Below are 57,671 nucleotides of genomic sequence, written 5' to 3'. Positions count from 1 at the left end.
TTCGCCTTTAGCCGACGAGGAACCTGAAGATTTCAGATTTCTTGGTAAAGAAAACACCTTAAATTTGGCTCTCATCAAACGGCACTATGATGCACTTGGCTCGTACCTTCATATGGAAACACTGCTGTCCGTGGAACAAAGCAAGTCGCACAACATGTCCAAGTTGCGAGCAAGGTGTTTGGCTATTGCTAAAGCAATCGAAGACACGCTCGCGTCAACAGTATGGAATGTTGATTTCAGAACAACAGCGAAAATCGACTGTATGGAATGCGGCCATCCAATACGTCGGCGTTTCTTCAAAGGCCAAGAAAATACTATTGTTGAATGCTTCATTGATGATTGCCCAGCTGAATATGAACTGTCTACTACCGCAAACGGAAAGATTCATTGGGAGCCTCGTCAAACAAGCCTCCGCTGTCGAAATGCATCATGCGATGCTTCATTCCCGCTTTGGCTAAAAGAGTTACAAACCGAAGGCACAAACTGGCATTGTAAGAAGTGCAATGCACATCACAGAATTGCTCTTGGCATCTCGCTGACACTTGATAACAGTGAGGAAGGCATCCAACAATGATTGTAAATGTCGACAGCTATCGTTATGAGCCTTACCAACACCCATTAGATACTCATCTCGGCATCCCAAAACCGAAACCAGTCGAGTTTTCCTCCGCATTGGATGCGGCAGAGTATTTGTCTTCAGATTATGACTTTGCTTCCGCTCTACAGAACGTAATTACGACAAAATTCCATAACTGCTCGAACTACGCAAAATTGAAAAAAAACTATTCTCGCCTAAATACAATTCCTTCCTTCCGCTTCTATAGAAAAAAGAACCAAATTTTCAATGACAACGTTCGACGATTCGAGCAAAATCAGCCTGTCCGTACATCTTTTCGAGAACATATTCTTGGCCTTGCAAGTGAAATTCAATCATCTCAAACGACTGTTATGGCAGGCCAGAAACTATTCTATGGTTTAGGTAAAGAGCAATTCGACGAGCTACAACGGCAGGGCTATCTACCATACTTCCTTTCTACGACTTTCAGCCTTGTAGTCGCAGCCGAACACTCGGTACGCAAAACAAGTATGGACGCATCATACAATATGACAAGTGTACCTGTAGTGATCATACTGACCCTTGAGGAAGACTATAAAGCCCTATTTGCGCCCAAGGGGAGCCCGAATGAATATGAATTGTTGTTTAACCGAAATGCTAAGATCAACGTTAATAGTGTGACAAAGCCATCAAACGGCAGGTTTCAAATCGCCATAGCTAACCTTGTTGGGTTTAAATAGAAACATTCAGCTTTACCAGCACAAGCTATATTGCCCGAGAAAATTGAACCGTGGCTTGAGTTCTAACAGTATACAAATGACTATTTTCATGTGCGTTGATATGACGTTTGTCGTGCTTCTGCGCAAAGTATTTTACGTCGATTATCTAACGATGAAATGTTTAATCCGTAGTTGCTGGTTTTAGAAAAACAAATTGTATAAGATCATAAAGCAGTAGCCCATGCTGGTTTATCAAGAAGGTCCCGTTTACAGTTTTATGTCCTATACGATCCCACCGCCTGATGAATGGCAGACATTCGAATCAAATATGAAACAACTATTGATGCTGGTGCTCAAGGCCCGCTCAATCCAAACCTACGGGCGACAAGGGCAAAAACAGTTGGGGGTCGATCTTTATGCGAGCCGCGACGATAATCCTGGCCATTTCGTTGGCATACAGTGCAAACAAAAAACCTGGGACAAACGCATAACCAAAACTATCCTGCGTAATGAAGTCAAAGAAGCTCGCAAATTTACGCCGGCGCTCTCGGAATACATCCTAGTTACCACCGCCAAAGATGATGTCAAAATCCAAGCAGAAGCTGCACAACTGCAGGCAGAGTTGTCGACCACTAACACACCGTTCACCATTAATGTGTGGGGGTGGGGTACTATTTGCCAAGAAATCGAGCGTTTTAAAAGCGAAGGTATGCTTCAACTCTGGTTTCCAGATCTAAAAGCTGTGGTTCAACAAGAAACACAGTCAGGACCGGGGCAAGTACGTGATTTAGATGACGTAGCCAACTCTATACAGAATTTTCTACAGAATGCACAGGACGAGGCCAATCTGGCTGCTGGCGAAAAAATTGATGAAAACCATCACAGGGACATTGACGTCTACAACAAGAAGCTGAGGGCGGGTCAGTATGGACTGGCACTAGAGTTCTTTGAGACCAAGCTCAAATCGATCGATGACACAACAAGTGACCGGGTGCGCTTCCGCCTACTGTCCAACATCGGGGCCTGTTATCATAATTTGGGGCAGCGCGACCAGGCGATCCGCTTTTTTGAAACCGCTTTCTCCTTTGCCCCGGATGGCGACGGGCAAGCCCATGCAAACTATGTATTGGCTGCCTTCTTACGCGGCGACATGGAAGATTGCCAGACACGCGCACTCGAAGCCTGCTCACTTGATAACCCTCGTTTGCTTAGCGCTTTCTATCTGATCTTCTCGAGCCCTGACGCTCCAACTCTAACCAAAAACCTAGCACTCATCCCCGCAGGTCTGGAGGACAAAGGCCAGATCATCGCAGGCGAAACCGATCGCTTGCGAGAACTTGGCGACCCATCCTTTGAAACTAAAGTACAGGGGTTGCGCGCTAGCGAGCACCTTGAAGCACGCCGGGTGTGGGCAGATCACGTCCTTTCACAATATTTCACCGCTAGCAAAACTTCAAAGGCTATATGTCCAGCTATCGATGGCGAAGTTTTGGAAGAAGCGACCGACGTCTACCGAGCTGTCTGGCAGCAAGTCAAAGACGGCCACACCCAAGCTATTCATTTGGGTTTTGCGAACAACCACGCCATGCTGCTGCTGGCGACGCATAAGGTCGAGGAAGCGATCACAGTGCTCAGAGAAGCCCGCGAAGCAAATCCAAACGACTGCGGCCTCGCCTATGCGCTCGCAACAACCCTGGCTCAGGAACAAGGAAAGTTCGACGAAGCGCTGCAATTGATGGAAGGGTTCGACCTTAGCGCAGAACATGCCCTTTTCTGCGCAGACCTTCACGTTGAAACCGATACCGAACAAAGCCTGGCTCTTATCAACGCCTATGACTGGTCAAAAGAAAAACCAACGCTCGCATTGCACGCCCGCTGCATTGAATTTGCCGCCTCATACAGTCCCAATTCTGAAAGCCCTGAAGTGGATCGGTTTCTATCAACCTTTGAGCAAGAGTTCCCTGACAGCGTCATCCCCAATTGCCTCCAGGCCAAAGTAGAAATGTCGCGCTCGGGTGCCATCACAGATGTCACCCATGAAAAAGTCACCGCCAAACTACCATCCGTGACCAAACGTAATGACCTCATTAATGCAGCAGAGGTGCTTTTGCGCGGCAGCCACTTCGAAGAAGCTTTCCAAATCTTAAATCTCGAAACCGACTTCTCGCGGGCTGGGCCAGACCTTCATATGCTGATCGACGCTGCCGCTAGAAGCGGCAACCCGCGTTACTATTTATCGGTCTTCCAACGCCTGCGACCGGATGTTATTGGTGAAGATACTTATTATCGCCGGATGGCCGACGTCGGCATGAAAATCCAGGATCTTCCCCTTGCACTTGAAGGCTTGAAACGAGCCCTTGCCATTAGCTCATTCGAACCTTCGTTGTGCATAAATTACATCGATACCCTGCATCGTACCGGTGATACAAAAAAGGCTTGCACTTTCATGGCGACGCTGCCAATGCCGCTCAACGCGGACATGCCGACGCAGATCGCCGTGCTGCAACGGGCATTTCATTTTGATACGATGGAAAATGCCTTTGAACGACTATATAGGCTCGTACTAAAGCACCCGTCAGACGAAAGTTTGTATGTTTTCGCGCTAATGGCGCTGACTATCAATATGGAACGCGCGCCTTCACCTCCGCTCCCCGAAGTAATCAGCTCGGATTGTTGGGTCAGGGTCAAACCTTCACGTGGAAATGAAACAAACTTTGTAATCGAAAACGATCAAGCCTTGCAGGTCAGCAGCAGTTACCTGCCCAGCAGCCATAATTTCGTTACTATGTTTCTTGGCAAGCAGGTAGGCGATGAAATTCCGGGCCGCGAAGACATCCACTGGCAGATCGTTGAGATCAAACACAAATATTTGCACCTCTTTCACACTTTGCACGAGGAATATGACAAACTCATCGGTACGAACCCGACGATCCAACGTATGCATATTGACAAGGACAATCCTGACTTCGACATTATCTTCGAGCAGGCGCGGCAACAACACGAACATGCAACCGCAATTCTCGATCAGTATGCCAAGAAAAAAATCCCGGCTCGCCTGATCGCCGACTGGCTGAAAGTTACCCCGATGGATTTCTACGACGAGATCCCAGGATTAAGCACAGACCTCGCATCAAATGATGGTAACTATGATAAGATGATGGCTGCTGTGCAGCTGGCAGTTGACGCACAAGACAAGGGCTGTGTTATTGATCTGCTGACGCTCCATATCCTCTATAAGCTCGACCTGTTAGACGAAGTTCGAAGCTATGTCGGTGAAATTAGAGTCCCGCAGTCGCATATTGACGCCCACTTGCAGCGCTGCGATGAAATCCAGATTAATGTTGGCAGGGACGGCGGATCTCTTGCTCCTGTCGGTGACAAATTTACGCTCATTGAAACACCAGCTTCCGTCCGGCAAATGCGCCTTGATGCGGCACATCAGGAACTGGCGGCTCTTCGGCAGACAGTAACAACGTGTCCGGTCATTGCCGCATCACCGGAGACGCTTGACCGCGAAGGCGATCCGCTGTTTCCTGACGATTTCTGGGACGACGTCCTTGTCGCTCAGGATGAAGGCTTACTACTAATCTCCGACGATTATGTCTTCCGGCAACTAGCCAGCCATTCGTTTGACATTAAGCTGACCGGGCTTCAGGCGCTCCTGGCCGCCATGGCCGAAAAGGGTGCACTGAGCTTTGAAGATTACGCTACCGCTGTTGCACAGATGGCAAGAAACAAACACCTGATCCTAACGGTGTCTGCGCCGGTGCTTCACAGTGTCTGGCAAACTGACCCCGACCTTTTTGAAAGCCTATTATCGCAACTCTGCTATCCGAGCGCTGATCCGTACAGCCATCTAGTCGTTGCCACCGGGCTGTTGATCGAGCTATGGGTAGACTTACCTGCTTCACTCTGGACCCAGAAAGCCACCAGTCTAATTATAGAGCGCATTGTCTATAGCGGGCTATATGAGACTGGTTGGTTTCTCTCGTTTATGTTGTCTCGCCAGTACGTGCCATTCGACCTCAAGGCTTATATGAGATGCTGGGCTCAAGGGCATTTCATTTCACTCAAGTAAAAGTATTATTCAAGAATACAAACATCAGTGTCACTGAAAACTGGCTTCTAGGAACAGTCACCGTCACACAGGTAATCGATCATTGCGCCTCTTCATATTTTGAAAAAAGGCGAAGCTAATTTGCGTCACCTCTAAAATATGTTGAATATGCTAATTCAACATAATCAAACCGTTATACGTAAAGTAATTCGCCCGAATGCCGATCAGATTAGTTGCCACATCTTTTAGCCAATGCGGGGCCCAATCCACTACGACTCACCAACTAGCGGTACATAGCTAACATCAAGACGTTGCAAGATTCTCAATCGGTTACACATCTACCTGAAGGATCACACCTAATCTATTACCGCATTGCTGGGGAAAACATCGAGATTGTTGACATTCTCCATCAATCAATGAATCCGTCTATTACCTATAAACGCCGCTTTGTACCAAAAGCGGACATCCTACACTGTGCGATGAGGGCAGAGTCGCAATCAATGATAAGACCTTGGAAGGACGTGGAGAACTGAGGCAGGTTTTGAATTTATATTCCAAGGTTTAGTTGGAGAGTTTCGTCACTCTCGCTATCATCACTGAGATTGGAAATGCCTATACCAATCAAGCGCACAGTTTTAGAAAGTTCAGTCTTATCCAACAAGTGAACACCAAGGCGCAGGATTTCATCAATATCTGCGATGGGGTGGTCAATGGTAATCGAGCGTGTGATAGATTTAAAATCAGAGTATTTGATTTTAAGTGTGATGGTCTTGCCTGATGCTTTGGCTTTTTTAATACGGGCATTAAGTGACTCTGACATATCCTTTAACTCGTCAGCGAGAATGCCTTTATCCCTAGTATCCTGACGGAAGGTGTTTTCAACACTGATGGATTTACGTTCTTGGTTCGGGTTTACAGCTCGGTTATCATTGCCTCTAACAATGTGATAGTAGTGAATTCCAGCTTTGCCAAAACGCTGATGAAGTTCGTGTTCACTAAGTTGTTTTAAATCTGCCCCAGTATAAATTTCTAGCTTGTGCATTTTAGCTGCTGTGGCTTTGCCGATACCGTGAAACTTTTCGATTTTCATTGCCTCAAGAAAAGCGGGTGCATCTTCTGGCAAGATCACTTTCATGCCGTTGGGCTTGTTGATGTCTGAAGCTGTCTTTGCCAGAAACTTATTGAAAGAAACACCTGCGGATGATGTTAAGCTTGTGTCCTCGAAAATGCGCTCCCTGATTTCCTTGGCAACTTGTGTTGCATAGGGAATGCTATGCTTGTTTTCTGTTACATCAAGATAAGCCTCATCCAATGATAGAGGCTCAACAAGGTCTGTATAGTCATAGAAGATAGCGCGTATTTTCTGAGAAGCTTCGCGGTAAGCATCAAAATTAGTTGGGACAAAGGTAAGATCGGGGCATAGCTCTTTGGCTTTGCGTCCGGGCATGGCTGATCGCACGCCATAGGGCCGGGCTTCATAACTGGCGGTCATGACAACGCCTCTTTCACCACCTCCGCCAACGGCAATGGGCTTACCGCGCAAATCAGGATTATCACGCTGTTCAACAGATGCATAAAACGCATCCATATCAATATGTATGATCTTCCTGATACTCATTTGAACTCTGCTTTAGCAACTAACAACTTAAAGCATAAGTTCTTATTTTGTTCCCATCAATAGTATTTGAATTAGCATAATATTATAATGCCGGCAATCAATATTACAGGTGCTTATTAAAAATAAGATGAAGACACCTATATAGGTTACTAAGGATTTGTTTTATATGTATTAAAGGTTAAAGATAGTGACGTTGATTTATTTACATCATGATCAAAACAGCGGAAGTTTTGAGGTATTTTCTGATAGTGTAATTAGTAATGGTAATCAGCGAATTACAGATATTTTTCCAAAGATTAATGTTTTGAATATTCGTTCTCGTAGGCCCGATGATGGAGGCATTATACAGGACACACAATTAGGGTTCGCGTTCTCTGGAAGTACTTTATCAGCACAGGCTGTGTTTACGAGCGCTTCTGCTTTCCTGCAAAACCTAGCGTCTACAAATAACGCACTTCTCTCCATAGATGACGCTTGCAGTCTTATTTCAAAAATCGCAAGACATCAGGTTCAAACTAGAGGAGCAATGGGGCAGAACCCTCAAGATATTTTTGTAAATATGGTGCTAACAGGGTTTTGCCCCGTCCTAAACAGAGTGACAGCTTATAAGATTTCATCTGAAATAATAGACAATCGGTTTGGAATTAGATTGGAAGAAATTCCATTTTATCATGCACAAGGGGTAACTCAGCGAAATGTGTTTGGTAGTGGTTCAACGGAGTTTATTGATTATGCTGCGAACCACCCCGAACTCGGAGCTTTCGAATTGTTTTCTGCCTTTATCAATGAGTGTGATAGAAATGATGTTGGGGGTCATGTTCAATACGGGCTATCCCATGCGCAAGGTTTTGAGATATGCCCCGTAGTGGCTACAGCCCAGAGAGCAGATGGTGGTGATCCTGTATTATATCGACAATTGGCAGGCATTGGATTAGACACGGATAACCTCATTTCTAATCCTAGAAATGAAGAAGATAAGATCATTGTAGGAAGATTGTTCAGAGGAACACTTCACGGCTAGTAATTCACTTTGTTTATTGAATTGTCGAGGAACCCAAACTCCGATTGCTGTTAGAGTTTTAAAAACCGCAGAAAATAGCCATTTTAAAAAAATCTACAGCGATGGAGGCAAGCTCCGTCAACCACAGAACTAACTACTGATTTCAGCTTGGAGTAAAATTCGAAGACGAATACCTTAATCTTGTCTGCTTTGGGTCGAATGCGGAACTTTCACGAATAATTACCTATAACTTCGTGCTCGCCTGATTTGTTGCAACCGCTTTGCGGGGTTTCGCTGACCTTGATTATCTCTGTGTACGAAGTTTGTTTTGGTATGTAGTCGAGGCTTCGAGAGCAGACCAAAACTTAACAACTATGGTGGTGAAGGCCTGAATAATATCATGCGACGGCTAGAATTAATTTACGGTAATGGCAGTGCAATGGTTGTTGGTGGCGGAATCCTTCCTAGCGTCTGCGCATCTATAAAGCTACCAGCCGTTCTCAAAGACAACGGCTAGATAATTGTCATGTCTGGGGTTGGTTTTAGCCCCCGCCAAATAAATTAAACGACGTTCCAACCACGATACCAAACTGAATATCATCTTCCTTTTGGTCATCACCTTCAGTGAATCCAAACCTGACGCCCCCGACAAGCCCGGTCTTTTTGCTGTTAACAAAATAAATGGGAACATCGAGGCCAAATACTTTTCGCTCAAAATCATAGCTTGGCCGGATCTTAAACCCCACACTGACTAGATTTTCTTGTTTGAGGCCAGTTTGAAAGATCTTTCGATACTCCCCGAATGCTAGAAATCTGTCATCGTCGGTGGGTTCACCAAACCTACCAGTGGTACATTCAAGGAAGTTATTTGTCATATCAGCTGGCAAGGGGCACCGGGTGCTTTGATCTACTTGGTCAAAGTCGTTCTGGTACTCACTCCCTACGCGAAATGACTGATATTTATTTTCATCAACAAAGCTAACGGTCGCACCGATGCTCCAGGGCACCTTATCCGTATCGTCAGTTTCCAGACTTACTGAATCGCGAAAATCAAAATTGCGGTAACCCACCTTACCTTTCAATTCTAGAAGCGTTGCTAGGCCAAGGTTTTCTCCTTCGGAGGGCTTGCCTCTCAAGAATAGAGTGTGGGTTAGCTCCAAATGGGTGTCGTCTGCTAGCCCATCAAGCGTTGCTATATTTGATAGTTTTGACGTGCTTCCAATGGGTGTGGAGATGGAGATAGACCATGTATTGTATTCTGGCCGGAAAACATCTCCGCCGCCGGGTCTCCATTGTGTCTTTGACAAGCCCAGTTTGGCGACCGAAGATTCGGACACAGATGTCAGACTAAATGTTGGCTTAAAGATGGCGGATGATGGTTCATCCTCATCTTCTCCAAACACCTCTTCAGCGAGTTGGTCACACATCGTGGCCGTCATTTCAGGTGGACAGTTTTCTTGTTTCCAGCGGACGATCGCCGCCGTCCGGTCTGATAGTTCAGGCGGTTTGGATGGGTCATTCGCACCCCGATCTTGTTCGATTGCCTGTGCCGAATTTCCAGACAGCATAACTATAAGTGTTGCCACTATTGATGTAAATTGCATGAAATTGGTGACCATCTGTAAGTTCTCCCCTCCATTCACCTAGTCTGTCCTTCTAGGTCGTAAATGTGACCGTGTCTTTGCCTGCAGAAAGGCCATTTGGCACCGAAACCTTTTTTTCCATGAGTTTCTTCGGCAACTTGCCGGCCCCGAAAAACTGCCAGACTGTACAGGTCACCGATTTTCCTGATGCGTCATCAGCCAAGGCTTGGATCATGATCTCCGCTTCACAATCAACACCTACCGGGAAGCTCTCTTCATCATCCTTCTTGTCCATCCCTGCGAGGAGGATAATTTCGAGTAAGTGGTCTGGGCCCGTTAGAGTTTTAATATTGACGACTGCATAAGTTTCTTCTCCGCCGTCCTTGTCCAGAATGGCCACCAGCGTAGCATTGTTTGGCATCTTCCCCTCCCGATATGATGTGGCTGAAACAATATCTGAAATTGTCACGAATTTCTAGTTTAAATTGTTTTTGTGCTACCAGTTTATGGTGTGATCGCTTAAGGGCTGCATAGCTATTGGTTCATTCGGATAATATCAGATGAAAGTTCAGATACTCGAGTTGCTTTGCATATATCTTTATGGTGTGGTATCTCTATTCATGATTGTATTTTGTGAAGTTCTGTCGAGAAGCGAAAGAGCATAAAGAAGGTGGAAAGTGGGGCATATGCCAAGAAGTATTTATCCGGCGCGGGCGACCGGAAAGTTTGGGTTTAACTTGTCAGCCAACACCGTTCCGCCTCCAGTTCAACCTTCCGAGCGAGAACGAGAGGCGCAAACTGGAAATATTCTTCCTCCCGGGGACGCTATAGAACAGGTAGGTGGTGCTTCAAGCGACACTGGCACCCATCAAAATTATCTGGATCGCGTTCAGAATTATATCCCAGCAGAGATCATCGCATTCTTTATTTTCGTTAACAGCCTTATTCCAGGTATAGCGGGCTCTGCTGCTGAGGGATGGTCGGTAGATAAAGTGGTTAGCGTTCTTTCAGTCCTAGTGGGTTTGCTGGCCTGCTGGTTTTATGCAAAAGCCATGTCGGAAAGTGACAACAATCCCTCATGGAAACTACAGGCGATTCTTTGGTCAATTGCATTCTTGATTTGGATCTATGCAATAGATGCCAAGGTTCTTGACCTTATTAGTCACGACCCTGTGCCTTCACTCTCGGGATTGATGTTGGCCGGTTTCACAATCTTTTCAGGGCTCGTAATTCCGACACAGGAAGAAGGCTGATTTGTTTAGAATAAGTATAGAATAGGAAATTTGGAGCATAGAAAAAGTTATGTATCACGCTGTAAAGTCAATAGAAATTAAGGAGCTCATAAAAATTGAGGCTCCTTCGCTGTTGGGGGCAACCATCATCGCTAATTCGTTTTACAAGTTCGGTTCATTTTTCTTGGAGTTAGCAGCCTTTTTGCCGACATGGTTCATATTGAGTTTCTTGATTTCTAGCGTGTTTGAAAATTTTAGAACCAAACACCTTGGCTAGAAGAGACGAATGACGGGCAATGATCGACGCAATTACGTTGACCTGAAAATTCAGTCGCCACTTCTTAGTATCAGGAAGGACTAATATGGTTTGGAAGTTACAAGGCCCTCGTCCAGGTACTGGTGGGCAGAGTGCGGGAGTGCGTGACAACGAGATCGTCGGCGCGGTGAATGCTGTTGTGCCGCACCCAATTGACGCTAATATCCTTTATATTGGGTCGGTCAATGGTGGTGTTTGGCGAACCCGCGATGCACTTTCACGGCACCCCAATTGGGAGTGCTTAACTGACGATTTAGAATCTCTGTCAATCGGAGCCCTCTGCCTTGACCATAGCGACCCCCAGTCGAATACACTGATTGCCGGAACCGGTCGCTTCAGCAGTATGCGACGAGTAGGTGGAGCGCTCGTGGGGTTGATGTATTCGGTTGATGCAGGTGCAAATTGGACTGTTATCGACAACGGCGGTGTCTTCAGGCGATTGCATATCAGGGCAATCCACGCGTTTGGAAACACGATCCTTGTTTGCGGCAATTCTGGCAGGCCATCGCGATTTGATGGCCTCTACATGTCAACAGACAAAGGACAATCCTTCGATCATCTTTCCGACACGAAGCTTGGGCGTGGCAGGTCTTTAGCATTAGCCGTCGCGCCCGATGATAGTAACGTTCTATATGTTCACGCTGGCCATTCAATCCATCTCAGTTCTGATGCTGGATCAAGCTGGACACGTGCCAGCGATACCTCAATTAATTCCAGGCTTTCAGACCCGTCTAACGTGAAAATTGCTTCTGGACCCAGAGGTTCGGTATTTGTAGCAATTGCCGAACACGGCCGCTTGTCCGCTCTGTTCCATTCCGGCGACTATGGAACAAATTGGGACGCACTTGATTTGCCTAGCACGCGGGAGGGGCACCGCCAGTTTGGCTTGCATCCTGGTGGCCAGGCGGGGATCCATTTCTCTCTCGCAGCCGACTTCGACGAGCCGAAGATCTGTTACATTGGCGGCGATCGCCAACCCGCATTGAATGAGGGCGGCGGGTCGCAGTCCCGATTCAGACAGTTTCCCAATTCGAGCGGTGCGAACACTTATTCAGGGCGAATATTCCGCGTTGATGCCGAGCAGCCCACGGGAAGTCAGGCAACGCATATCACCCATAACAACACAACGTCGAACAGCGCCCCTCATGCGGATTCAAGGTGTATGGCCGTAGCTCCCAATGGGGATCTGATTGAGGGGGATGATGGTGGTGTATTCTGCCGAGTTGATCCCCGGTCGAACACTGGAAATTGGAAGTCGTTGATTGGCACCTTGGCAACAACCGAGTTCCATTCCGCAGTATGGAATTCAGCAACCCAAACCATTACGGGTGGAGCTCAGGATAATGGGACGCTTGAGCAAGATGCCACGGGAGCAAACCGTTGGCCGACCGTCACAGGAGGAGACGGAGGAGTTGTAGCAGTTGCACCATTCGGCACTTCAGGCGGCACTGTAAGATACTCAAGCTACCAATATCTTGGTGGAGCGCGACGAATGTTCTTTGCGGCAAATGGCGCGCACCTGGGAACCCAGAGGATGTCTTTGCGCAGCGCGCCGGGCACAAGCAGAAAATTGAGCCCACAGTTCTATTCGCCGATCCAAACGAACCGAGGCGACCCCACAAGGCTTCTGATTGGTGGGAGCAATATGGTTTGGGAGTCTTTCGACAGAGGAGACACCGTACACCCGATTAGTCCATCAGGAGTGCAAGTCAACTCTGTTGCCGCTGTTGCCTACGGAGCTGACAGCAGTCCAGACTATTTCTATGTCGGTTCTTCACAAGATGTTTTTGTTAGGACACGTCCTTACCCGGCTTCCATGCGTCGAGCTAGCCGGATCGGAACTGGCGAAAGCATTACAGGATTGGCGCTAGATCCGGCAACCCCCGATATAGCTTTCGCGGTATGTTTTGGTAGTGTTCACCAAACTATCGATGCTGGCCGAATCTGGGTAGACCTGACCGACGACCTGTTTACCGTAGGCGCGAGAGTTATCAGATCGGTAGCATGGTGCGGCAATGTCGGAGGTGGTATGCTGGTCGTTGGTACGAATTCTGGCATTTATGCTCTAGATGCTCCGGGTCTTGCAGGCTGGAGATTGCTAGGTGCAGATTTGCCTTCCGTGCCTGTCATGCAGCTTCAGTATGACGATGCTAGCAGGGTTTTGCTCGCTGCCACGCTCGGTAGAGGAGCATGGACGATGACTTTTTAGCAATCGTCGTAGAGGAAATTGAGCGTTGGCATCATTGCTGATGTAGTGTTGAAACAAGGACGGAATAGGTGATGGCTAGTGGAATAAATCTAAGCCCGGGCGTCGTAATCGACTTTGAGAGCGGGCGCGCGTTCCTTATGGCGCCGGAAGGAGGCGTAACCGCCGTCGCCTTGTCCAGTGGAGGGATGTTGTGGCATTCAGACGAGGCGGAAAAACCCTTGCTGCTCACTGACGGCCTTTTGGTGAGTCAGGCGGACCTTCCTACTTCTGGAAATGAAGTCCTGGTCCGGATGCTGCGCGCGGGCGAGGACGGCGGTGTGGAAAGCGAGGGTCGGCTTCCAGTCTCTCCCTCAATTAATACCGCATTAGACCTAACACCGGAGAGCAGCTTCACGCTTACAGCCTCACCACTGGAGCATGATGCTATTCTGAATTGGGAGTTTCGCGAGCGACACCTTCGTGGGCTCGTATCCGGGCCAGACGAGGTGCTTCCTGGCGAAGACTTGCCCGAGGTAGAGCAGGCCGGCGGACTGGCAATGGAAGAGCCGGCCGTTTCTTTTGACGTCGCTGCCGCAGAACCCCGAGAGCTTCTGGTGCGGGGGCAGGCTCGGTTGTCTCCAAGGTTTGGAAACGTTAGCGAAATGGTTGAACCGAGCTCTGAGTTTACTCTGCCGACCGTGCCACAATTGTCAGCCTCCATGTTTGATGCTGCGCTACCAGCCGATTTTGAAACTCCAGAAAACCCCAACTTTTTTGAATCCGCTGATCGCGCGCACCTCTTATACAGCTCACCGCTCGACGACGAAGGCGATTCTCTTCCCACCTATCGTTGGGAAATCCGTTCAAGGGAAACCTCGGAGCTTGTCGGTGTGTTGCATATGCGTGTTGGATTTGCTCCGTTCGTCGTTCGCAACAACCACCTTTTCGTTGAACTTCAGCCTTTTGTTCAAGTTATGAACGAGCAGATAGACGAACAACCATTGCAACTATGTGCCTACGATATCAACTCAGGCGATCAAGTTTGGTCACAGCCGTTGAGAGATATCTACTTTGTACCTGCACCTCCGCCATAGCCCGAAAGAGCGTTATGTCATCCAATCGGGAGAGGGCTATATGTCCGCTTTGGGTCGAAAGCAGACGGAATACCTCTTCTCATCAAAACTAAACAAGCATTTCATTGATAGAATCTACTCTTAGGAAAGATACGCAATTTCACAGCAACTTGCTCAGCAGAGAAAACTCATTCCTTAGCGCATGGAATAGGCATGATACACTCGGAGCCAACATCCATTTCCTTAGGGCAAACAGCATGTAATGTGTTGATATATAATGAATTAATTTTGAATGCTTTTTGAGAGAAAAGTTCGCAAAAAGTAAGTGGCGGAGAGGATGGGATTCGAACCCACGAACAGGTTGCCCCGTTACTCCCTTAGCAGGGGAGCGCTTTCGACCACTCAGCCACCTCTCCGCCGCCGTGAATAGCGAAGCGGCCCCCTCGAGTCAACGACACATTACATCAACATCAAAAAAAATTGCCTTGCACCCCGCCCAGGACTGTTTCACCTTCATATCAACTCTCATAAATGATGCCGCTTGGTACACAAATATTGGAAGCATAATGGACACAGTTCGCACCCCAGACGACCGTTTTGAAAACCTACCAGACTGGAACTTCGCCTCACAATATATCGACACGCTTCAAGGGTATGAAGGTATGCGTGTCGCTTATGTGGACGAAGGCCCGAAGGATGCTGACCGCGTCTTCCTCTGTTTGCATGGTGAACCAAGCTGGTCTTACCTGTATCGGCATATGATTCCGCATTTCACAGCATCAGGCGCACGCGTCATTGCGCCGGACTTGATCGGATTCGGCCGCTCAGACAAACCAATTGATGACAACGCGTACACATTTCACTTCCACCGCAATTACCTGCTGCGCTTCATTGAGGCATTAGACCTGCAAAACATTACCCTCGTCTGCCAGGACTGGGGCGGCTTACTCGGCCTTACGTTGCCCATGGATATGCAAACCCGCTTCACGCGGCTCATTGTTATGAACACTGGACTTGCCGTTGGCATGGGGTCAAGCGATGGCTTCAAGGCGTGGCGCGACTATGTTGCCAACACACCAAACTTACCAATCGGTGATATTATGCGCCGCGCGACACCGCATCTGTCTGACGCAGAAGTCGCAGCATACGATGCACCTTTCCCTGATGATAAGTACAAGGCAGGCGCGCGCCGCTTCCCGGCACTCGTAATGACAGAACCTGACATGGAAGGTGTCACCACATCCAAACGGGCGGCGGCTTTTTGGTCTACAGAATGGAGCGGCAAAAGCTTTATGGCCATTGGTATGCAAGATCCGGTTCTTGGCCCACCCGCAATGCATATGCTACGTAAACTCATCAAAGGGTGCCCTGAACCATTGGAGCTAGCTGAAGCCGGCCATTTTGTTCAGGAATGGGGTGATGTCATCGCGCCGGCAGCACTCAAACATTTCGGCGACATCTAAAATTGGCTAAGCTAAGATCATATTCACAGTTCTATAGGGGGAATTCATGAAACTATCATCATTAATGGTCGGTGCATTAGCGCTGACCACAACAGCATTAACACCTACGCAAGCAGATCCTCTTTCCGATGCAATTGCGGAAGATTATTCATATCTGGGTGCATTGTTTACTCACTTTCACCAGAACCCGGAACTGTCTTTTGTTGAAACCAAAACAGCAGCCCGCATGGCACAGGAATTGTCTGCGCTTGGTTTCACGGTAACTACTGGTGTTGGTGGCACCGGGCTTGTCGCCATTATGGAAAACGGCGAAGGGCCGCGTGTATTAGTGCGCGCAGACATGGATGGCCTGCCCGTTGAAGAAGACACAGGCCTTGCATACGCATCAACAGTACGGCAAAAAAACCGGGAAGGCATTGAAAGCCCGGTGATGCATGCTTGCGGCCATGATATGCACATGACATCACTTGTCGGCACAGCGCGCCGCCTGGCCGCAACGCGTGATAGCTGGAGCGGTACACTTATGCTCGTTGGTCAACCTGCTGAAGAACGCATCGGCGGTGCCAAAGCGATGATCGCAGACAATCTTTATGAGCGTTTTGGTCGCCCTGATTATGCACTGGCATTGCATGTGGCAGCAGGTGAGCCTGCTGGCAAGCTGATTTACAGCAAAGGCCTTGCCTACTCCAGCTCAGACAGTGTTGACATCCGCGTTTACGGCGTAGGAACGCACGGCGCATCACCGCATCTGGGCAACGACCCTGTTGTGCTTGCTTCACAGATTGTTGGCGCACTCCAAACACTGGTTGCACGCGAAATTTCACCGCTTGATGCTGGTGTTGTAACTGTTGGCTCGTTCCACGCTGGCCGTAAGCACAATATCATTTCCGATCATGCAGACCTGCAATTAACCGTCCGCTCAAACGATGAAGCTGTACGCGAAAAGCTGCTGCAAGGTATTAAGCGCATCGCTGAGAACATGGGCCGTGTTGCCGGTTTGCCTGAGGACAAGCTGCCAAAAGTAGATCTTTCAGTAGAGTCAACGCCTGTTACCATCAACAACACCGAACTGGCTGAGCGTATCGAGGGTGCATTCCAAAAAGGTTTCGCGGCAGATGACCTTATCATCTACCAGCAAAAAGGCATGGGCGCAGAAGATTTCCCGTATTTCACCAATGTTACCCCACCAGTGCCGGGCTTCTATTTCAATGTAGGCGGCACGCCGCAAGCCGATCTGGACGCACAGGAAAGCGGCGGCCCCAAGGTTGCTGGTCACCATTCGCCGTTCTTTAAAATTGACCCGGAAGCATCGATCAAATCCGGTGTGCGAGCCATGACACTGGCCGTTATGGAATTAATGCCCGCAAAATAAGGAAACGGCTATGAGCAAAGCAACAAACATTCCGCCGTTTCACTTGGCTGTGCCGGTTGATGACCTTGCCGCAGCCCGCGCTTTTTACGGCGATCTTCTCGGCTGCCCTGAAGGTCGCTCAAGCGACAAGTGGGTTGATTTCGACCTGTTTGGTCATCAGTTTGTTGTGCATCTTGGCACGCCCGTGGGCAAAGTAGATCACGGCGGTGTAGACGGCGACAGTGTGCCCAGTTTTCATTACGGCTGTGTACTAGACTGGGACAGTTGGCACACGCTTTCAGACAAGCTTGTGGCCGCAAACACTGATTTTGTGATCAAACCGAAAATACGGTTCAAAGGTGACGTCGGAGAACAAGCAACAATGTTCTTCCGCGATCCAGCAGGTAATGCGCTTGAATTCAAAGCATTTAAAGACCCAAGTCAGCTCTTTGCAAAGTAGTCGATGAACGAATGAAGCAGAAATTCCACCGCTTAAGGCTTTAGGCTTTCGGCGGTGTTTTTATCTGGAAGTATATACCTTCCACCAACAAAAAGACCATGATGCCAGACAAGAACAACTGCATTGAGAATACTATTTCTATGGGCACAAACCAGACAAGAGCAAGCCCCACCAACAGCAAAAACCGCTCCCGCTTACGCTTTAATGAACGGCGTTGCCGTTGTTCCAGCACACTGCGTCCCTCGTCTAACGGCGTTTGCCCGCGCACCAGCCCTTCACCTACCTTCGCACGGATATGCCAATATATCAGGCCGCCAAACACCAGAGTGCTGCCATAAATTAACAACCACCAAACCTGCGGATAGTTACTTATAAACGGTGCAATCTTGGCAATAAGCGGCGCAGCAAAGTTGAAGAACACAAAACCGGCACCCAATGCAGTGCCAACACCAACAGCGAGTGCAAGTAACAACAAAACAGCTTTCCAGATGCGGTATTTGGTTTGAATAGAGCGATCCACGCTGTAACCAACGCCGCGCCAGCCAACACGGATCAACTTACCGCCGCCGCGCGTTATGGGTGTCCCCTTCAACTCAGCCATCATTGCCCCCTCAAATGTGTGCGATACTCTATGTAAACTCACCCCTACCCTGCAACCAAAATCTGGCGCGTGGCACTGTGCCACACAAAATCAGCGCCTATGTCCCATTTCAATAGTAGCACAAGCCAAAAACCTGATTTATAAACGCCCTATGGCATATGATTCCCTCAGAGAGTTTATCGAGCGGCTGGAAGCTGAAGGGCGACTGGTGCGCGTAACCGAGCCGGTTTCAACCGAGCTTGAGATGACCGAAATTCAAACACGCGTCATGGCAGAAGGTGGCCCTGCGATTTTGTTTGAAAACGTGATCAAGGAAAACGGCGAAAAATCTGACATGCCGGTGCTGGTCAACTTATTCGGCACCGTAGAACGTGTGGCATGGGGTATGAACCGCGAGCCGCACCAGTTGCGCGAGGTGGGTGAAACATTGGCATTCCTGCGTCAACCGGAGCCACCGCGTGGCATCAAAGACGCCATTGATATGTTGCCGTTGGCCAAACAGGTCATGTCCATGCGCCCCAAGCGCGTGAAGAAAGGTCCAGTTCAGGAAGTTGTTCTGACCGGCGACGATATTGACCTGACCAAGCTGCCTATCCAGACATGCTGGCCGGGCGAGCCTGCCCCGCTGATTACATGGCCGCTCGTGGTCACCAAAGGACCATCTGACAGTGCAGAGGATAATTACAACCTCGGTATCTACCGCATGCAGCGTATATCCAAGAACCAGACATTAATGCGTTGGCTCAAACACCGCGGCGGCGCACAGCAATACGCCCGCTGGAAAGATGAAAAGCCAGAACCATTGCCTGCTGCTGTAGTGATAGGCGCGGACCCGGGCACCATTTTGGCCGCCGTTACGCCGGTGCCTGACACACTGTCCGAATACCAGTTTGCCGGATTGCTGCGCGGCAAGAAGGTGCCACTGGTGGACTGTAAAACCGTGCCGCTGCAAGTGCCCGCCACGGCAGAGATTGTGATCGAAGGGTTCGTCAGTCTTGATGATTACCGCGATGAAGGGCCATACGGCGACCACACGGGATATTATAACAGCGTGGAACAGTTCCCGGTGTTTAACGTCACCGCCATTACCATGCGCAAAGACCCTATTTACCTGAGCACATACACAGGCCGCCCACCGGACGAGCCAAGCGTGCTAGGTGAAGGGCTGAACGAAGTGTTCATTCCGCTGTTGCAGCAACAGTTCCCCGAAGTGGTGGACTTTTGGTTGCCACCAGAAGGGTGCAGTTACCGCATCGCAGTTGTCAGTATCAAAAAAGCATACGCAGGCCACGCCAAACGCATCATGACAGGCGTGTGGTCATACCTGCGCCAGTTTGTCTACACCAAATTCGTGATCGTTGTTGATGACGATATTGACTGCCGAGACTGGAAAGACGTGATGTGGGCAATCAGCACACGTATGGATCCGGTGCGGGACATCGTGACCGTTGAAAACACACCAATTGACTACCTCGATTTCGCCAGCCCCGAAAGCGGCCTTGGCGGCAAACTGGGCTTGGACGCCACCAACAAAGTAGGCAACGAGACCCACCGCGAATGGGGCGAGCAAATCGGTATGGATGATGATGTGGTGAACAAGGTAGACACCATGTGGGAAAGCCTTGGCATTCCCGGCAGCGGCGACAAAATTTGGAAGTGATTAAGGCTAATGCCAGAAGATCATTTCATACCGCAATTTCACCAACGATTAATGATGGAAGATGGCGATAAGTGGCACTTCTACGAGAAAGCACGGCCCCATAAAGGCATTCAATTGCGACGCCCAAAAACCATTTTCAAACAATCTAATTTTTACTCAAAAACTAATGAACAGGGCGAAAATGACCGCAGTGTCGAAAATAAGCTCGGTAAACTAGAGAATCTTGCTGCACCAATTCTAAGGAGTATAATCTCCGAAGCCCATATAGGTAAGATTGCAAACTTAAACCAAGTGGAACATGAAATACTCTCGATATACTTAATTGTTTTGAGAAGAAGAACGGTTGATGCGTGGTCCGAAAACAAAATATTAAGCAATTTTAGAGAATCAATCGAGAAATACCTTCATGAATTTCAAGTAATGCATGGGGAACTAAAACAGGAAGTAAAAGAATATTTCCTATCTTCAGAAAAGCTAACAGAAATGCGTCAAAACATGTGGGCAGATGGAATGCTTTCTGTGCAAGGAGTAACATTAAATACATTTATGAATATGGGAATTGGTATTGCTCTAACGCCAAAAAACAAAAGTTTCATAATTGGGAGTTCTCCGGTAGTTAGATTCGAGAATTATCCTAAACAAAAACTTGGTGAACCCGGAGTTGAACTATGGGTTCCTATAAGCAAGAAGGTAGCAATAATTCCATTGGGGAAATATCCCGCAACTAAATTAATTCACTTGGACACCCATAAAGTTCGCAAACTTAATGAAAGCATCTATAAACAAAGTACCTCTATAGCCAGCTCATCGGCAACTCTTTTAGAGTCTCTGATTAAAAGTAAAACTACTGTAATCATCTAACTGGCAAGCATAACAATCACTCATGAACGAACTTTTATATTAGTTAAAGAATTTCCCTAATAAAGTTTTCCATTTGCAAAAAGTACCAAATCGCTCACACTAATCGTTGATTAATCAAACGGGGGCTTTTGATGACACAACGATTTTCAAATCTATCACGGCGTCAGTTTTTGGGCGGGCTTGCGTCCAGTGCATTGGTGGTTGGTGCGGGCGGTTTGTTCATGCCAGCACTCGGCCAAGACAATCTCCTTGATTTCAGACTTGGGGCTGATCCGCTGCTATTGCATTTCAATGAAAATTCGCTCGGTATGTCACCCATGGCGATCAAGGCTGTGCAGGATGTGGCTGTGAACGCTGCCAACAGATACCCTGACAATTTTGTCGCAGACCTACGTGAAACACTGGGCAAGCGTCACGGTGTGCCAACCGAGCAAGTTATTCTCGGTAACGGCTCCACTGAAGTTATTCAGGCGATTGTCACGGTTGCAGCCCGCATGGGTGCAAAGGTGATTGAACCTGACCCCACGTTCGGCGATGTACGACGCTACGCGAAAGCCGAAGGTATGCAGGTTATCGCTGTGCCTGTTGGTGGTGACTTTGTAACCGACATTGCAGCCCTGCGCGCCGCGGCAGAAGCCACCGGCGGGCCGCTGCTGATCAACATCTGCAACCCCAACAACCCAACGGGCACTATTGTTGACAGTACCGCTTTGTTCAATTGGATCGATGCTGCACCAGATGATCATATCTTCCTGCTGGACGAGGCATACGTTGACTATGCAGAGCAAAACCCCGCGTTTAAAAGCGGGCTCGCACTTGTGCAGGCTGGCCGCGAGAATGTGGTTGTGACGCGCACCTTCTCCAAAGTTTACGGCATGGCTGGCATGCGCATTGGTTACGGCCTTGCAGCGCCCAAAACAGCAAAAAGCGTGCGCCGGTTTTCCGCCAACTTTAACCTGAGTGCTACAGGCAGCGCAGCCGCCCTTGCATCCCTCAAAGACGAAGCCTACCGCGAAGCAAGCGTGGCATCCAATGCACGTGGGCGCGCAACGCTGCTGGAAACGCTTGACGGTCTTGGCCTCATGCATATTGAAAGCAACACCAACTTTGTGCTGCACCGCATCAACAGCGATGTGAAGCCTTATCAGGACCGAATGATGGCAAACGGTGTGCGTGTTGGCCGCCGCATGACAGCGGATGAAGGCTGGAACCGTATATCCATCGGCACACCAGACGAGATGGTTGAATTTACCCGTGTACTAAGGGCATTCCGCGAACGCGGCTGGGTTTAGTTTAAGCTTCGGCTTTCATCAAGTCGACAAAACCGCCAAGCATAGATTGCAGCATGTGCACTTGCTCAGGTTTTGCTGTTTCCTGCGAACCTGAATTATAGGGCGGTTCAGGCGCATATTCGCACAGCAATTGTACGCTTTCGGCGTAGTTCTGGTCGCGGAACTTGCCAACAAGTGACAAGCCAAAGTCAAGCCCTGCACTAACACCTGCACCGGTTATGCGGTTTCGATCAATAACAACACGACCTTCGGTTGGTATGGCACCAAAATTTTCAAGCGCCGGATGCGTTAACCAGTGCGATGTTGCCTTGTAACCTTCAAGAAGGCCCGCCTTGGCAAGCAACATAGAACCCGTGCAAACAGACGTTACGTATTCAGCGCGCGCACCGGCCATTTTCAGAAAAGCAATTGTTTCAGCATCCCGCATGGCATTAAGCGTGCCTGTCGTGCCGCCGGGGGCGAAAATAAGTGTGATTTGCTCGGGCAACTCGTTAAACGTTGCATCAGGCATAATTGTAAGACCAGTGTCGCTAACAATTGGCTTGCTGTCTTTTGCAATCACTTTCACTTCTGCACCCATGAGAGAAGCAAACATGTACTGCGGCCCGACAAGATCGAGCGCTGTCATCCCAGGGTAGGCGAGCATATAAATACGTTCTTTGCCGGTCCATTCCTCCGGTGTATTTGACATATCGTGCGCCGAAGGTTGATCCGATTGATTGGCGTGAACGGCCGCCCTTATTGGCACAATGAGTGCGCTTGCAATCAATGATGAAAACGCACGCCTGTTAATACTAATTGCCATCCATATTCTCCCCTGAATTACCGCAAAGATTACGCGTCAACCAGTGAAAGTCCACCGGTCAAAGTGACACATCCACCACGCAAGGCAGTCAAAACAGTGAAATAACTTTTTGTTGAGTTAACGCGGCGCAGCTTCGACGTTAAGGTACGCTCAATCGGGAACAGGAGCATTTTATGTCATCATCATTTTCACGCAGAAATTTTATTGCAGGCACTGCCGCCATCGCAGGCGTTGCAGCAGCAGGCCGAGCAAACGCACAAGTTGGCCCTGCTCACGGCAAGGTGGTGGACACACAGGTTTTTGCCCGCCTTGAGGAAATTGGTGAAGGCGTTTGGGGCGTGGTGTCCACGCCGTTGAACCCTGATGGCAGCTTCAACCCCGCAGCGGTTGCCACACTATGTAACGGCGGCATTATTGCTGGCGAGGAAAAAGTTGTTGCCATTGACGGGTCATTCCAGCCCGCTGGTGCCGCATGGCTTGCCGAGCAGGCGCTAAAACTAACGGGCAGGCCCGTTACAGATGTGATTGTGACACACTTTCATGCTGATCACTCTGGCGGGTTGGCGGGGTACCAGAACGGCGCAACTGGCCCTGAGATTATTGCAACAGAAACCACTAACAATCTGATTTTCGAGCGATATGCCGGTGCACGCCAAACCCCTGAAGGTGCACAGTTTGCAAGGCCTGTTATTCGCCCCGTTATGCCAACACGGATTATCACGGATGAAACATCCATCCCAACAATGGACCTTGGTGGACGTACAATCCGCCTGCACCCTCTGAAGGGGCACACACCAAGCGACATGGCTATTGTCGTAGATGATGCGAACGTCATCTTTGCCGGTGATTTGGTATGGCAAGGATTGTTTCATAATTATGTGGATGCAATCCCGAGCCACCTGACAACATCGGTTGAGCATTTGCTTGCTGACACGTCACGCACGATTGTGACAGGCCACGGCGCAATCGCGAATGCTGGCGACTTGGGTAATTACCTTGAACTGCTGCGTCTCGTGGAAGAAAAAGCACGTGCATCATTCGAGGCAGGCAAAACACCGGCTGAAGGAGCAAAAGAGTTCACCGTGCCTGCATCGCTTGGAAACTGGTTACTGTTTAATCCGCGTTACTATGAAACGGCTTTTGAAGCATGGCGGCGGGAACTGGCAGGCGAAACGTCCTAAGCCATTGGCTTCAAAGTCGCTAAAGACACCGCCAGCCATACAATTGGATGGTGCGACCATATGACCGTGCCAAAAGAGCTTGATTGGTACTCAGGAAAATATAGGGTCGCCAGTGTAGCGGCAGTGTGGGACTGACCGCGCGAATTTACATACCGCAGTCATCGCATGAAACAATCCTTGCGCATAATTCAGCTCTCGCTTCTGCTGATTGCCTTCTCGGCAAAAGCATTTGTGCCAACCGGCATGATGCTGGATGTGCAATCGTTTGTGCGCGGCGGCGACTTGGTGACCATATGTCCGTCTGTTGGTGAGCTGCCATGGATGACCGCCTATATTGACCATAGCGGCCACGAAATGGCAGGCATTGACGAAAACGCCAATGAGCGCTGTCCATACGCAGCCCTTGATGCACCAGCAAACATCCCCACAATTGATAAGCCACCGGTTTATGCCGCACTGCAATATGCCATCATCCGCGCATACACTGATCAATACAGGAACATCATCCTGCGGCGTACTGCTCGCGCACCGCCACTTGTTTGAAGTGTTCGTAAATCTTTAAACATAAAATAACTTCAGGAAACGATGATGAAACGCTTCGGCTTATCCGTTGCAGCACTTTCATGCTGCACACCTGCATTTGCACATGATGCACACACAGAACCACGCGCCTACGACCATGCACCCATTGGGGTTATGGGAGATCACCTGCACAAAAAAGGTGAATTCATGTTATCTGCCCGCTACATGCGCATGGAAATGGAAGGTAACCGCATCGGCACAACCAGTGTCACACCGGAACAAATTGTAACAACAGTGCCGAACCAATTTGCGGGGCAACCCATGCAACCGCAAACGCTGCGCGTTTTACCAACCGAAATGCCAATGGACATGTATATGCTTGGCGCTATGTACGCCCCAAGCGACAGTGTAACTTTGATGGTGATGGCCATGTACGGTGAACGTTCAATGGACCATATCACATTTCAGGACGGTGCGGGCACCAACAGGCTCGGCGAGTTCACAACACGCAGTTCTGATTTTGGCGACACCAAAGTAGCGGCATTGGTGCACCTGTTTGATAACGTGACCCACAAAATTCATTTCAATGCAGGCATTTCGGTGCCGACAGGCTCAACTACCGAGGAAGATACTATTCTAACACCTATGGGCGGAACACCGATGGTTCGCCTGCCATATCAAATGCAGCTAGGCTCTGGTACATGGGACTTGGAGCCTGGCGTCACCTACTCAGGCCATGAAGGCAGCTGGAACTGGGGCGCACAAGCACGTGCCACCATTCGACTTGGCGACAATTCATCAAATTACAGCCTTGGCGACATATATGAGGCGACAAGCTGGCTAGCATACGGATTTACGGACTCGTTTTCAGTATCAACGCGCCTGAAAGCGACCACACAAGGCACAATTAACGGTCAAGACCCACGCATTGTGGCGCCTGTACAAACTGCACAAACAAACCTGCAGGGTGGTGATCGGCTGGATATGCTTTTTGGTGCAAACTATCTGTTCAAGAACGGTGCGCTCAAGGGAAATCGCCTTGGTATTGAAGCAGGTTTTCCGGTAACACAGGACTTAAACGGCCCACATTTGGAAACAGATTTCACCCTAACCGTTGGCTGGCAGCTGGCATTCTAAAAATATTAGGCCCAGAGGGTCACCATTATCCCTTTGGGTCCATTACTGTACTCATTTTACTAATTCTGGCTACACGGCTATAGTTGCTCTTTAAGGGAAAAAGGGGATCAACTATGCAACAGAAACTAATGGCCGAATTTTTCGGTACCTTCTGGCTTGTTCTAGGCGGTTGCGGCAGCGCCGTTCTGGCAGCAAGCTTTCCAGACGTAGGCATCGGGCTTGCTGGTGTTTCATTAGCATTCGGTCTAACCGTTTTAACTATGGCTTATGCCATTGGCCATATATCCGGATGCCATCTTAACCCGGCTGTTTCGGTTGGCTTATGGGTAGGTGGCAGATTTGAGGCAAACATGCTGGCGCCGTACATTGTTAGCCAAGTGCTAGGCGGCTTAGCTGGCGCAGGCATATTGTACATGATCGCTAGCGGGCAAGCTGGTTTTGACGCAAGCGCAGGTTTTGCTTCCAACGGATTCGGTGAACATTCGCCGGGAGGCTATAGTATGCAGGCCGCCCTCATTGCTGAAGTTGTGATGACTGCAATGTTCCTCATCGTAATCATGGGGGCAACAGACGGGCGCGCCCCTGCTGGTTTTGCACCGATTGCAATTGGGCTTTGCCTAACATTAATCCACCTGATCAGCATTCCTGTTACCAACACGTCAGTAAACCCTGCACGTAGTACAGGCGTTGCAGTCTTTCAAGGAAGTTGGGCAATTGATCAGCTTTGGCTTTTCTGGTTAGCGCCTATCGTGGGTGCAGCGATCGGAGCGGTTATCTATAAAATGATGGCCAAAGAAGCCTAATCCAAAATCAACAAACTATTTGTCTGGAAATAATCATAAAAAGCCGGTGTTTTTGCGACAATCGCAATTGAAAGCACCGGCTTTCTGTGTCTTATTGGCGGCGCGATAATATAAATATTTTCAGGAATGAAATATGCCCCAATCCACGCTCACTATTCTCGAAGACCTTGTAACTGCCGCGAAAAAGGCAGGCGCTGATGCAGCCGATGCTGTAGCGGTTGATGCACGCAGTCGTGGCATCAGTTGGCGCGAGGGGAAACTGGAAGATGTGGAAGGCTCGGAAGGTGAAGATATCGGCCTGCGTATTCTCATCGGTAAAAAGCAAGCCATGGTGTCAACGTCTGATCGGCGTCAGGAAAACCTGAATGCGCTTGTTGAACGCACAATGGCTATGGCAAAGGCGGTACCGGAGGATGAATACTGCGGCCTAGCACCAGAAGACAAGCTACACAAAGGCCCTTTTGCAGAACTCGAGCTTTACGATGATACTGATGTATCTGCAGACACTCTGCGAGAAATGGCTGCCGAAGCTGAAGATGCCGCGCGCTCTGTGAGCGGCGTAACAAATTCTGACGGAGCCGGTGCAAGTGCGGCAAGTTGGGCTATTTCACTGGTCACAAGCCACGGGTTTTCCGGTCATTATCGTGGCAGCAGTTTTTCTACATCAGTATCTGCTGTCGCCGGCACTGGGACCGGGATGGAAAGGGACTATGAATTTACCAGCGCGCGCCATTTTAGCGACCTAATGACTCCGGCTGATGTGGGATATGCTGCAGGCAATAAGGCAGTGAAGCGCCTTAACCCGCGAAAGATAGATAGCGGCACAACAACAGTCGTTTTTGACCCACGAGAAGCTAAAAGCCTTCTTGGGCACCTGACAGGTGCCATATCAGGCACCAGCGTTGCGCGCGGCACTAGTTTCTTGAAAGATATGCTTGGTGAACAAGTGTTTGGCGAAAACATCTCAATTATAGATGACCCGCTAAAAGTACGCGGCTTATCTTCAAAGCTGTTTGACGGTGAAGGCGTGCGTGTTGGGCAAACGGCATTGATTGACAGCGGCAACCTGACAACATGGACGCTCAACAGTGCTGCTGCGCGTCAACTAGGCATGGAAGTAACAGGCCACGCCTCTCGCGGGACATCTTCTGCACCAGGTATTTCAACCAGTAATCTATACATGATGCCAGGCACATGTTCGCCTGATGAGCTCATAGCCGATATCAAAGACGGTGTATATGTTACCGAATTAATCGGCATGGGTGTTAACGGTGTTACCGGTGATTATAGCCGCGGCGCAGCAGGCTTCCGCATTGAAAACGGCGAGATAACCAACAGCGTAAGTGAAATCACTATCGCAAGCAATCTTAAGGATATGTTCAGATCACTTGTGCCAGCATCTGATCTTGAATTTAAATATGGTACCAACGCACCAACTATTCGCATCGATAATATGATGGTTGCGGGCGCCTAGAGGAGCAAGGCTTCTTTATATCTTTTGAGAGAATATGCATCAGCATGCAAAGCGCAGCTTTAAATAAACCGGATCAATTTAATGAAGACACCTGTCCGTGGTCACGCACCGAAGAAGCACGGCTTGTAAAGCAGGTAACACGTGAAGCTGGCCGCATAGCCTTATCCTATTTCGCAAGAGACATCCACAAGTGGGAAAAATCGCCGGACAATCCTGTTTCTGAAGCAGACATGGCAGTTGATACGTTCCTGAGGACAACCTTGATGCAAAACCGAACCGGATATGGTTGGCTTTCGGAAGAAACAGAGGATCAGCCTGAACGGTTGAGGTGTGGGCGGCTATGGATCGTAGACCCAATCGACGGAACCCGCGCTTTCCTTGCAGGCGGTGACGACTGGGGTATTTCAGTTGCGCTTGTGCAGGACCAGAAACCCATAATTGCGGCTTTCTATGCACCAGTTAAGGATGCATTTTATTTTGCCGAGATTGGTTGCGGCGCAACAAAAAATGACACACCATTATCTGTATCCAAACAACATGACTTGAACGTGGCAAGAATGATGGGTGACCCCACAGCATTTAAAGCAAGTAAATTTTGGCCTGTTGAATGGCCCGCTACGATGCATGCCGAACAAGCAAACTCTATCGCTCTGCGTATCTGCCAAATTGCAGATAGCCAATTTGATTGCTGTGTAACGCTTCGCCCTAAGAATGATTGGGATGTTGCTGCCGCAGACCTTATATTGCGCGAGGCTGGCGGCACCTTAACAACAGGCGACGGTAATGGTCTTGTTTTTAATCGTGAAGAACCGCTTCACAAACATATTGTTGCAGCAAACAAGCCTCTGATAAAACCAATCATGGAAAGGGTGACACCTGCCCTTGAGCTTTGGCGTGCACGCAATAAAAGCTATGATGGATAAATAAATCGCGAACAATCCGCGTTAAAAATATAATTTTGCGCCGATAATAAACCGGCCTCTACCAATACGCTGATTAAGTGACGATTTTTCATAAGCCGCAGTGAATTCAATATTACCCATAAACGCCGATAAGCCAACAGACCAATCCCAGATATTCGCGTTATCAGACCGCAAATCATGACCAACATGTGTAACAACTGTTAATGCAGACATTGTCGGCACCGGCAATTCGAGGTCACCATAGAAATATAAACTATCAGATTGCGGGCTGTTCCACCTACCGTCTGGGGCATACGCCGTACCAAACCGAGTAAACGCCAATCCGAAGTCGCGAGCAATTGATACGTTTAATTCAGGATAGTAGTTGCTGCCATTACCGTGAATACCGTCAAGCTCAAACGAAATATTGTAGATATAGTCACCTTTATCAACCGTATATCCTGCAAAAAACTCTGTACGTGCATCTCCGCCAAAACCGTCATCAATTGATGCTGCATCAACACCTATATAAAACCCGTTGTCATGAAACAGACCTAACGAGCCAACTACGGCGAAATCTCTATCCGAAAGACTTAATCCGCGGTCACGGTAATCGCTCACAACACCAACAAAACCATCAATCGAAAATGGTTTTTCTTCTTTCTGTGCGCTTACACCCGCAGAACAGACCATTAATGGCAGCAATAAAATTGCGGCTAACATCTTCATGGATCATTTCCTTCTTCGATAACAAGTAATGGATCAAGTCGCACAGATTTCCAATTAACCCGCCAATCAACATGAGGACCAGAAGCCCGACCTTTTGCACCCACAGTTCCGATAAGATCGCCCTGAGCAACTGTTTCACCTTCAGTAACATCAACTGAATTCATATGAAACAATGTTGATGTAACACCGAAACCATGGTCAATAATAACGATACCACCTTCGAGCAAAAAGTCTGGCGCAGCAAGACGAACAACACCTCCAGCAGGAGCCATGATAGGTGTGCCAATATCGGCGGCAATGTCGAGACCATAATGAGGACTGCGTGGCTCACCATTCAAGATGCGCTGACTGCCATAAAAACCTGAAAATCGCCCTTCTGCGGGACGCACAAAGCCTTTCGTCCAATATAGGTCATTGGTCTGTACACTACGTGCGCGTCTAACCCGTCCATTTTCTATCTTGCGGCGTGCAGTCCATTCAGGTGGCGGTGTCACTGTTTTAGGTGGCAAGCCATCAACACGCTCAATATCAAATGATCGCTTCCCCACGGCAAGTTTTATGGATTCGGTTGATCCGTCAGGATACGTAAATACCAAAACGCTTTCCGGCACTGCGTCTCGGCTAAAACCAAAAACATAATGGCCTTGATCGTGCACTGGCACAGGCTGTCCGTCCAAAGTTATCCGCGTGCCAGCCATAGTTTGTCCCCAAACCAAACCACCCTGAACAATGTTGCCATTCAGTTCAGGCGCAGAATACACAGCCTGACTAAAGAAAACTAAAATAAGCAGGGATATCTTAAATCTATTCATAATGATGTTTTATCATCCTCTAAATCTGGGCAAAAGAAGGGCAATCTGTGTATCCGGTTTCTATAATAGTTTGCCTTGTCGATCATCACTGCGACTTTTAGATGGCGTCTTAACGTTTTTTACTTTGCTTTTGGTCGCAGCTACAACCTCAGCCTGCGGAACATCTTCAGTGCCGATAAACGCTGTTCTTTCTCCGTCATGGAATCGTAACTTAAACATATCGTTTTCTGCCAAAGCCGTCGCACTAGTTACTGAATGACCGTTGACGTCTTCAACCAAAGCAAACCCACGCTCAAGAACTCTTTGATAAGACAATGTGTCAAGGACACGTGCTGTTGCCGCCAAATGATCAACAGCATTTTTAACGTTGCGTTCGAAACTTGGTGTTAATCGCCCAATCAGGCTTTTAAATTCACGCTCTTTATATGCAAGACCTTGCCTTAATCTATTAGCAGACAGCTTGGCAGAGGTGTTTTGAAGTATATTGCGTTTGCGTTCAGCAACTAACATAAGAGCTTTGGGTAGCCGGTCTGCAAGATCATCATATCGTTGTTGCAATGTCCCAACAATATCCTGCGGTTTTGGCAATGCCCGGCTCAATGCTTGTAGCTTTTCCCGGCGCACATCAATCATGCCGCGACGTTGTATAAGCATCCGCCGCCCATAATCAGCCATAGAAGCTTCCAGCTCGTCTCGAACAGGCACAGCTTTCTCGGCTGCAGCCGTTGGTGTCGGCGCTCTCAAATCAGAAACAAAATCAACTAATGTGGTATCAGTTTCATGCCCAACAGCGGAAATAATGGGGATATTGCTGGCAGCAACAGCACGCACAACAACTTCCTCATTAAAAGCCCACAAGTCTTCGATGGAGCCTCCACCACGTGCCACAATCAACAGATCTGGCTTTGGAAAAACATGGTTATCAGCACTATTAAAACCTTCAACGGCAGCAGCAATCTGCGCGGCAGCACCTTCACCCTGAACCAACACAGGCCACACAACAACACGGCGAGGGAAACGGTCGCTTAACCGGTGTAGAATATCTTGAATCACAGCGCCTGTAGGTGACGTGATAACGCCGATAATTCTAGGTAAAAATGGAATGGTCTGTTTTCGAGATTCGTCAAACAAACCCTCCGCAGCCAGTTTCTTTCGGCGTTCATCCAGCAGCGCCATTAAGGCACCTGCACCTGCTGGTTCCATTTGTTCAACAACCATTTGATACTTGGAGCGAGCACCGTATGTGGTCAGTTTACCTGTACAAACAACTTCCAAACCGTCTTCTGGTCGAAACGAAAGGCGCTGTGCTTGACCGCGCCAACAAACACCATCCAAAACAGATTTATCATCTTTCAGGCCAAAATATAAATGCCCCGACGCGGCGTGCTTAACCCCTGAGAGTTCAGCGCGCACCTTAACGAAGCCAAACTGATCTTCAACAGCACGCTTTAAAGCACCAGATAGCTCTGAAACCGTATATTCCTGGGCATTTGTTACGCCCCAGTCTTCATTCATAAATACTGCTCATTCATACAATGGAAAGTACTCAGCTAGCTTTGCCCAGCATAATCATATTCATTAGGCTGCACTTCAGCCTTGAGTGCTCACAAACCTATGATACAAGAGGCTTGCTTTCAAGACGACAGCTAAATGGATTACAAAATGAATATTCTTCTTATCGGCTCCGGTGGTCGCGAACACGCACTTGCATGGAAAATTGCCCAAAGCCCTTTGGTTAATACACTTTATTGTGCACCTGGAAATGCTGGTATTGCTGATTGTGCAAAATGTGTGGCTTTGAATACTAGTGAGCATAAAGACGTTATTGATTTTTGTAATGACAACAACATTGAATTAGTTGTTGTTGGCCCAGAAGGACCACTTGTTGAAGGCATTGCAGATGCTTTGAATTCTGCCGGTATAAATGTTTTTGGCCCATCGGCTGCCGCGGCTCAATTAGAAGGCTCTAAAGGTTTCACCAAAGACCTCTGTGCGCGCTACAATATTCCAACGGCAGCTTATGGGCGTTTCACAAATGCGCTTGACGCAAAAAATTATGTTGAAACTAATGGTGCTCCTATCGTGGTTAAAGCGGACGGCCTTGCCGCTGGAAAAGGCGTTATTATCGCTGAAACAGTTAAGGAAGCCATGGAGGCCATTGACTTCATTTTCGAGGGTGCATTCGGAAATGCTGGCGCAGAAGTTGTGGTTGAAGAATTTATGGAAGGTGAGGAAGCTAGCTTCTTTGCTTTATCCGATGGACATCATTTTTTATCTCTGGCGACTGCGCAGGATCATAAAGCCGTAGGGGAAGGCGATGTTGGACCAAATACAGGCGGGATGGGGGCTTATTCACCGGCTCCTGTTATGACACCTGCCTTGATTGAAACTGTAGAGCAGGACATTATTAAACCAACTGTGGCAGCAATGGATGATATGGGCCATCCCTACAAAGGTGTTCTCTTTGCTGGATTAATGATAACAGCTGACGGACCCAAATTGATCGAATACAACTGCCGTTTTGGCGACCCTGAATGCCAAGTTCTATTATCTCGTCTAAAGTCAGATATTGTGCCGCTTTTGATAGCAACTGCTAAAGGCAACCTAAAAAATGCATCTGCAGATTGGTACGAAGATACAGCCCTAACTGTCGTAATGGCCACAAAAGGCTATCCAGGAAAATACGAGAAAGGCAGTCATATTGGCGGTGTCGAAGCCGCAACACAATTAGAGCAAACGCACGTGTTTCATGCAGGAACAGCAAACATAGATAATGTTTTACAAGCTGTTGGTGGGCGTGTGTTAAATGTTACTGCTATGGGGGAAAGCACCCGTGAAGCACAGAAGCGCGCTTATATTGCAGTTGATACAATAGAATGGCCTGAAGGTTTCTGTCGGCGTGATATTGGCTGGCGGGCAATCGAACGCAAGCCTTAAAACTCGCAGTATGTCACATTAACAATCAAATAACGTCCGTCACTTCATCTGCTTGATCAATAAGGCGTATCTTGTTGGCAGGGAAATGAATGCAAACTGTTGTACCAACGTCAGGTTTGCTTTCAATTGTCATTTTTGCTCCCAGTTTTTCGGTGAAAGCGGCAACCAGTGGCAAGCCAAGACCTGAGCCGTCCTGTCGGCGACTAAGACTAGAATCAACCTGACCAAATGGGCGTTGTGCAACATAAATCTCTTCAGGTGTCATCCCAATACCGCTATCCGCAACCTTCAGGCAAGCGCCCTGATCTTCAATTCGCACCAGTGAAAAATTAACAACGCCGCCCGCTTTCGTAAATTTCACAGCATTTGATAGAAGATTTAATCCTATCTGCTTAAGCAATCGTTCATCTGCCATAAGATGTAGTGAGTTATCAAAGTCAGAATCTATCGTTACTCCAGATTCAAAAGCGCGCTGATTTACAAGGCTTAAACACATGTTAAGGCAAACAGAAGGGTTCAACCATTCCAGATGCGCTTCCAACCGGCCAGCCTCAACCTTGGACAAGTCAAGAATATCATTGATGATTGAAAGTAAGTGGCTACCACTTTTATAAATATCTGCCGCATATTCTGAATATTTATCGACTGCATGTGGTCCGGTGATCTGATCACGGATAAGTTCGGAAAAGCCAAGAATAGCATTTAACGGTGTACGCAACTCATGACTCATATTCGCCAGGAATTCAGATTTCGTACGGTTAGATAGTTCTGCCTCATCGCGGTTGCGCTGCATTTCCTGTGCGCGCGCATTTTCATCGGTAACGTCACGGCCGGTCATCAACAAATATGGTTTACCTGTACCTTCAATTTTACGGGCAAATAGACGAAAATGCCGCATCAGGCCGCCGCGCGTTGATAGTGCCACCGGGATGTCAGTCAAAAAGGCTGCTGTTTTTAATTCTTCGATGAAACGTTCATGAAATGTTGGGTCAGAAATAATACCAAGCTCTTCAATCGGTGTTCCAATAACCTCTTCACGCCGCCGACCAAACACATTTAAGAAAGTAGGATTTACATCAACGACACACCCGTCATTAAGATTAAATAACAGCATAAACTCAGGGGTGACATTAAAAATATTCTCGAACAAACCCATAGTGAACTGTTCGTTATCAACGCTTTTCTTTTGCACGGTGATATCTTTAAAACTGGCGGCTACTGCAGGTTCACCATGCCAATCAATGACCTGAGCACGACAAGATATCCATAACTCTTCTCCTGTCATACTAATTATGCGAAAGTCATAAATATCGGGCGCTAGATCGCCTTTGACCCGTTTACTATATACATCCTCAACAACATGCCTGTCTTCAGGATGTATCCATTCGCTAACTGGCTTTTCCAGTTCATGAGCGCTATCTGCATCAACGCCGAACATGTTCATGATGGCTTTGTTGAGGTATAGCAACTTATCACCGCGGCGAACAATCATGCCTTCAGACACTGTATCTAGCAAAGCGGCTTGCGCACGAAAATCATATGATGAGTTCTGGAATGATGTGAATGTATTGGCCGCCACTACGCCTTAACCTTTTAATGAACGTTCGAGCATTCAAATTACTACTCAATAGTTCACAAATTATAAACTCGGCCCTAAAATTTCACATCTCTATGCTACTTGGACAATATTTTGAGCTTAGATGGGTTTATTTTTTTGAAGTGACTCCTATATCTAAATAGGATATAAATAAAAAATAACCAAAAAGTGGCAAAAAGCCACGGTATAAAAACGACAAAAAAATGCGAGGATAAAGTGAGGAAAATACTCAAGTTTGCTGCACCTGTGTTGGTCGTAGCTGCTGGTGTTGGTTCCGTGATGGTACTAGCCGAAGCAAAAGAAGCTCCTGAAAAAACAATCGAAGAACCGCGCCCTGTATCGCTATATGTAGATACGGTTCGTTCTGAACGTGTCACAATATCTATTGGCACACAGGGCGAAGTAAGAGCCAAAACTGATATCAATCTCGTTCCACAAGTAGCTGGGCGAATTATCAAGGTTTCCGATTCTTTCGCAGAAGGTGGCAGTTTTCAACCCGGTGAAACACTTATTCAGATTGAAGATTCTGATTACCGTTTGGCTGTCACAAGCGCCGAAGCCCGCGTTGCCGAAGCAAGCGTTAGGCTTGAACAGCAGATGGCAGATGCAAAAATTAAAGCCAAACAATGGGAAGAGTGGGTTAACGACGGTGAGCCTACACCCCTTGCTTTGAACAAACCACAAGTTGCTGAAGCACAAGCTAAACTGCGTGCTGCTGAAGCTGACCTTGAAAACGCAAAACTCAATCTTAGCCGCACAAAAATACAGGTGCCTTTCGAAGGCCGCGTACTCGAGCGCAATATTGGCGTTGGCCAATTTGTAAGCGTGGGCACAACGCTCGGCCGTGTGTTTGCAACAGATACAGTTGAGGTTCGCTTGCCATTAACTGATGCACAACTCGGCGAACTTGCTTTGCCAATCGGCTATGTCGCAGAAGCTGGACGCGCGCCGCAAGTAACATTCACAGCCAATATTGGTAGTGAACAACGAACCTGGAACGGCAAGATTGTGCGTGTTAACGCATCTGTAGATAGCCAAACACGCCTTGTGTACGCAATTGCAGAAGTTAATGACCCATACGGCGCATCTGCCGATCGCGGTATGCCGCTTGCTGTTGGATTGTTTGTGACAGCTGATATTAACGGTGTTACCCCGCACGATGCCCTCGTTATGCCAAGAACAGCTTTACGCGGCGATGATCGCGCTTACGTTATAGATGCAGAAAACAAACTTCAAATCCGTACAGTTAACATCCTCTCTACTTCAGAGGACCGTGTAATTGTTACTGACGGGCTTTCAGCAGGCGACAAGGTAGTTACGTCTCCTGTGCGTAGTGTGTTTGATGGCATGGCAGCGCTTCCTATTGAGCGCACCGCTGGTCAACCTGCAATCGCATCACGGTAGGGGGAAATTATGAACGGTATTATTGAATGGTGGGCACGTAATAAAGTTGCTGCCAACCTGTTAATGGTCGGTATTTTTCTGGCTGGTTTTCTCGGCATTACTGGCATGGAACGTGAGATGGAGCCGCAAGTACGGTTCCCAGGCCTGCAAATTGTTGTTGCTTGGCCCGGCGCTGGTCCTCAAGAAGTTGAAGAACAGATTGTCACCAAAATTGAAGAATCTGTCCGTGATCTGGACAACATAGAATGGGTTCGCTCTTTTGCCGCTGAAAGCCGCGGCGAAATATATATCCTTGCCGAACAAAGCGTGGACTTCACTCAGTTTATGAACGATGTGAAAATTCGCGTGGATGGTATCTCATCACTACCGCGCGACATTGAACCTCCACGCGTGCAACAATGGGTTAACCGCGACGAGTTTATTCGCGTTGCTGTTCACGGCGATATTGGAGAACGGGCTTTAAAGCGCCTTTCAGAACAACTGAGGCGAGAGGCAGCGCAGTTACCTGCCATATCCGTTGTTGAACTGTTTGGTGTTCGCAATGAAGAAGTGTCAATTGAGGTAAGTGAAGAATCGTTGCGGCGCTACAATATGAGCTTTGCACAAGTTGCAACTGCCATTCGTAACAGTTCATTTAACTCATCTGGTGGCTCTGTAAGAACTGAAGCAGGCGAGATACAAATTGCAACACGTGCGATGGCCGATACCGAGCGCGAATTTGGTGACATCATTGTTAGCCAAAACGGTGACGGCGCTACAATCCGCGTTAAAGATGTAGCTACAGTTGTTGATGGATTTGAAGATAACGAAATCCTGGCAACACTGAACGGCGAACCTGCTGTGTTACTTCAAGTTATGTCTACCGAAATAATGGATATTGTGACAGCGTCAAAATCTATCCGCAAATGGATTGACGAACGGCAGGCAAGCTTACCAGCAGGTGCAAAACTAACACTCTGGACAGATGAAAACGAAGCATTTGAAGGCCGCATGGAAACCATCAGCGGTGCTGCCCTACAGGGTTTGGCTCTCGTTCTGATAGTGCTTCTTTTAACACTACGCCCCAAAGTTGCTGTTTGGGTAGCTGTTGGTATCGCAACAGCCTACGCTGGTGCATTTATATTACTGCCAAGCCTCGGCATTTCACTTAACATGCTATCCACATTCGCCTTCCTGCTCGTATTAGGTATTGTGGTCGATGATGCGATTGTTGTGGGTGAGAGTATCCACTCGGAAAGTCAGAAAACTGGCGGAGGTATTACCGCCGCAGTCTTCGGTACTCAGCTGGTAGCCAAACCGGTTATCTTTGCTGTATTAACGACAATTATCGCATTTTTACCGTGGGTGTTTATCGATGGATCAACAAGTGAGTTTACGCGCCAAATTACATGGGTTGTAATCACTGCGCTGTCATTCTCTCTTGTAGAATCATTGCTAATCTTGCCGGCTCACCTTTCCACGTTGAAGCCACGTGAAAACCTGGGCCGTTTTGGTCGTTTCCAAAAGGGCATAGCTGACAGCATCACTAATTTTGCCCAAAATAAATATCGCCGTATTGGCCAATGGAGTATTCGCAACCGTTACTTCACTATGTCCATTTTTATTGCGGTCTTAGTGATTGGCTTTGGTCTGTTTAGCATCGGGTATGTGAAGAAAAGCTTCATGCCGGATATCGAGTCAGACGAAATTACCGTCAATGTAGAAATGGCTGAAGGGTCTCCTTATAGCCGCTCTCTTGAAGTGTTGGCACAATTACAAGCAGCCGAAAAAGCACTGGAAGAAGAAGTAAATGTTCGCACTGGCGGCGAAGGTAAACTGATTGAAAATTGGTATACACGTTCACGCCGCGACAGTGTGCTCGCAATCGTGAAACTTGCCTCGCCGGAAGTACGCGATATGTCGGCTAAGGATGCTTCTATTCGCCTGCGCGAGTTAATGGGTGATGTGCCTGATGCCAAGTTAGTCACTGTTCGCTATACACAGAACGATAATGATCCAGGCTTTGAACTGTCTGTTCGTCACCCTGATCTTGATTTGTTGCGTGAAGCGGTAGCAGACCTTGAGCTTAAGCTGCGCGAATATGATGATTTATATGATATTCGCAATAACCTGGATAGCGCATCTGAAGAATTACGCCTGACGTTAAAACCTGGCGCAGAAAAGCTTGGACTTACATTATCAGATGTATCTCGTCAGGTTCGCCAAGCCTATTTTGGTGAGGAAGTACAGCGCCTGCCACGTGAAGGACAGGATGTGAAGGTAATGGTACGTTATCCTTTATCATCACGGCGATCCATCGAGAGCTTACAAGACTTCCGCGTAAGAACGAACGATGGACGCGAAGTACCTTTAACGGCGATCGCTAACCTTGAATATGCACCTGGGATTACACGGATTGTTCGCTGGAACATGAACAGAGCCGCACGTGTCAGCGCTGACATGAAAAACGATGTTCGTGAAGATATCATGGAAGACCTGAGGGAAAACTTCTTCCCTGAATGGGAACAACGTTATCCGGGCATAGTGCGTGGCCAAATTGGTCAGGCAGAAGGTGAAGCACGCTTTGTTAAAACCGTAGTTGGTCTGTACCTGACTGCTTTCTTTGCCATGTATATGTTGCTTGCTATTGCGTTCAAAAGCTATTGGCAACCACTTGCTATCATGGTTGCTATTCCATATGCATTTGTCGGTGCAGTTTATGGCCACTTGGTAGTAGACATGACGATGGCAATCTTCAGCTACTTTGGTATAGCCGCAGCAGCCGGGGTCGTCATTAACGATAACCTTGTGCTTGTTGATTACTGTAATAAACTGCGTGATCGTGGCATGAGCATTCAGGAAGCAATTGTTGAAGCTGGTGTGGCTCGTTTCCGCCCTATCCTACTGACATCTGTGACAACATTTGTCGGGCTGGTACCAATGATGTTGGAGCGTTCCATACAAGCAGCCTTCTTACAGCCCATCGTTGTAGCGCTGGCTTCTGGCGTATTGATTGCCTTCTTTGTTACTTTGTTGATGGTGCCATGTCTCTATGCAATCGGCGATGACATCGGACAGGGAACGGGCAGACTTAAGGACCGCATTATACGGTTGTTTGGCGGTGGTCGTGAACGCCCACAACCGGTGCCGAGACAAGCTGAATAAGCCTGTTATATAGTCAAAGAAAAGGCCACCGGAACATTCCGGTGGCCTTTTTATATACGCATATATCCATTTTTTAGTAAGCAGCAGCATATGCTCCGGGCCTACGAGGGTCGGCTGATCCACTGATCAAACCATCAGGACGGCGCAGGATCGTCATCGTTGCACCAAGCACACGTTCACCTTCATTATATGAAGCTGTGCCGCTAACATTGTGCCCCATTTCGGCAAGGCGCAATCTTGTATCTACGGAATGCCCAGGCTCCATAATCAGCCTGTCAGGAAACCACTGATGGTGTATGCGCGGGCGTGCTGTCGCTGTCGCAGCGTTCATATCAAATTCCGCAATGTTCATAACCATTTGCAACACTGCTGTTATAATCGTTGAGCCTCCTGGGCTTCCTGTAGCAACATAAGGTTGACCATTCTTAAACAACAAAGTTGGTGTCATCGAGCTAAGTGGTCGTTTACCCGGCTCAATCGCATTGGCTACTCCACCAATTAAACCAAAACCATTAGGCGAACCCGGTTTGGCAGAAAAATCATCCATTTCATTGTTTAGCAAAAACCCAGCACCGGCGACTGAACGACCATTTCCATAGCTAAAGTTGAGCGTATAGGTATTGGCAACCATATTGCCAGCTGCATCCATTGTGGAAAAATGTGTCGTGTCCTTGCTTTCATCCGGTAGGTTTGGTGCAGGCGCAATCTCTGTGGAAGGCGTTGCGGCATCCAGTTTAATCTTACGGCGAATAGACGATCCGTATGCCTTATCTGTTAGCGCAGATATTGGAACATTGAAGAAATCCGGGTCACCTAAATATTTCGACCGATCAGCATATGCATACTTCATTGTTTCCGTCAGCCGGTGCAGATAGTTCGCACTATTATGGCCAAGGGCTTTCATATCCCAACCTTCAAAAACATTGAGCATTTGCAGAATATGGACACCACCGGAAGACGGAGGCGGCATTGTAACAACTTTCACATCTCGGTACGTACCTTCAAGTGCTTCACGCTCTTTCGCAAAATACCCTTTTAAATCATCATGCGTTATTAGTCCGCCTTGCGTTTGCATAGACTCCACAATGCGGTCCGCCACCCAGCCTTCATAAAATCCGGCCGCACCTTTATCTGAAATTTCAGTTAGCGTCTTGGCTAGCTCAGGCTGACGCAGAATTTCGCCTTCCTGATAACTGCTGCCATCAACTTTGAAAAACTGATTACGAGAAGCATCATCCGTACTTAGGCGTCCCTTATATCGATCAAGCGAATATGCAAGCGCCCACGAGACAGGAAACCCCTCACCGGCAAGGCGAATTGCTGGGGCCATCACGGTTGCTAATGGCAATGTACCATACTTTCTTTGGGCTTCGGTTAACCCCATAACTGAGCCAGGAACGCCGCTTGATTGCATGCTGAAGCGAGCCTTACGATTGTCCACATCACCGTTCTCGTTAAGAAACATATCTTTTGACGCAGCTTTTGGCGCCATTTCACGATAATCAAGAGCAATCACGCGGTCTTCAGATTTCAGATAAATCATCATGAAACCACCGCCGCCGAGATTACCAGCCTGAGGGTGTGTTACCGCAAGCGCAAACCCGGTAGCAACCGCAGCGTCAATCGCGTTACCGCCAAGTTTAAGAATTTCAAGACCTGCATTACTGGCGTGTTCATCTTGGCTCACAACCATACCATTGCGGGCAAGCGTGGGATGAAACTGAGTGTTGTAAGTAATGATCGGCGTCGATGACTGTGCATACAATGCGCCTTGTCCAAGCAATGCAGCCACCGAAAATAGTAAACCAACGATAAATCTCATGTGGATAATCCCTAAAGCGCGGCGCAAAATACAGCGCCGCAAATTTTAACAAGCTTGGGTACTTTATTGATTTTGAAAAAATTTTCCACATTCATGTCTAAAAACTTGTTTGAAGGATCAGCATCCGCAACATACTGTGCAAGACAAAGAGAACAAAACCTCCGATGTGAAGTAACGCTATGAAAAAAAAACCAACCATTGCCATAGTACAGGAAGCGCCCGTATTCCTTAATCTTGAAGCAAGCATCGACAAAGCCATTGGGCTAATTGAAAACGCATCTAAAAACGGTGCTGACATTGTCAGTTTTGCAGAGTGTTGGCTGCCCGGCTATCCAGTTTGGCTCGATTTCGCGCCCGAGGCATCTATCTGGGATCATACAGGTGCAAAAACATTATTTCGCATTCTCGCAGAGAACGCCGTAGTAGCAGGCGATCAAAACCTTGCTCGCCTGCAAGAGGTCGCAGACAAAACTGGCACCTATATTGTTATGGGAACACACGAACGGTGCGGTGCAACACTGTACAATACAACCTTTACATTTGCGCCATGCGAGAAGACACCAAAAGCGCACAGAAAGCTTGTACCAACCTACACTGAACGGCTTGTTTGGGGGCGCGGGGATGGTTCCGGCCTACACACAACCACAACCCCGTGGGGTGAACTTGGCAGTTTAATTTGCTGGGAGCATTGGATGCCGCTTGCACGAGCTGCCATGCATGCCAAACGCGAGTTTTTGCATATAGCACAGTGGCCTGTTGTAAAAGAAATGCATCAAGTAGCCAGCCGACATTATGCATTTGAGGGGCGCTGCGCTGTCGCAGCCGCAGGGTCAATCATGACGATTGGTGATATTATGGAAGGTTTCCAATCACTCAACATAAATGAAGCAGATGCAGAGGCTATGCTTGCCTCCATGCCGGGGGAACCGTCAGATTATGTCCATAGTGGCGGTAGTGCCATCATAGCGGCTGACGGCGCATATATTACTGAACCAGTGTTTGAAAAAGCGAGTACACTATTTGGAGAAATTAACCTCAATCAACAAATGGAAGAATGGCAAACGCTTGATACACACGGTCACTACAGCAGACCAGATGTGTTTGAATTGTCTGTTAACACCACGCCGCAGCATGGTGTTGTTTTCGAGGATAAATGATTACGCATCTATTGCTTGATACGGCTTGCCGGCACAATAAACTCGAGGCGATTGCCTGATGGCTCTCGGATCATCATATGTGTGGTAGGGCCATTGCCCAAAAACTCTGGCGCAAACTCAATACGCAAACCATCAACAGACTTAAATTTCTCATGCAACATGTTAAGTGCATCCAAGCTTTCAACAGTGATAGCAAGATGATGCAAGCCAACATTGTTCTTGCGGTTAAAATCATTTGATGTTGCAGGATCAGTAACGCGCCACAGTGTCAAAAACATGTTGCCGTCCGTTACAAATATGGCCGGATAATCCTCTACGCCGCCAGCTTTACGCCAACCCAGAGTATCAATAAAAAACGCAGCAGATGCTTCCAAGTCTTTTACTGCCAAGCCAATGTGGTTAACACCAAGTGTAACCGGCTTCTCTTTATCTTGAGCAGCTACAATTAACGTTGGCGCAAAAAGAAAGAAAACCGCCAACAGCGATCCCAAAAAAGCGGTTCTATAATTAGTCATAAGTTTCCCCATTGTAATTTTATCTGTGAGCAGCGCTTGTGCGTATGCTACCACTATAAAAAAGCCCCGCATGGTTAGCAGGGCTTTTAGTACTTATTCTTCCAGATCAACCGTTTCCGGGTAAAATCTGTCTGCTTTCTCAATAAAGCCAGGAATGTCGACATTCCATTTTTTAGCAACGCTTTTGTCGTAGTTTAGATATAGCTTGCCATCGACAATCTTCCATATCTCAGGGTCTCCGCTTGCCGTGAAACCCCGTGTGCCATTTTCTGCACCGCCCATAGCCCAAGCGCAATAACCACCATATTGAGGTGCATATTTCGCCGGATCAGCGAGGAAAAGGTCCAAATTTTCCTGAGAAGAAAAACGCCACTCAGCGTCCATATATTTTGTTTTGAACTTCTTGCTACCTTTTACAGGCTTGCCTTCTTTAAAATATGCAACAGTGTCATAACCACCAACAGCTTTGCTACTTGTCCAACTTGTATAAATTGGATCTTCGCCTGCAGCAGCTGCATATGTTCCGCCCAAAATCAAAGAAACCGCAATCAAAATACGTTTAATCATTATAATGCCTCTAACCTCTAGTTAAGCCTTGGCAATTGTATATTGCAGGATGTGTTCAAGTGCATATCAAGCACAATAAACCTTTTGTGTACGACTGGTGAAGGCAAGTCAGTCAAGCGAGCCACAAACAAGAATATAACAGCTAAATGCCGCCGTGGTTGTTCAGTTTTTGCACCAGTGCTGCACGTTCAGCAGGGCTAAGTTTTAAAACTTCTTCCAGCACAGCATCTGTGTGTTCACCAAGTTTTGGTGGCGCCAACCGGTATTCGATTTCGGTTTTAGAGAACTTGATAGGATTAGCAATCGTCGGCATCGGCGCTTCACCATTTCGCACTATTTCCTGTGCAAGGCCTCGCGCTTGCACCTGTACATCATCAAAAACACGCTTCATGCCATTAATCGGTCCACCTGGCACATTGTGTTCTTCGAGCAAGCTTATCCACTCATCGGTAGTTCGCCCTATCATGATGTCTTCAATAATTGGAATAAGCGCCGTGCGATTTTTTACGCGGTCAGGGTTTGTCTTAAACCTTTCATCGACAGCCAAGCCATGTTCGCCTGCCGCCTTGCAGAACCGAACAAACTGTCCATCATTACCAATTGCTAAAATTACATGGCCGTCCCTGCTTGCAAACGCCTGATAAGGCACAATACTGATGTGCGCATTACCCATCCGCTTCGGCTCATTACCGGAAACAATATAGCCAAGCGCTTGATTACCCATCACAGATACTTGCGTGTCCAATAGAGACATATCGATGTGTTGTCCTTCGCCAGTTTTATGGCGATGTTGCAGGGCAGCAAGAATACCGATAGCACCGTAAAGGCCTGTGAAAATATCAGCCGTCGCGATCCCAGTTTTTTGTGGACCGCCACCAGGCAAGTCATCACGCTCACCAGTAATGCTCATCATACCACCAAGGCCTTGCACCAGAAAGTCGTAGCCCGGGCGTTCACTGTAAGGGCCGGTTTGTCCAAATCCGGTTATTGAGCAATATATTAAGCCCGGATTGATTTTGCTTAAGGACTTGTAATCAAGACCATATTTCTCAAGACCACCGACTTTAAAGTTTTCAACAACGATATCAGATTCTTGAGCTATACGGCGAATAACCGCCTGCCCTTCAATACCAGTTATATCAATTGCGATTGATCGCTTGTTCCGGTTAGCTGACATATAGTACGCAGCCGTTTGACCTCCGTCAGCATATACATCTTCAAAGAATGGAGGCCCCCATGTACGCGTATCATCGCCAACGCCAGGGCGCTCAACCTTGATAACATCTGCACCCAGGTCAGCCAGGCACTGCGTTGCCCACGGCCCCGCTAATATGCGACTTAAATCGAGTACACGAATTCCGCTGAGAGGCCCTGCCATAAGATGCCCCTAGAAAAACGCCTGCAAACCAGTTTGCGCACGGCCCAGAATAAGTGTGTGTACATCATAGGTACCTTCGTAGGTATTCACTGTTTCCAGATTAACCATATGACGGATCACATGAAATTCATCAGAAATACCGTTTCCACCATGCATATCACGTGACATACGGGCAATATCCAATGCCTTGCCGCAGCTATTACGTTTAATGAGTGAAATGTTTTCTGGCGCAGCTATTCCCGCATCCAACATACGGCCAACACGCAGGCAAGCTTGCAAGCCCAGCGTAATTTCCGTTTGCATATCGGCCAGTTTCTTTTGAATAAGCTGTGTCTGCGCAAGCGGACGCCCAAACTGTTCACGGTCAAGTGTGTATTGCCGGCCTGCGTGCCAACAAAACTCTGCCGCACCAAGTGCACCCCAGGCAATCCCGAAACGTGCCTTATTCAAACAACCAAACGGTCCCGAAAGCCCACTTGCATTCGGCAGCAAATTTTCTTCCGGAACAAACACATTATCCATTACTATTTCGCCAGTAATAGATGCGCGCAGCGACATTTTGCCTTCGATCTTAGGCGTCGAAAAGCCTTCCATGCCACGTTCAAGGACAAACCCGCGAATTTTACCATCAAGCTTGGCCCAAACAACGGCGATATCAGCGATCGGGCTATTGGTAATCCACATTTTATTACCTGTCACACGGTAACCACCATCAACAGCTTCCGCTCTGGTCAGCATACCGCCAGGGTCTGAACCGTGGTTCGGCTCCGTAAGACCAAAACAACCAATCATCTCGCCGCTGGCAAGCTTAGGTAAATACTTCTGCCGTTGCTCTTCAGTTCCATATGCATAAATTGGATGCATCACCAATGACGATTGCACGCTCATAGCAGAGCGATAACCAGAGTCGACCCGCTCAACTTCTCGTGCGATCAACCCATAAGCCACATGGTTAACACCAGCTCCGCCGTATTCTTCAGGGATCGTTGCGCCTAACAGTCCTACCTCGCCAAGCTCTGTCATAATATCGCGGTCGAAAACTTCATGCCGATTGGCTTCCAAAATACGCGGCATCAAATTTGACTGGCAAAAATCAGCAGCACTTGCCTCAATCATGCGTTCTTCTTCGCTAAGTTGCTCAGACAGAAGGAACGGATCTTCCCATTTAAAACTAGCTTTTTGAGACATAATACACCCACCAAGATTATTGATTTCATTAATTTTTTGCATGTATATAAGATTCTAAGGGCAATAAAAAGCGACATTTTGCGATATTATCATTACAAAAAGTAATCAATATGAAACGAAAGCTTCCCAATCTATCTGCACTTGAATGCTTTGATGCTGTCATGAAAACCGGGCATGTCACACAAGCTGCCCATAACCTAAACCTGACACAAAGCGCTGTTAGTAGGCAGATCAAAACACTGGAAAGCTTCGTGCAACAACCGCTTTTCAAACGGCAACAAAAGCGCCTGCTTCCGACAGAAGCCGCCATTGAATACGCAAATGCACTGACGCCCATCTTAGATCAACTTGAGACACAAACACTGAAACTTCTGACATGGAGTGCTTACGACAAGGTTTTGACAGTTGGCTTGTTGCCAACATTTGGTTCCCGTTGGCTAATCCCTAAACTCGGTAGTTTCACAAGCAATAACCCTGATATTCAAATCAATATCGCAACAGGTCTTACCCATGATGACTTCGTCCAAGCCAAAACCGATGTTGCACTGCAATATGGTGACGGCGTCTGGACAGGCTATGTTAGTCACAAAATCCATGAAGAACATGTTGTTGCAGTAGCTGCCCCTGCCCTTATTGAAAGAATGCAGGACGCAAACCTCGATGAATATGACCACTTACACATGCGCACCCGGCCCAGTGCATGGCAATATTGGTTCGATGCCAGAGGTAATCACAAAACAAAACCCAAACAAGGCACACAGTTTGAAAACTTCACCATGATGATTGAAGCTGTGCGCTCAGGCCTGGGAGCCGCTGTTCTGCCGCAAATGTATATCGCAGACGATATTAAAGCAGGCAATCTGCAGGCTCATTTCGGGAAACCTGTTAAAAGCAAGGAAGCGTATTACCTTGTATATGCTGAACATCTTGAAGGTAGCTATAAAGTCAGCGCCTTTCGCAAGTGGATACTAGGGATTTCATAAATTCCACATTAAATGCCCATGATCCTATTTTCATTTTTTTGGGGTATCAAGCTGGGAATAGAAAGACGAAAAGCACTACCTTCTCGGCCAGTGTGTTTTAAAGCAAGTCGCCCGCCCATTTGATGAGCTAATGCAAACACAGTTGGCAAACCATCGCCCTGCTCATTGCCGATATCAATCTTCACCTCACCCGCGCGTTCAGCAAACTGACGTACAACATATTCGTCAAGGCCAACGCCATTGTCTCGAATATCAATTTTCAACGAACTGCTGCGATGGTGTGCAAAAATAGACACCGAGCCATCAGCTTTGTTACCAATAGCCGCATCTGCCGCGTTTTTGACCAGATTAAAAACCACTCTGTATAACCGCTTTTCGCACACCCACTCCGAAAGGTCGGGTGTACAATGAATGAAAAACTGTACTGACTCACCATAGTGATTCTTAAGGCTATCGGTGATTTCTTGTAGAAACTCTGCAACATATATTTCTGTTAAACCATCGTTTGATTTACAGGCGCGGCGCGTATATTTTTCCAATACTTTGCTACAGTGCTCCAATCCTTCTTGAGCAGGTACAGCAATCCGATCTTTCAAAGGCTCAACGCCGCCGCCTGTCACCGCCTCCATCTCTTCAAGAGCAACCAATATATGTTTCATCTTGTGTAGAAGATCATGACTAAGATCTAAAATATCATCCACTTGGTTCATCCCCCAAACTCCTTACTATAACAAAGGTCGTGCTAACTGAGGATCAGGCTTAGTTTTTGATCAGGCTAGTGTCTATAGCCTCGCGGTGCTTTCAACGTATTGTCATTTTAAACCCCAATTATTGAGTTTTTACGCTGAAGCCAGTTGGATATGATCACAGGATATTGAGGTCACGGTGGGTATAAAACACGCCCGAAAAATGAACGTAAAAAAAGGGCCGGAAAAACCGACCCTTAATTGAATAAGTTCTTTATCTTACCAGATGGAAATACGCTCTTCCGGTGGAAGGTAAAGTGCATCGCCTTCCTTCACATCAAATGCTGCATACCATTCATCCATATTACGCACCACGCCGTTTACACGGAATTGACCAGGCGAATGAGGGTCAGCTTTCAGAAGGTTAATTGCAGTTTGCTCGCGTGTTTTACGCTTCCATACCTGTGCCCAAGACAGGAAGAAACGCTGATCGCCGGTTAAACCATCAATCACTGGCGCCTCTTTACCACCAAGTGACAGCTTGTATGCATGGTACGCCATTGAAAGGCCGCCAAGGTCACCGATATTTTCACCAAGCGTGAAACGACCATCAACAAAATGGCCTTCAACAGGTGAAAACTTGTCGTACTGCGCAGCCAGTGCAGCTGTCTTTACGTCAAAGTTTGCACGGTCTTCATCTGTCCACCAGTTGCGCTGGATACCGCGGTAATCCGACTTGGAACCCTGATCATCAAAACCGTGACCCATCTCATGACCAATAACAGCACCGATACCACCATAGTTCACGGCAGGATCTGCTGCTGGGTCAAAGAATGGTGGCTGAAGGATGGCTGCAGGGAAAACAATCTCGTTAAACTGAGGATTATAATAAGCATTAACTGTTTGCGGTGTCATGAACCATTCAGTTTTATCAGTTGGACGGCTAAGTCGTGCAATCTGATCCGCATAGTTAAAGGCACCAATTGATTTTGCGTTGGCAAACAAGTCACCGGCAACAATTTCAATACCTGAAAGGTCACGCCAGTTATCCGGATACGCAATTTTCGGATTGAAGGATGCCAACTTCGCATGAGCTTCTTTCTTGGTGTCCTCACCCATCCAGTCGAGACCGTCAATACGCTCGCCCATGGCTGTGCGCAGGTTTGCAACCAACTCGTTCATTTGCGTTTTAGCTTCAGCAGGGAAGTAACGCTCTACATATACCTGACCGATAGCTTCACCGAGTGCAGCTCTTGCACCAACACGCTGAACACCACGTTTCCAGCGATCTTGTTGCTCCTGCTGACCACGCAGCGCCTTACCGTAGAAATTGAAGTTTGCGGTATCAATCTCTTCAGACAATAGTCCTGCATGATTACTGATGACATGATACGTAAGGTACGCTTTCCAATCGTCCATAGATATGGACTTAATCAGTTCCATTGCCGCAGCAAGTGGTTCCGGATGCGAAACGTTCAAGTTTTGCAAGCCTTCAATGCCGGCAGCAGACAAAAATGCATCCCAATCAAAATCAGCATATTCTGTTTTAAAATCAGCATAACTCATGGGGTTGAAAGTTTTATCGCGGTTACGACGATCCGCACGCGGCCATTGCTTCTCAGCTATCTTCGTTTCCAGCGCAATAATTGCATCGGCCTTAGCGTCAGCATCTTCGACACCAGCAAAACCAAGCATTTCGGCAATGTGCGCTTTGTAAGCTGCGCGCGTTTGCTGGAAACGCTCAGTATCTTCAAGATAGTAATCGCGGTCAGGCAAGCCGATACCACCAATACCCATATTAAGGATATATTCGTCCGGGTTACCGCGGTTAATACCGATATTAGAGCTGATTGGCGAAATCGTATTATCGATACCTTCACGACCAAATGCCTTGATCAGATCGTCCATTGATCCGATAGATGCAATTGCGTCAAGTGTTGGCTGCAATGGTTCAATGCCAAGTGCATTAATCGCTTCTACATTCATATAATTTTTATAGTAGTCACTGATCTTCTGCTCAACGGTACCTTGATCGTATGTACCTTCAGCAAGCTCATCAATAACAGTTTTGGTCCGGTCGCGCGAACGATCCGCCAAAACATTAAAAGCGCCGTAACCAGTACGGTCAGCTGGAATTTCATATGTATCAAGCCAAGCACCGTTAGCCGCCACGAAGAAATCATCTCCCGGCTTGACTGATGCTTTCGCTGAAGTTCGATCTACACCCCATGTTCCCAATTCAGGTGCTTGCGCTGCTTCAACAACAGCCTCTGTTGTATTTGCTGTATCTGCTTGTTGGTTTTCTGAACATGCTGCTGCCAACAAAGCAACAACCGCTACAGACGATCTGAGTATAAGTTTCATAATCGATCCCCCCTTTTTATTTTCCATAATGTCGCCAAAAGGCAATGCTTGCTCATGTTGCTGCTATATATGGGCCAAACACAAGAATAACCTAGCTACAACAAAAATCACCGCGCACGGTATAAGAACCACGCGCGGTGTCAATATTGAGATCGATCATATCTTAGTGTTTTTAACTAAAATTCAGACCAGGCTTACAATCTATAAACGGCATAACCCCTTATGCTGTCATGTTGTAAACAGACCGGCATGGGTAAGGAATACTAATGCCCTTAGCGTCAAACGCTTCTTTGGTTGTCTTCAGCAAATCCCAGCTAAGCTGCCAGTAATCACCTGATGCACACCAAACTCGAACCATGATGTTCACAGAACTATCGCCAAGTTCCGTTACAGCAACAACTGAGGCTGGATTCTTAAGACAGCGCTCATCAGCCGCTAAAACATCTTTAATAACCTGCATCGCATCATCAATATTATCATCGTATCCAATGCCGAAGACCAGCTGAATACGACGCGTATCATGGAAGCTGTAATTGTTAATCGAGCTACCCCAAACTGAATTATTTGGAATAATAACGCGCACGTTATCCCCGGTATCAAGCATGGTGGTGAACAAGGAAATTGAGTGAACAACACCTGCTTCACCTGCAACCTCTACAAAGTTACCAACCTTGAACGGACGGAAGATCAACAACATTACCCCGGCAGCCAGATTTGACATTGTGCCCTGAAGTGCAAGACCAATAGCAAGACCAGCAGCACCAAGAATGGCAACAAGACTTGTTGTTTCAACACCAAACTGATCAAGAAGAGCAATGCCGGTAAAGATAATGACAACATACTTACCAACGTTAGACAGGAACGAAGAAACTGTCGCATCGACCTTGTTACTTTTGGCAAACAGTGCCGTTAGGCGGCGCTCCACAAACCCTGCAAGCCACAGGCCAATAATGAGTACGATGAAAGCGCTGAGCAAAACCAAACCTGCGTCAATTCCCTGAGAGACCAACTCATCCCAGTTAATTGAATCGTCGTTTAAGAAATCCATTTTATAACCCTTAATATTATACCTCGGCCCCGGCTTTCTATTGGATAAGCCAAAATGTGTCCCAAAGACAATGCTTATGTCCGTTAAACATCAAAAAATGTTTGTTTATTGTGCTCTTTGATTTCAATCATGTGCGCCCTACATTCTAGGTAAATCAACCATAGGGGACACATAATGACTTCAGCCGAATTACTTGTTGACCGATCCGATATCAGCAAAACACATTTCAATGAAGCTTGTTCTGCGACATCGACAGAATTGAAACCCGGTGAAGTTCGCCTCGCTATTGAACGATTTGCGTTCACAGCAAACAACATCACATACGCCGCCTTTGGTGACGCAATGAAATATTGGAACTTCTTCCCTGCCAAAGAAGGCATGGGCAGTGTTCCTGTATGGGGATTTGCAACAGTTGCTGAAAGTACAATTGAAGGCATTAAGGTAGGCGAAAAATTGTACGGCTATTACCCTATGTCGAGCCACCTTATTATTTCTCCGGCAAAGGTATCTCCTGCAGGATTCTTCGATAGCAAAGCACACCGAGCAGAACTTAGCCCTATTTACAATTATTATACACGGACCGATGTCGACCCCGGCTATACAGCCGATACTGAAGAAGTTCAGATGTTATTCAGGCCACTTTTTACCACATCGTTCCTTATTGATGATTTTCTAGAGGACAATGGTTTCTTTGACAGTATTCAAGTCGTATTATCCAGCGCATCTTCCAAAACCGCATATGGTTTGGCCTTCCAGCTGGCAAAACGAGAAAATATTACTGTTGTTGGCTTAACCTCCCCAAGCAATGCAGCTTTTGTCGAAAGCATGGACCTGTACGACGTTGTTGTAGGATACGACCAAATAACCACACTAAACGCTGACATACCAACTGTATTTGTCGATATGGCCGGTAACGCAGACGTAAGAGCAACCGTACATAATCATTTCACTGACAACCTAAAATACAGCTGCTCTGTTGGTGCTTCACACTGGGATAAAATGGGTAACACCTCGGAATTACCCGGTGCTAAACCCATATTGTTTTTTGCCCCCGCTCAGGCGCAAAAACGCTCATCAGAGCTAGGTTCAGAGGGCTTTCAGGCACGTGTGGGCGAAGCATGGATATCATTTGCTGGTAAGGCCGTTGATTGGGTTGATGTAATTGAACAAAACGGTGAAAATGCTATCACTGATGTATACAAAAACACACTAGAAGGAACAGCAAAGCCGCGTGAGGGTTACATTCTCGGCTTTTAAATTCAGAAAGCTAGCCAGCATTGCTCAAGGTGGGCACAACATAGCTTGTGCCCCCTTCAGACCAACGCACAGAACCAACACGAAATACGCTTTGTAACAAGCCGTCACTTAAAACATCGTCCGGTTTTCCGTCCGCAACAATCCTGCCAGCATCAATAACAATCAGGCGGTCACAAAATTGCTGCGCTAAGTTTAAGTCATGCATCACAACCACCACACCACAGTGGTCGCTTACTTGTTGCTTTAGCAATGAAGTCATCTGAAGTTGATAATGAGGGTCAAGCGAAGCGGCGGGTTCATCGGCCAACAGGAAGGGCGCGCCAACTGAAATTGCCCGCGCGAGCATCACTCGTGCGCGCTCCCCGCCAGAAAGGCTGGTCACCAAACGACTGGCAAATTCAGATATACCGGTTCGCTCCATTGCTGTGTCGACAATTGTTTTGTCCTGAGGCGATAAATCACGCCAAGGGTGCCTGTGTGGCATCCGACCCAGTTCAACAATACTGCGAACAGTCATTGGCCAATGTGCAAGCGCTCCTTGCGCCAAATATCCAAAGTAGCGCGACCGCTCTTTAATTGTCATCGCAGCAAGACATTGACCGTTAACAATCACATCACCAGAATCAGGTAATACAAGCCCGAGTAACGCGCGCAACAATGTCGTTTTACCAGCACCATTCGGGCCTATCAGGCCAACACACTCACCAGGTTTGATAGTCACTGAGACATCATCAAGGATTTGCTTTTGATCAATTGAAAGACTAAGGCCTGACACCGACAAAGCCGGTGTGTTTTTTGCGGTAATATTCATCGCATTTCCGACCGGGTTTTAAGCACAACATACAAGAACATCGGGGCACCAATAATGCCCATTACGACACCTAGTCTCAACTGACCCTGCCCAAACGGAAGGCGCGTGAGTATATCAGCAATCATGATTAATATAGCGCCCATTAATCCGCTCGGCACTAATACGCGCTTGGGTTCATGACCAACCATGGTTCTGGCAAAATGCGGCACCACAAGGCCAACAAAACCAATTGCACCCGCAACAGCAACCATTGCACCAACCGAAAAAGCAACGCCACCGACAATACGCAAGCGTAAACGTTTCAGATTTACGCCCAGACTCTGTGCAGTTTCCTCACCTAAACCCAAGGCATTTAGGCTATTTCCAACTCCTAAAACCAACACTAAACCTACAAGCACAAATGGTAACGATAGATAAAGGTCATTAAATCCTCGATTTTCAAGTGACCCCATCATCCACAAGATCATTTCCTGCAATGTCATTGGTTGCGGCGCAAAGTTCATCACAAGAGAAATACCGGCAGCTGCTATGCTGGAAATACCAACACCGGCTAATATCAATGTCAAAATACTTGTATCCCGCGATGCAATTACAGCCAAAACTACGGTTGCCAATAACGCAAACATAATCGCTGCAATAGGAACAGCAAAAGGCGAATAAACGCTAAGTCCAAAGTAAATAGCCACCACCGCCCCCAAACTTGCCGAGGCAGAAACACCAATCACACCCGGGTCTGCAAGTGGATTACGCAGTAAACCTTGCAGCAACGCACCTGCATATCCCAGCACGGCGCCACAAATACCGCCCAGTAATATGCGAGGTAATCGCAATTCTTGCACAATAATATTGATGGCTGTGGTTTCCTGCCCGAACAAACCGCCAATTACTTGCGAGAATGTAAGTGAAACCTGACCAAACATGCTGGCCGTGAAGCCAACAACTATAATACCGAACGCGAGTACAATGTTTAACGCCTTGTAAGATATGACTTGATGATTAACCATCTGTCTTAGGGCTTTCAATTTACGCATAAAGCGCACAAGTTAGCTGCCGTGCAATTAGCTCAAGCATGACATAACTCAGTTCAAACATGTCCAGCAATAAATTACTATACTTTAGTCAATGGATAACTAACGCGATGACGGCACTGTCAGTTCTGTTGTGGATTTTACTGCGGTTAATGCAATGGAAGAATTAATCTCTCTAATGCCTTCAATTTGGGATAACCGATTCCAAAAAAAGTCCTCATACGCCTTCACGTTTTTGACCAGTACCTTTAACAAGAAATCTATATCGCCCATCAAGGTGTGGCATTCCATAACTTCGGGAAAGTTTTGAACTTTCGTAATAAATCCTGGTAAACTATCCCTGTTTTGCGCCTGCATCTTCACATGAGCAAAAACCATGACATCAAGTCCCACCTTGGTTTCATCAATTAAGACAGTTTGCTTTTTTATAACACCGTCTTCTTCCAGTCGCTGGATGCGTCGCCATACAACCGACCTGCTAGAGTTTACCTTATCAGCCAGGTCCGCCATCGAAATGCGCGCATCTTTTTGCATGAAACGTAATATCTGTATATCAAGCTCATCTAGCATGAGAAATTATCCCGCTTTAATATAAAATATAGAATATATTCCCATACTTGAGCTTATATAGTCAACATTAGGGCACCTTTTCCTCTCAAATCAACATAACCTCCTGCTTCATCGCTAAAGGAGGCCATTATGGTTATGCTAGGTAAATCACGCACACTTTTTTCTATTCAGGCCAAATCTGAGGCGAGTACTCTCGCGAGAGTATTAGAGCTATTCATTATCCGCGGTATTTTTTATGACACAATGTCAGCCAAAAAAACCGAAGATGGCATGCAATGGATAAGCCTGCTTTGCTGCGATGTCGAAGATCAAAATGCAGATGCTTTGCTCAATAAAATCAGGCAGATAGTAACCGTGCAAGCAGCTCAAGTTGAAACAACAATCTTGTCTGCTTAAAACGTTTCCGTGAATGCATTAAAGTGTGCCTCTGTTAAACTCCAGCTTACTTGGTTTACAGCATCACAAGTCAGCCCTTTGATTGTGAAGTTACAAACTGTTCATCATTGATTAATCTTGCGCGGTATTAATCTATTGGTCTTAAGTTTAGTACCATACTGATAACCTGCGTCTGGAGTTCCAATGAGTTATACTGAAAGCTATAGTCACACACACGATCATAGTCACGGCGCAGGCCATAACCACAGCCATAGTCATAGCCATAACACAGGTTGTGATTGTGCAGATTGTGCAGAAGCGGCAGCAGCAACTGCGCCGTTCCTTCCGGTTAATCAGACAGCAACGACTACAGCATCAGAACCCCAAAACGCCGCAGCAACACTGCCCGACGATGAACCAACCGGTAGTATTGCTACTCAGCTTTCCGTTTCGGTTGGAAGCAGCGTCACCGCTAACATTGAAGAAGAAAATGATATTGATTTCTTTGCTGTTACATTAGAAGCAGGCGTTACATATCAAATAGACCTCGAAGGCAGCAGAACAGGCGGCGGCACCCTTCTTGATCCTTTTCTAACAGGTATATTTAATGCAAATGGTGCCCGTGTCGCCAACTCAGATGACGATGACGGTGTAGTTACCAATAGCCGCATCATCTTTACACCAACGCAGAGCGGTACATTCTTTATTGGCGCAAGCTCTTTCAACAATGTGAACCTGACAGATACTGGCACATACACATTGTTCGTTGAAGAGCAGGCATTATCTACACGCCCTGATCCAATTGAAATAAGGCGTGTCAGTGACACGGGTAACGATTTCATTGACGACCTTTTCTTTGGTAACGCATTTGGTGATGGCGATGGTCCTGCCATCATCTCATTCAGTTTCCCTGGACCCAATGCTACATTTATTGCCCCATTTAATCTGGATGATGAGGACGGTAACGAAACCGACGTAACCGAGTTCGCAATTCCCATATCAGCTAACGGCGAAGCTGTTTTCCGTGACGGCCTGGAACAGGTTGAAGCCTTGGCAAACGTGAGGTTTGTTGAAGTCCCTGATGAAGGTGAAAACTTTGGGACGCTCCGTATCTTTGGCAACACAGCAGACAGCGGCAATGTGGTTGGCTTTGCTGGCTTGCCAAGCCAGGCTGTCACTGCTGGCGACATTGCTATTTTTGAAAGCCGGACAGGAACCGGCACATTTGCCAACTTTGTAATCTTGCACGAACTTGGCCACGCACTTGGCCTGACCCACCCAGAGCCAGATGAAGGCACCTTCCCTGAAGCTTTCTTTGGCGCAGAGTTCACTTTGCTCGTACCCAGCTTTTCTTCTGCATTTTTCCCGACCGCCGTACGTGCAGATCTTTATCCAACAACTTTCAGTTACGGCGACATTCTTGCACTGCGCACTTTGTACGGCGCACCCGACGACGAACAACCAGAAGATAATGTTTACCGCTTTGATGTGAATGGCCGTTACTTTGAAACAATATTTGACAATGGCGGCACAGACACGATTGAAATCTTTGGAGGCAATGAAGCCGTAGTCATTAACCTAACGCCAGATGATGCTTTCTTCGGCGGTGCTTTCATTGATGTTGGAACAACTGTTACGTACCGAGATGCCAATAACATTGTTGTTGGGCGACGCGACGACACCATTTTTCTGACACCAGAAACTATCATTGAGAACATTACTGTTGCGGGCGGCAATGACACCGTTGTTGGTAACGCCGCAGATAATCGCCTCCTTGGTGGTGCAGGCAACGACAGTCTGGACGGCGGTGACGGTGACGACTTTTTGCGCGGTGATGCTGGTAACGACGCCATCTCGGGCGGCGCAGGTAATGACAATTCATTTGCAGGCCCTGACGACCTGGGAAATGATACAGTTCAAGGTAATGCTGGCAACGACAGATTGGGTGTCGGCGCAGGCAATGATTTTGCAGTTGGCGGCGATATTGCGTCCGGCTTAAACCCGAACACTGCAGACGGCGCAGGCAGCGACACACTGTTTGGCGGGGCGGGTAATGATTTTCTAGTCGGTGGTTCCTATGATAGCCAATCGGAAACAGCGATCAGCACAGCATCTGGTGAGAACGTAATTTTCGCTGGAACAGGAAGTGATACATTGTTCGGCGATGGTCGCGGCGACATTCTTGGCGGTGGACAAGGTGACGACGAAATCAACGGCGGCGACGGTGACGACACTATCTTTGGTGGAATCGGTTCCGCAACAGACAACGCAGACACCATTGACGGGGGCAATGGCGACGACGAGATATTTGCTGCAACTGATGAAGATTTTGTATCTGGCGGCGCCGGTAATGACCTTATCTTTGGCGGCGATGCCGACGACACACTGTTTGGCAATGAAGGCAACGATACTATTTTTGGAGGCCGTGATGATGATGAAATCACC

At 47.5% G+C, this 57,671-nt stretch carries 46 protein-coding genes, 1 tRNA gene and 1 pseudogene (2 of these 48 running past the window's edge); 27 read left to right on the top strand and 21 right to left on the bottom strand.

Translation table 11 applies throughout. The features are described from left to right. From OEU88_RS05455 to OEU88_RS05445, 3 genes are all read left to right on the top strand, one after another. Positions 1-574, top strand: the 3' portion of a protein-coding gene (locus OEU88_RS05455) for a hypothetical protein (RefSeq protein WP_262694104.1). It extends 263 nt beyond the left edge of the window; 574 of the gene's 837 nt are visible here — the last part of the coding sequence; its start codon lies beyond the left edge, outside the window; the stop codon is at positions 572-574. After that, positions 571-1,296, top strand: a complete 726-nt coding sequence (locus OEU88_RS05450) for an ADP-ribosyltransferase family protein (protein ID WP_262694103.1) — start codon at positions 571-573, stop codon at positions 1,294-1,296. Before OEU88_RS05455 ends, OEU88_RS05450 begins: the two co-directional genes overlap by 4 nt. 220 nt (positions 1,297-1,516) lie before the next feature. Further along, positions 1,517-5,353, top strand: coding sequence for a tetratricopeptide repeat protein (locus OEU88_RS05445; RefSeq protein ID WP_262694102.1), 3,837 nt, complete (start codon positions 1,517-1,519; stop codon positions 5,351-5,353). Between the two features lie 526 nt (positions 5,354-5,879). Here the strand turns inward: OEU88_RS05445 and dinB are convergent. After that, positions 5,880-6,950: a DNA polymerase IV gene (dinB, locus tag OEU88_RS05440; protein ID WP_262694101.1), complete on the bottom strand. Its 1,071-nt coding sequence runs from the start codon at positions 6,948-6,950 to the stop codon at positions 5,880-5,882. A gap of 187 nt (positions 6,951-7,137) precedes the next feature. On the opposite strand from dinB, the gene OEU88_RS05435 reads away from it, so the two are divergent. After that, positions 7,138-7,971 (top strand): hypothetical protein, encoded by an 834-nt coding sequence (locus OEU88_RS05435; protein ID WP_262694100.1) that lies wholly within the window; start codon positions 7,138-7,140, stop codon positions 7,969-7,971. A gap of 521 nt (positions 7,972-8,492) precedes the next feature. Here OEU88_RS05435 and OEU88_RS05430 read toward each other — a convergent pair. Together OEU88_RS05430 and OEU88_RS05425 are read right to left on the bottom strand one after the other, a co-directional pair. Further along, positions 8,493-9,569, bottom strand: coding sequence for a hypothetical protein (locus OEU88_RS05430; RefSeq protein ID WP_262694099.1), 1,077 nt, complete (start codon positions 9,567-9,569; stop codon positions 8,493-8,495). Between the two features lie 37 nt (positions 9,570-9,606). Beyond that, a complete protein-coding gene (locus OEU88_RS05425) occupies positions 9,607-9,954 on the bottom strand; it encodes a hypothetical protein (protein WP_262694098.1) in 348 nt (115 codons plus the stop codon). A 265-nt stretch (positions 9,955-10,219) separates the two neighbouring features. On the opposite strand from OEU88_RS05425, the gene OEU88_RS05420 reads away from it, so the two are divergent. The 3 genes from OEU88_RS05420 (at position 10,220) to OEU88_RS05410 (ending at position 14,363) form a co-directional block, all read left to right on the top strand. Further along, entirely contained in the window at positions 10,220-10,786 is a 567-nt protein-coding gene (locus OEU88_RS05420; protein WP_262694097.1) for a hypothetical protein, read from the top strand. A 638-nt stretch (positions 10,787-11,424) separates the two neighbouring features. Further along, entirely contained in the window at positions 11,425-13,290 is a 1,866-nt protein-coding gene (locus tag OEU88_RS05415; RefSeq protein WP_262694096.1) for a beta propeller repeat protein, read from the top strand. Positions 13,291-13,361: 71 nt separating this feature from the next. Beyond that, positions 13,362-14,363 (top strand): hypothetical protein, encoded by a 1,002-nt coding sequence (locus OEU88_RS05410; protein WP_262694095.1) that lies wholly within the window; start codon positions 13,362-13,364, stop codon positions 14,361-14,363. Positions 14,364-14,668: 305 nt separating this feature from the next. Here the strand turns inward: OEU88_RS05410 and OEU88_RS05405 are convergent. Continuing rightward, positions 14,669-14,758 (bottom strand) — tRNA-Ser (locus OEU88_RS05405). A 150-nt stretch (positions 14,759-14,908) separates the two neighbouring features. On the opposite strand from OEU88_RS05405, the gene OEU88_RS05400 reads away from it, so the two are divergent. The 3 genes from OEU88_RS05400 to OEU88_RS05390 are packed head-to-tail and all read left to right on the top strand — an operon-like array spanning position 14,909 to position 17,616. Next, on the top strand, positions 14,909-15,805 hold the full coding sequence (locus OEU88_RS05400; protein WP_262694094.1) for a haloalkane dehalogenase: 897 nt from the start codon (positions 14,909-14,911) through the stop codon (positions 15,803-15,805). A 46-nt stretch (positions 15,806-15,851) separates the two neighbouring features. After that, positions 15,852-17,177, top strand: coding sequence for an amidohydrolase (locus OEU88_RS05395; protein WP_262694093.1), 1,326 nt, complete (start codon positions 15,852-15,854; stop codon positions 17,175-17,177). 10 nt (positions 17,178-17,187) lie between these two features. After that, complete coding sequence (locus OEU88_RS05390; protein ID WP_262694092.1) at positions 17,188-17,616, top strand: VOC family protein; 429 nt, start codon at positions 17,188-17,190, stop codon at positions 17,614-17,616. Positions 17,617-17,656: 40 nt separating this feature from the next. Here OEU88_RS05390 and OEU88_RS05385 read toward each other — a convergent pair whose 3' ends face one another. Next, on the bottom strand, positions 17,657-18,217 hold the full coding sequence (locus tag OEU88_RS05385; protein ID WP_262694091.1) for a hypothetical protein: 561 nt from the start codon (positions 18,215-18,217) through the stop codon (positions 17,657-17,659). A 151-nt stretch (positions 18,218-18,368) separates the two neighbouring features. Between OEU88_RS05385 and OEU88_RS05380 the strand changes: the two genes are divergently transcribed. The 3 genes from OEU88_RS05380 to OEU88_RS05370 all read left to right on the top strand — a co-directional run bounded on the left by OEU88_RS05380 (position 18,369) and on the right by OEU88_RS05370 (position 22,030). Then, the gene (locus OEU88_RS05380) at positions 18,369-19,877 is read left to right on the top strand and encodes a UbiD family decarboxylase (RefSeq protein ID WP_394805233.1); all 1,509 of its coding nucleotides are present in this window, start codon (positions 18,369-18,371) and stop codon (positions 19,875-19,877) included. Positions 19,878-19,886: 9 nt separating this feature from the next. Further along, positions 19,887-20,738, top strand: a complete 852-nt coding sequence (locus OEU88_RS05375; protein WP_262694089.1) for a DUF4238 domain-containing protein — start codon at positions 19,887-19,889, stop codon at positions 20,736-20,738. A 131-nt stretch (positions 20,739-20,869) separates the two neighbouring features. Next, positions 20,870-22,030, top strand: a complete 1,161-nt coding sequence (locus OEU88_RS05370; protein WP_262694088.1) for a pyridoxal phosphate-dependent aminotransferase — start codon at positions 20,870-20,872, stop codon at positions 22,028-22,030. Position 22,031: 1 nt separating this feature from the next. On the opposite strand, the gene OEU88_RS05365 is transcribed toward OEU88_RS05370, so the two are convergent. After that, entirely contained in the window at positions 22,032-22,835 is an 804-nt protein-coding gene (locus tag OEU88_RS05365; RefSeq protein ID WP_262694087.1) for a DJ-1/PfpI family protein, read from the bottom strand. Positions 22,836-23,008: 173 nt separating this feature from the next. Between OEU88_RS05365 and OEU88_RS05360 the strand changes: the two genes are divergently transcribed. From OEU88_RS05360 to OEU88_RS05335, 6 genes are all read left to right on the top strand, one after another. Next, positions 23,009-24,016: an MBL fold metallo-hydrolase gene (locus OEU88_RS05360; RefSeq protein WP_262694086.1), complete on the top strand. Its 1,008-nt coding sequence runs from the start codon at positions 23,009-23,011 to the stop codon at positions 24,014-24,016. Positions 24,017-24,181: 165 nt separating this feature from the next. Beyond that, positions 24,182-24,559: a hypothetical protein gene (locus OEU88_RS05355; protein ID WP_262694085.1), complete on the top strand. Its 378-nt coding sequence runs from the start codon at positions 24,182-24,184 to the stop codon at positions 24,557-24,559. Between the two features lie 45 nt (positions 24,560-24,604). Further along, positions 24,605-25,675: a transporter gene (locus OEU88_RS05350; protein WP_262694084.1), complete on the top strand. Its 1,071-nt coding sequence runs from the start codon at positions 24,605-24,607 to the stop codon at positions 25,673-25,675. A gap of 113 nt (positions 25,676-25,788) precedes the next feature. Further along, entirely contained in the window at positions 25,789-26,478 is a 690-nt protein-coding gene (gene aqpZ / locus OEU88_RS05345) for an aquaporin Z (protein WP_262694083.1), read from the top strand. A gap of 133 nt (positions 26,479-26,611) precedes the next feature. Beyond that, positions 26,612-27,952: a TldD/PmbA family protein gene (locus OEU88_RS05340; RefSeq protein WP_262694082.1), complete on the top strand. Its 1,341-nt coding sequence runs from the start codon at positions 26,612-26,614 to the stop codon at positions 27,950-27,952. Positions 27,953-27,996: 44 nt separating this feature from the next. After that, on the top strand, positions 27,997-28,875 hold the full coding sequence (locus OEU88_RS05335; RefSeq protein WP_262694081.1) for a 3'(2'),5'-bisphosphate nucleotidase CysQ: 879 nt from the start codon (positions 27,997-27,999) through the stop codon (positions 28,873-28,875). Positions 28,876-28,896: 21 nt separating this feature from the next. Here OEU88_RS05335 and OEU88_RS05330 read toward each other — a convergent pair whose 3' ends face one another. Genes OEU88_RS05330 through xseA form a run of 3 tightly spaced genes read right to left on the bottom strand, consistent with a single transcriptional unit; the run spans position 28,897 to position 31,910 of the window. Continuing rightward, positions 28,897-29,583: a TorF family putative porin gene (locus OEU88_RS05330; protein WP_262694080.1), complete on the bottom strand. Its 687-nt coding sequence runs from the start codon at positions 29,581-29,583 to the stop codon at positions 28,897-28,899. Further along, complete coding sequence (locus tag OEU88_RS05325; protein ID WP_262694079.1) at positions 29,580-30,395, bottom strand: M23 family metallopeptidase; 816 nt, start codon at positions 30,393-30,395, stop codon at positions 29,580-29,582. Before OEU88_RS05325 ends, OEU88_RS05330 begins: the two co-directional genes overlap by 4 nt. 60 nt (positions 30,396-30,455) lie before the next feature. Further along, on the bottom strand, positions 30,456-31,910 hold the full coding sequence (gene xseA / locus OEU88_RS05320; protein WP_262694078.1) for an exodeoxyribonuclease VII large subunit: 1,455 nt from the start codon (positions 31,908-31,910) through the stop codon (positions 30,456-30,458). A gap of 147 nt (positions 31,911-32,057) precedes the next feature. Here xseA and purD point away from each other — a divergent pair, with 147 nt between their 5' ends. After that, a complete protein-coding gene (gene purD / locus OEU88_RS05315) occupies positions 32,058-33,332 on the top strand; it encodes a phosphoribosylamine--glycine ligase (protein ID WP_262694077.1) in 1,275 nt (424 codons plus the stop codon). 25 nt (positions 33,333-33,357) lie between these two features. Here purD and OEU88_RS05310 read toward each other — a convergent pair whose 3' ends face one another. Continuing rightward, a complete protein-coding gene (locus OEU88_RS05310) occupies positions 33,358-34,911 on the bottom strand; it encodes a PAS domain-containing sensor histidine kinase (RefSeq protein ID WP_262694076.1) in 1,554 nt (517 codons plus the stop codon). 234 nt (positions 34,912-35,145) lie between these two features. Here OEU88_RS05310 and OEU88_RS05305 point away from each other — a divergent pair, with 234 nt between their 5' ends. Both OEU88_RS05305 and OEU88_RS05300 read left to right on the top strand, forming a co-directional pair. Continuing rightward, positions 35,146-36,333 (top strand): efflux RND transporter periplasmic adaptor subunit, encoded by a 1,188-nt coding sequence (locus tag OEU88_RS05305; protein ID WP_262694075.1) that lies wholly within the window; start codon positions 35,146-35,148, stop codon positions 36,331-36,333. A gap of 9 nt (positions 36,334-36,342) precedes the next feature. Beyond that, positions 36,343-39,477 (top strand): efflux RND transporter permease subunit, encoded by a 3,135-nt coding sequence (locus OEU88_RS05300; RefSeq protein ID WP_262694074.1) that lies wholly within the window; start codon positions 36,343-36,345, stop codon positions 39,475-39,477. 73 nt (positions 39,478-39,550) lie between these two features. Here the strand turns inward: OEU88_RS05300 and ggt are convergent, their stop codons facing one another. Continuing rightward, positions 39,551-41,299, bottom strand: a complete 1,749-nt coding sequence (ggt, locus tag OEU88_RS05295) for a gamma-glutamyltransferase (protein WP_262694073.1) — start codon at positions 41,297-41,299, stop codon at positions 39,551-39,553. Positions 41,300-41,478: 179 nt separating this feature from the next. Between ggt and OEU88_RS05290 the strand changes: the two genes are divergently transcribed. Further along, positions 41,479-42,456 (top strand): carbon-nitrogen hydrolase family protein, encoded by a 978-nt coding sequence (locus OEU88_RS05290; RefSeq protein WP_262694072.1) that lies wholly within the window; start codon positions 41,479-41,481, stop codon positions 42,454-42,456. An 8-nt stretch (positions 42,457-42,464) separates the two neighbouring features. Here the strand turns inward: OEU88_RS05290 and OEU88_RS05285 are convergent, their stop codons facing one another. From OEU88_RS05285 to OEU88_RS05270, 4 genes are all read right to left on the bottom strand, one after another. After that, positions 42,465-42,971, bottom strand: a complete 507-nt coding sequence (locus OEU88_RS05285) for a VOC family protein (protein ID WP_262694071.1) — start codon at positions 42,969-42,971, stop codon at positions 42,465-42,467. 93 nt (positions 42,972-43,064) lie between these two features. Then, entirely contained in the window at positions 43,065-43,535 is a 471-nt protein-coding gene (locus OEU88_RS05280; RefSeq protein ID WP_394805232.1) for a YHS domain-containing (seleno)protein, read from the bottom strand. Positions 43,536-43,680: 145 nt separating this feature from the next. Next, a complete protein-coding gene (locus OEU88_RS05275) occupies positions 43,681-44,916 on the bottom strand; it encodes a CaiB/BaiF CoA transferase family protein (protein WP_262694069.1) in 1,236 nt (411 codons plus the stop codon). Positions 44,917-44,925: 9 nt separating this feature from the next. Continuing rightward, positions 44,926-46,146 (bottom strand): acyl-CoA dehydrogenase, encoded by a 1,221-nt coding sequence (locus tag OEU88_RS05270; protein WP_262694068.1) that lies wholly within the window; start codon positions 46,144-46,146, stop codon positions 44,926-44,928. A 68-nt stretch (positions 46,147-46,214) separates the two neighbouring features. On the opposite strand from OEU88_RS05270, the gene OEU88_RS05265 reads away from it, so the two are divergent. Beyond that, a complete protein-coding gene (locus OEU88_RS05265; protein ID WP_262694067.1) occupies positions 46,215-47,087 on the top strand; it encodes a LysR substrate-binding domain-containing protein in 873 nt (290 codons plus the stop codon). Between the two features lie 8 nt (positions 47,088-47,095). On the opposite strand, the gene OEU88_RS05260 is transcribed toward OEU88_RS05265, so the two are convergent. The 3 genes from OEU88_RS05260 to OEU88_RS05250 all read right to left on the bottom strand — a co-directional run bounded on the left by OEU88_RS05260 (position 47,096) and on the right by OEU88_RS05250 (position 51,185). After that, positions 47,096-47,797: an ATP-binding protein gene (locus tag OEU88_RS05260; RefSeq protein WP_262694066.1), complete on the bottom strand. Its 702-nt coding sequence runs from the start codon at positions 47,795-47,797 to the stop codon at positions 47,096-47,098. 255 nt (positions 47,798-48,052) lie between these two features. Further along, a complete protein-coding gene (locus tag OEU88_RS05255) occupies positions 48,053-50,137 on the bottom strand; it encodes a M13 family metallopeptidase (protein ID WP_262694065.1) in 2,085 nt (694 codons plus the stop codon). A 220-nt stretch (positions 50,138-50,357) separates the two neighbouring features. Further along, a complete protein-coding gene (locus OEU88_RS05250) occupies positions 50,358-51,185 on the bottom strand; it encodes a mechanosensitive ion channel family protein (RefSeq protein WP_262694064.1) in 828 nt (275 codons plus the stop codon). Positions 51,186-51,359: 174 nt separating this feature from the next. Here OEU88_RS05250 and OEU88_RS05245 point away from each other — a divergent pair, with 174 nt between their 5' ends. Continuing rightward, on the top strand, positions 51,360-52,442 hold the full coding sequence (locus OEU88_RS05245; protein WP_262694063.1) for a DUF2855 family protein: 1,083 nt from the start codon (positions 51,360-51,362) through the stop codon (positions 52,440-52,442). Positions 52,443-52,452: 10 nt separating this feature from the next. On the opposite strand, the pseudogene OEU88_RS05240 reads toward OEU88_RS05245, so the two are convergent. The 3 genes and pseudogenes from OEU88_RS05240 to OEU88_RS05230 form a co-directional block, all read right to left on the bottom strand. Next, positions 52,453-53,166: pseudogene (locus tag OEU88_RS05240) on the bottom strand (ABC transporter ATP-binding protein); the annotation flags it as partial. Positions 53,167-53,249: 83 nt separating this feature from the next. Then, a complete protein-coding gene (locus tag OEU88_RS05235; protein WP_262694061.1) occupies positions 53,250-54,284 on the bottom strand; it encodes a FecCD family ABC transporter permease in 1,035 nt (344 codons plus the stop codon). Between the two features lie 99 nt (positions 54,285-54,383). Then, a complete protein-coding gene (locus OEU88_RS05230) occupies positions 54,384-54,851 on the bottom strand; it encodes an Lrp/AsnC family transcriptional regulator (protein ID WP_262694060.1) in 468 nt (155 codons plus the stop codon). Between the two features lie 129 nt (positions 54,852-54,980). On the opposite strand from OEU88_RS05230, the gene OEU88_RS05225 reads away from it, so the two are divergent. Both OEU88_RS05225 and OEU88_RS05220 read left to right on the top strand, forming a co-directional pair. Next, positions 54,981-55,247, top strand: a complete 267-nt coding sequence (locus OEU88_RS05225; RefSeq protein ID WP_262694059.1) for a hypothetical protein — start codon at positions 54,981-54,983, stop codon at positions 55,245-55,247. Between the two features lie 183 nt (positions 55,248-55,430). After that, positions 55,431-57,671 carry the 5' portion of a pre-peptidase C-terminal domain-containing protein gene (locus tag OEU88_RS05220; protein ID WP_262694058.1) on the top strand. It continues 258 nt past the right edge of the window, so 2,241 of the gene's 2,499 nt are visible here — the first part of the coding sequence; its start codon is at positions 55,431-55,433; the stop codon falls past the right edge of the window.

Source organism: Kordiimonas aquimaris, from assembly GCF_025574485.1.
GTDB classification, from domain to species: Bacteria; Pseudomonadota; Alphaproteobacteria; order Sphingomonadales; family Kordiimonadaceae; genus Kordiimonas; species Kordiimonas aquimaris.
The sequence above is the reverse complement of the archived record's forward strand: the minus strand, read 5'-3'. Positions and strand labels throughout refer to the sequence as shown.

Bases quoted from the DNA above. Each gene is read 5' to 3' on its own strand.
- OEU88_RS05450 (WP_262694103.1), top strand. From the start codon at position 571: ATGATTGTAAATGTCGACAGCTATCGTTATGAGCCTTACCAACACCCA.
- OEU88_RS05445 (WP_262694102.1), top strand. From the start codon at position 1,517: ATGCTGGTTTATCAAGAAGGTCCCGTTTACAGTTTTATGTCCTATACG.
- dinB (WP_262694101.1), bottom strand. From the start codon at position 6,950: ATGAGTATCAGGAAGATCATACATATTGATATGGATGCGTTTTATGCA.
- OEU88_RS05430 (WP_262694099.1), bottom strand. From the start codon at position 9,569: ATGGTCACCAATTTCATGCAATTTACATCAATAGTGGCAACACTTATA.
- OEU88_RS05425 (WP_262694098.1), bottom strand. From the start codon at position 9,954: ATGCCAAACAATGCTACGCTGGTGGCCATTCTGGACAAGGACGGCGGA.
- OEU88_RS05420 (WP_262694097.1), top strand. From the start codon at position 10,220: ATGCCAAGAAGTATTTATCCGGCGCGGGCGACCGGAAAGTTTGGGTTT.
- OEU88_RS05415 (WP_262694096.1), top strand. From the start codon at position 11,425: ATGCGACGAGTAGGTGGAGCGCTCGTGGGGTTGATGTATTCGGTTGAT.
- OEU88_RS05410 (WP_262694095.1), top strand. From the start codon at position 13,362: ATGGCTAGTGGAATAAATCTAAGCCCGGGCGTCGTAATCGACTTTGAG.
- OEU88_RS05400 (WP_262694094.1), top strand. From the start codon at position 14,909: ATGGACACAGTTCGCACCCCAGACGACCGTTTTGAAAACCTACCAGAC.
- OEU88_RS05395 (WP_262694093.1), top strand. From the start codon at position 15,852: ATGAAACTATCATCATTAATGGTCGGTGCATTAGCGCTGACCACAACA.
- OEU88_RS05390 (WP_262694092.1), top strand. From the start codon at position 17,188: ATGAGCAAAGCAACAAACATTCCGCCGTTTCACTTGGCTGTGCCGGTT.
- OEU88_RS05385 (WP_262694091.1), bottom strand. From the start codon at position 18,217: ATGGCTGAGTTGAAGGGGACACCCATAACGCGCGGCGGCGGTAAGTTG.
- OEU88_RS05380 (WP_394805233.1), top strand. From the start codon at position 18,369: ATGGCATATGATTCCCTCAGAGAGTTTATCGAGCGGCTGGAAGCTGAA.
- OEU88_RS05375 (WP_262694089.1), top strand. From the start codon at position 19,887: ATGCCAGAAGATCATTTCATACCGCAATTTCACCAACGATTAATGATG.
- OEU88_RS05370 (WP_262694088.1), top strand. From the start codon at position 20,870: ATGACACAACGATTTTCAAATCTATCACGGCGTCAGTTTTTGGGCGGG.
- OEU88_RS05365 (WP_262694087.1), bottom strand. From the start codon at position 22,835: ATGGCAATTAGTATTAACAGGCGTGCGTTTTCATCATTGATTGCAAGC.
- OEU88_RS05360 (WP_262694086.1), top strand. From the start codon at position 23,009: ATGTCATCATCATTTTCACGCAGAAATTTTATTGCAGGCACTGCCGCC.
- OEU88_RS05355 (WP_262694085.1), top strand. From the start codon at position 24,182: ATGAAACAATCCTTGCGCATAATTCAGCTCTCGCTTCTGCTGATTGCC.
- OEU88_RS05350 (WP_262694084.1), top strand. From the start codon at position 24,605: ATGAAACGCTTCGGCTTATCCGTTGCAGCACTTTCATGCTGCACACCT.
- aqpZ (WP_262694083.1), top strand. From the start codon at position 25,789: ATGCAACAGAAACTAATGGCCGAATTTTTCGGTACCTTCTGGCTTGTT.
- OEU88_RS05340 (WP_262694082.1), top strand. From the start codon at position 26,612: ATGCCCCAATCCACGCTCACTATTCTCGAAGACCTTGTAACTGCCGCG.
- OEU88_RS05335 (WP_262694081.1), top strand. From the start codon at position 27,997: ATGCAAAGCGCAGCTTTAAATAAACCGGATCAATTTAATGAAGACACC.
- OEU88_RS05330 (WP_262694080.1), bottom strand. From the start codon at position 29,583: ATGAAGATGTTAGCCGCAATTTTATTGCTGCCATTAATGGTCTGTTCT.
- OEU88_RS05325 (WP_262694079.1), bottom strand. From the start codon at position 30,395: ATGAATAGATTTAAGATATCCCTGCTTATTTTAGTTTTCTTTAGTCAG.
- xseA (WP_262694078.1), bottom strand. From the start codon at position 31,910: ATGAATGAAGACTGGGGCGTAACAAATGCCCAGGAATATACGGTTTCA.
- purD (WP_262694077.1), top strand. From the start codon at position 32,058: ATGAATATTCTTCTTATCGGCTCCGGTGGTCGCGAACACGCACTTGCA.
- OEU88_RS05300 (WP_262694074.1), top strand. From the start codon at position 36,343: ATGAACGGTATTATTGAATGGTGGGCACGTAATAAAGTTGCTGCCAAC.
- ggt (WP_262694073.1), bottom strand. From the start codon at position 41,299: ATGAGATTTATCGTTGGTTTACTATTTTCGGTGGCTGCATTGCTTGGA.
- OEU88_RS05290 (WP_262694072.1), top strand. From the start codon at position 41,479: ATGAAAAAAAAACCAACCATTGCCATAGTACAGGAAGCGCCCGTATTC.
- OEU88_RS05285 (WP_262694071.1), bottom strand. From the start codon at position 42,971: ATGACTAATTATAGAACCGCTTTTTTGGGATCGCTGTTGGCGGTTTTC.
- OEU88_RS05275 (WP_262694069.1), bottom strand. From the start codon at position 44,916: ATGGCAGGGCCTCTCAGCGGAATTCGTGTACTCGATTTAAGTCGCATA.
- OEU88_RS05270 (WP_262694068.1), bottom strand. From the start codon at position 46,146: ATGCAAAAAATTAATGAAATCAATAATCTTGGTGGGTGTATTATGTCT.
- OEU88_RS05265 (WP_262694067.1), top strand. From the start codon at position 46,215: ATGAAACGAAAGCTTCCCAATCTATCTGCACTTGAATGCTTTGATGCT.
- OEU88_RS05260 (WP_262694066.1), bottom strand. From the start codon at position 47,797: ATGAACCAAGTGGATGATATTTTAGATCTTAGTCATGATCTTCTACAC.
- OEU88_RS05255 (WP_262694065.1), bottom strand. From the start codon at position 50,137: ATGAAACTTATACTCAGATCGTCTGTAGCGGTTGTTGCTTTGTTGGCA.
- OEU88_RS05250 (WP_262694064.1), bottom strand. From the start codon at position 51,185: ATGGATTTCTTAAACGACGATTCAATTAACTGGGATGAGTTGGTCTCT.
- OEU88_RS05245 (WP_262694063.1), top strand. From the start codon at position 51,360: ATGACTTCAGCCGAATTACTTGTTGACCGATCCGATATCAGCAAAACA.
- OEU88_RS05235 (WP_262694061.1), bottom strand. From the start codon at position 54,284: ATGCGTAAATTGAAAGCCCTAAGACAGATGGTTAATCATCAAGTCATA.
- OEU88_RS05230 (WP_262694060.1), bottom strand. From the start codon at position 54,851: ATGCTAGATGAGCTTGATATACAGATATTACGTTTCATGCAAAAAGAT.
- OEU88_RS05225 (WP_262694059.1), top strand. From the start codon at position 54,981: ATGGTTATGCTAGGTAAATCACGCACACTTTTTTCTATTCAGGCCAAA.